Genomic DNA, 54,111 nt, shown 5'->3' with positions numbered 1-54,111 from the left:
CCAGAAGGTGAAACAGAAGCGTTACTGAGTCAGTTATGGAAAACCTTGTTAGGTGTTGAATTAGTCGGGCGTGAGAGTAACTTCTTTGCATTAGGTGGCGATTCAATTTTAGCATTGCAGCTGGTCAGTCATGTACGTCAAGCCGGGTTATTATTAACGCCAAAAGACATTTTTGATAAACCAATACTTACTGATATGGCTTGCTGCATTTTAGTGTCAAATGACATACCCGCAGACCAATCAGAATTACAAGGTAGTGCTAAAGTTAATGCGGTTCAGCAACGTTTTCTGACTCACTATGGTTCAGTCAATTGTAATCAATATTTACATTTTGAATTGAACGAACAGTTAGTCCCGTCATTGTTAAAGAAAGCCATTTACGCTTTAATTCAACATCATGATTCTTTACGTTTATGCTTTAAACAGACTGAAGATGGTTGGGATTGCGATCACCTGAGTATTGACCAAGCTTCATTCGTGTTTCAAGAACGTCAATTAGATAATCATATTGGGGAATATGTTAATGATTTACAGCAGGCTTTAAATATTGAAAAAGGCTGCTTATTAGGCGCGCTCTATTTAGCTGATGATGTTAACCCTCAATTTATACTCACAATCCACCATTTAGCTGTCGATGCTTATTCTTGGCGGGTGCTATTAGAAGATCTAATGCACGCTTATCAGCAGTTAGCCCTTAAAGAGAATATTCAATTAGCGAACAAAACACACAGTTTAAATGATTGGGCTTCTGCGCTTTCAAATCGCTCTGTTTCCGCTAAAGCACTTAACTATTGGCAAGCTCAAGATAACATTGAATCGTTATTTGAGTTAGGTGATGATTCGGGCATTTCGACATCGCAATGGACAGTTGAAAATACAACCTTAGCGGATTGGACTCTACAGGCGAAAACGTATGCAAGGCTCAACCTAGAAGAATTACTCTTGTTGATTATGGTTGAAAGTTTATTCGCCTTTACCGAGCGTGACCTGGTGCGATTACATCGTGAAAGTCATGGTCGGTTTGGGGACGAATATGGTTTAGATTTAAGTCGCAGTGTTGGTTGGTTTACGTCTCTCTATCCACAAGTGTTTAAGGGGCATATCGATTTCGAAACTCGCTTAAAACAAACGAAAGAACAATTACGAAAAGTTGAACTCGGCGGATTAGATTATAGCGCGTCAATACAGCAAGGTTTAATGACGAGTAGTGATTCGATTGATGTGTTGTTTAACTTTTTAGGTAAGGTAAGTAGTCATGAACATGATGCGCTGAAACTTAAAGAATCAGGGTTGTGGCGAGCTATAGACTGCCAAGCCGACGCTGCAATCGTATTGAATGCCCAACTCACTCATCACGGTTTAGCGTTGAATTTTGAGTTTGACAATGCTGCCTTTACTGCTGAGCAGCGTAATGACTTTATCGCGTTATTCCAGCAACAATGCGCCATTGTGGTCTCTCATTTTGATGCTAATACACCGTTACTGACACCATCAGATGTTGCATTAAGTGGGTTGGACCAAGCTAGCCTTGATTTGATTACCGACATACCTGAGGATATTTGGCCTCTTTCGAGCTTACAGCAAGGACTATTATTTCATGGCGAATTAGCGACAGGAAATAGTTCATATATAAACCAACTTGCTTTGCCAATGCATGCACTCGATCCGAGTAAGCTAATGAATGCTTGGGCATCGTTAATGCAGCGTCATCCAATTCTAAGGGCCAGTGTTTTAAATAATCAAGGCACAGATTTTCTGGCTATTTGGCCTTTATGTGAGCTGCCATTTGTGGAAGTTGACCTGCGTTTTGACGTGGATATTGCAACGAGTATTAAACAGCTTCGCGAGCGTCGAATTACGCAAGGTTTTGAATTAAATAAAGGGCCACTGTGGCGGATTGATTTATTACGAATTGCTGAACACGATTATATTTGCATCCTGACTTTACATCACGTGCTGATGGATGGTTGGAGTACGGGCATATTATTCAGCGAATTATTAGGCCTATATGCAGGTGATCACTTCTCTCGATCTGCTGACTCTTTTGACCAATATCTAATGTGGTTAAATCAGAGTGATGCTGATGCTGCTAGTACCTTTTGGCAGCAGTATTTATCTGATATTGAATCGCCAACTCAATTGGCGGTTAGTTATGGTGGCTCTGATTATTCTAAAGAGACAGAGGAGGATGGGTTCCAGCGTTATAATTTAGATTTTACAGCATTACAAACGTCAGCGTTTGAATCACAATTAAAGCCACAAGGATTGACTCTGAATACCTTGATGCAAGGTGCTTGGACGTTGACACTTGGAACCTTAAGCCGTCAAACAAATCCTGTATTTGGTAATACGGTATCAGGTAGACCGACCGAGTTGCTGGGTAGCGATGCTATGGTTGGTTTGTTCATCAATACGTTACCGATGACTGTCGCTATTGAGCCAAATGCTCTGGTGCTAGATTGGTTACATACATTACAACGTGAAGGTGTAGCACAACGAGAATTTAGCTATTCATCACTGGCGCAGATCCAGCAGGATAGTGGTTGGGCTGGAGAATCCTTATTTGATACATTAGTGGTATTTGAAAATTACCCACTGGATGAAGCATTATTTAAACAAAATAAATCAGGCTTACAATTAGGTGAGCCTGACAGTTATGAATTTACACATTATCCGCTCACGTTAGCTATTTTACCTGGAGAATGTTTACGGATCGTATTTGCTTATGATCAAACTAAATTCAGTGCCAGTCAGATTGAGAATATTGCTGAGTTAATGGCGTTAAATCTAAATAACTTAGTGAGCAATCCGCAACAAACACTCGCATCACTCACTTCTGTTCCAGAGTCGACGTTAGTGCAACTAAACAGATTTGTAACTCAGTCGCATAGTTGGAATTATGAAGCGTTGCCTTTATTGATTCAGAAACAAGCACAATTGAGACCTGATGCGATAGCGTTAGTTCATGGTAATGAGCGGTTAAGTTATCGTATGCTTGAAGTGCAAGCTAACCAACTTAGCCATTACTTAATTGCGCAAGGTGTTGGTACCGATGTACCTGTCGGTGTTGCTTTTGAACGCGGCAATTGCATGTTAGTGGCGATGCTTGCCGTGCTTAAATCTGGCGGGGCATTTTTACCATTAGATCCATCTTATCCTAGCGAACGATTAAATTACATGCTGGCAGATAGCGGCGTTAAGTTATTACTTACCCATTCGTTATTAGCTGAGACAATCGTTAGTCCTAAAGGGATCAAACACGTTTATCTTGATCAGCAGTTAATGACGGACTATCCGACTGATGCGCCGAGTGTGGATTATCACCCTCAACAATTAGCTTACCTTATTTATACTTCGGGCTCTACAGGCCGGCCCAAAGGTGTTGCCTTAACGCAAGCTGGTTTAAGTATGCACGTGCAAACTATCGGTGAGCGTTATGGCATGACACCAGATGATGTTGAACTTCATTTTGCATCGATTAGTTTTGATGGCGCGGTCGAGCGTTGGGCTGTGCCGCTGGCATTTGGTTCTCGTCTTGTTATCCGAGACCAAGCATTATGGAGTGCGGAGAAAACGTGTCAGGTGCTCGAGCAAGAAGGCGTGACAATCGCTTGTTTCCCCCCGAGTTATGTCGGACCACTACTTGATTGGATTGCTTATAATAAACCTGAGTTAACGGTTCGTTCATGGACTCTCGGAGGCGAAGCATTTACCCGTGAAACTTATGAACGTTTACAACAGGTATTACATCCTCAACGTGTTATTAATGGCTATGGCCCAACCGAAACCGTTGTGACCCCAATGATATGGGAAGCTTATGCGGAAACCGAATTAAAGAGTGCCTATGCACCAATTGGTACCGCTGTTGGTGAACGTAGACTCTATATCTTAGATAACGAGCTTAATCGCTTGCCTGTAGGTGTCTCTGGTGAGTTATATATCGGCGCTGAAGTTGGCTTAGCCCGTGGTTATCATGGCCGTGCAGATTTAACTGCTGAACGATTTTTACCTGATCCTTACGGTATCGCTGGTGAGCGTATGTACCGGACGGGTGACTTAGTGCGTTGGCGTCGTGATGGCGTCATGGAATATTTAGGGCGTGTTGATCAGCAGATTAAGATCCGTGGATTCAGAATTGAATTGGGTGAAATAGAATCCAAATTACAGCAGCTTAGTCGTGTTGAGCATTGTGCTGTCGTTGCGCATGATGCGCCAGGTGGAAAACGTTTGGTGGCTTATTTACAACAGTCAGAGGGAGCATTAGGAAGCCTTGATGAAGCTATGTTATTACGTAGTCTCGTTGAAGTGCTTCCTGATTACATGGTTCCAGCCAAGATTGTTGTATTGAATAAGCTGCCGTTGACACCGGCTGGAAAGATCGACCGACAAAATTTATTCGCGCCGAATTGGACGCAACTTAATGATACAGAATTCAAAGCGCCTGAAGGGGACGTTGAAGAATTATTGAGTCAAGTATGGCAGCGCTTATTAGGTGTTGAACGTGTTGGGCGTGACAGCAATTTCTTTGCATTGGGCGGACATTCATTATTGGCTATGCGTTTGGTTGGTGAATTAGATCAGAAATATCAGTTAGCGTTGCCATTACAAGCCATTTTTGATTCGCCAGTGCTGGCTGATATGGCGTTTAAGTGTGTAGTTAAAAATTCAAGTAAAGAGGTGATTGTTGCGGTGGACAGAGATCAATCTATTCTCGCCAGTGCAGCACAACGAAGACTTTGGTTTATGCATCAGCTTGAACCGACTAGTGCTGCTTTCCATATGCCACTAGCACTTGAATTCAAAGGTGAGCTGAATATTCCGTTGTTGCAACAAGCACTAAATCGTTTGTTGATGCGCCATGAAGTTTTACGCACTAACTTTATTCACGAACAAGGTGAGGTATTACAAAGCATAAACCCTCATGCTGAACTTGTCCTGACATTAGGGTATATGGATAGGGCACAAGCAACTGTTAATTTTGCTGAATTGTTAGTGCTACCGTTTGATCTTGAAAATGATTTATTAGTAAGGGCTAAACTGGTGTGCTTAGCTGAAAATCACTATCAATTTTTATTAGTGCAGCATCATATAATCTCTGATGGTATCAGCACCCAGTTATTATTGAATGAACTGAGTGACGATTATGCGTTAATGCTTGATTCAGAAAAACCTGTACTGGAAGTCTCAGCTTTACAATATGCTGATTTCTCACATTGGCAAAAGGATTGGCTGTTAAGCGAGAAAGTGGAGTCACAGTTAACTTGGTGGAAAGAGGCGCTTGTTGCTGATATTGAGCCTCTCAATTTATATCCAGAATCACATTCAAGCGAACTATATTCTCAAGGTGAACGCTATCATTTTGAATTAAGTAGTAACCAGGTGAATGCAATACAGTCATTAGCGTCTGAACAGAATACGACAACGTTTAATGTGTTACTAACTCTCTGGCAACTGTTATTACATAAATATACCCAGCAAGATGAAATTCGCATTGGTGTGCCTGTCTCTGGGCGTTCTCAGAATCAAACTCAGGCCATGCAAGGTTGTTTCATTAATAGCATTGTTATTCCAGCGCGTTTTTCTGATGAACTATCGTTTTCGACTTTGCTTGAACAGGTGAGTGCGTTTTCATCTGGAGCATTACAAAATCAGGACTTACCGTTCGAAATGCTTGTTGCTGAGATAGGACCGAAAGGTAATTTACAGCAGCATCCTTTGTATCAGAGTTCATTTAATTTACAGCGTATTGATAAATCATTTTTACAAAATTGGACTGGGTTAGACGTGACCACATTTGATCCTGGTGCGGGTGGCGCACAATTGGATTTAAGCATGGATATGCAACAATTCGATGACGGCTCATGGGCTGGATTTTTCAATTACGCCGTTGATCTGTTTAGTGCTAATTATATAGCGCGTTTACATGGACACTGGCAGCATTTGCTCGTTCAAGTAACAGCAACGCCAAGTATTGCGGTTTCACAATTAACGCTGATAACAAAGAGTGAGCAAGTCGCTATATCTCAAATGAATGCGACGCAATATGATTGGGGCGGTTTTAAACCTTTAGCCGTCACCATTCATGAACAAGCGCTGCTCACGCCTGATGCGATTGCTGTCTCTATGGGAGAACAGCAAATTAGTTATGCACAATTCGAACAACGGGTTAATCAATTAGCGCATTACCTACAGGCTAAGGGGGTAGGGCCTGAAGTTCGTGTCGCTATCGGTTTACCTCGTTCTGTTAATTTAGTGATAGGTATTCATGCTATTACACGTGCTGGTGGCGCTTATGTACCGTTAGACCCGAGTTATCCAAGTGAACGATTAAGTTATATTTTACAGTCTGCGGATGTAGGTCTATTGCTTACTGATGTTGAGACGCAGGGGCTTTGGTCAGAGCAAGAGACGTTAGAGGTGATCACCCTCGATAATCTGAATTTGGCTGCATACGCTAAGCAACCGCCTTCTGTTGCATGGCATCCTGACCAAGCTTTGTATGTGATTTATACCTCGGGATCCACTGGATTACCGAAAGGGGTGGTGAATACTCAGGGGGCATTGCAGAACCGATTAAACTGGAAGCAGCAACATTACGCTTTGCAGGCTAGTGACTGTGTATTACAGAAAACCCCATTTAGTTTTGATGTTTCTGTATGGGAGTTTTTCTGGCCATTAATGTTCGGAGCTCGTTTAGCTATTGCACCACCTGATGCACATCGAACACCTTGGCAGTTACAAGAAACGATGGCGAACGAAGGTGTGACAACCGTTCACTTTGTACCGTCGATGTTACAGGCGTTTATCCATGATGCCGCGCTCTCTCAATGTCGTCAATTACGTCAAATTATTTGCAGTGGTGAGGCATTACCAGCGGGTTTATCTAATACCGTTTTAACCCAAGCTCCGCACATAGCATTGCATAATTTATATGGCCCAACAGAAGCGGCGATAGATGTGAGTTATTGGCAATGTCAGCTTGATTCGGAACAACGAGTACCGATTGGTTTCGCTATTGCCAATACCGAATTACATGTTCTCGATGACAGGCTTTACCCTGTACCTATCGGCGTGCCCGGAGAGCTTTATCTCGCGGGTTATGGATTGGCGCGTGAATACATGAATCGTGCAGATTTGACCGCTGATCGCTTCATTCCTAATCCCTTTGGCCAGGCTGGTTCTCGTATGTATCGTACTGGTGATCAGGTCGTAAGACGTGTTGACGGCGCTTTAGAGTATCTCGGCCGTTTAGATCATCAGGTTAAAATTCGAGGGTTACGCATTGAGTTGGAAGAAATTGAAAGCCTGTTAGTCAAAAATTCAATTATTTCAGATGCTGCTGTGGTGGTGCATAACGCGCCAGCAGGTGATCAATTAATTGCTTATTTGGTTTGTGCACAACTGGATAATTCAGTTGAGCTGTCAGTTAAAAAGTATCTTGCAGAACATCTGCCTGATTATATGGTACCAAGCTTATTTATTGGTATTGAGCACATGCCTCTGTCCCCTAATGGTAAGAGAGACCGTAAAGCACTACCTACGCCTGTATTACAAAATAAAGGTTATCAAGCGCCTGAAACAGAACTGGAAATATGGCTAGCAGCGAGCTGGTCTCGCTTACTTGAATTAGAAACCGTCAGTCTAGATGATAATTTCTTTGCGCTTGGTGGACATTCTTTGTTAGCAACCCGTGTGATTGCGACAGCAAGAGAAGAACTTAGCATAGAAATTAATTTACGTGATTTTTTCAACGCATCTGATCTACGCACACTGGCCGATTTACTAGAGCCTGAATTTATTCGAAATCACCAACAAGAGCATTTGGAACTTGATGAAATGGCGATGTTATTAGATGAGTTGGAGGCTCTATGAGTATGAATAAGATTGATAAACACGCACTGGCTCGACGTTTTATCGAATTAGGTGTACCGGAACAAGAGAAATTTTTATCTTTGTTGCAGGCAAAAGGGTTTAGTTTTGAACGTCTACCTATCGTGCCAGCGAAAGAGTGTGAGTTATCTCCTTTAGCCCCTGCACAATTACGATTATGGCATATTTATCAGATTGACCCAGATAATAGCGCTTACCATATGGTTGGTGATTTTGACATTAATGGCGCGTTAGATCATGAATTATTTGAATCGGCATTACAGCAAGTGCTGGTGCAACATCAGATATTACGCAGCTATTTTGTCAGTAAAGATGACGTAACATGGTTAAAGTTAGACCCTGCTCCAATCGTGCCTTTAGAAGTACAAGATTGGCGACTTAAATCTGAGAGTGAGCTTTATTCTTTCTGTGGTAAACATGCCCAGAAACGCTTTAACTTGAGTTATGAACTACCGTTGAGAGTCGCTTTAATACAAGTTGAACAGCAGAAGTGGCATTTACAATTAGTTATGCATCATATTGTTTCTGACGGTTGGTCGATTGATATTTTTGTTCGAGACCTTGTGCAAGCATATCGGGGCGTCCCGTTAACTGCGCTAAATATTCAATATACTGATTTTTCGGTTTGGCAGACGGCAATGCTACGCGCCGGCAAGGCACAGCAACAGTTGCACTATTGGAAAAAAAAGTTAGGTGCAATGCAACCTGAATTACTGATTGCGCATGATACATCAGCCAAGATCCATCAGTTGCGACTTGCTGGTCATTGCCAATATTCATTATCGACGAATCGAACGGCTAAAATCTCAGCGTTAGCGCTAAAACAGAGGATCACACCATCGAGCTTGTTACTTGCTGTTTGGCAGTTAACACTTGCGGCCTATAGTGGTCGTAATGATATTTCGGTCGGTATTCCAATGGCGAACCGGGATCGAGCTGAAGTTGCGGAAGTTATTGGTTTTTTTGTTAATACCATGGTTATTCATAATCAAATTTCGCCATCGAACCAAGCTATCGATTGTTTGAAACTAACCCATGAGGCTGTATTAGAAGCACAAGAACATCAGCTTTTACCTTTTGATCAATTAGTGGATGGTCTTGGTGTATCCCGTAATGCAGGTGAAACACCGCTATTTCAGGTGCTGTTTAATCATCAACAGACGTCAGATGCATCGATTGAATTGGTCTCTGGGGTTAATATTAAAAGCTGTGATCAGAAAGGCCGCCATGCCTTGTTTGATTTGGCCTTAGATATCAGAGAATCAGCCCAAACGCCTTGGGAACTCATTTTAACGTATGCTAAAGATCGATTTAAGGTAAGCACTGCGGAACAATTACTGAGTGGTTTTATTAAGTTTTTGGATGAAATCCTTGCTCAGCCTAACATTCTTGTCGGGCAGCTGAATTTAGTCAATCAGCAAGCTATCGAGCAACTAAATGTTTTTTCGACCCAGGAGCACACTTGGGTGTATCAACCATTACCTTTGCTCATTCAGCAGCAAGCTGAATTACGACCGGATGCAATCGCACTCGTGCATGGCGATGAACGTTTAAGTTATCAAGCATTGGATCATCAAGCGAACCAACTTAGCCATTATTTGATTGAGCAAGGTGTTAGCGCTGACATGCCTGTCGGTGTTGCGTTTGAGCGTGGCAATACGATGTTAGTTGCCATGCTTGCTGTCCTTAAGGCCGGTGGCGCATTTTTACCTTTGGATCCTGCTTATCCGAATGAACGTTTAAGTTTTATGCTTGAAGATAGTGGTGTTGATTTGTTGCTTACTGATTCAACATTAACAGCGCAAGTCCCTTGTCCTCATGGCATTAAATCTGTTTATCTCGATCAACAAATGATGGGCAGTTATTCGACTGATACCCCCGATGTCGAATTCCATCAGCAGCAATTAGCCTATCTTATTTACACTTCAGGCTCGACGGGAAAGCCTAAGGGTGTTGCGTTAACACATGCAGGATTAAGCATGCATGTGCAAACCATTGGTGAACGTTATGGCATGACACCAGATGATGTTGAACTACACTTTGCATCAATAAGTTTTGATGGTGCGGTAGAGCGTTGGGCTGTGCCATTGGCATTTGGCTCTCGTTTAGTGATTCGTGATCAGGCGTTATGGAGTGCAGAGAAAACCTGCGACGTACTTGTAGAAGAAGGGGTAACCATTGCGTGTTTCCCTCCAAGTTATGTGGGGCCGTTATTAGATTGGATCAACTACAGTAAGCCGAATTTAATAGTACGCTCTTGGACATTAGGTGGTGAAGCGTTTACGCGTGAAACTTATGACCGGTTACAGCAGGTATTGAAACCACAACGCATTATTAATGGTTATGGCCCAACGGAGACCGTGGTTACTCCAATGATATGGGAGGCATATGCAGAGACTGAATTAAGTAGTGCGTATGCGCCGATTGGTACCGCAGTGGGTGAACGACGCTTATACATTTTAGATCCTCAACTCAATCGAGTCCCGCTTGGGATGTCGGGCGAACTGTATATTGGTGCCGAAGTGGGGTTAGCACGTGGTTATCATGGTCGTGCTGATCTGACTGCGGAGCGATTTTTACCTGATCCTTATGGTGCTGCGGGAGAGCGTATGTACCGCACCGGTGATTTAGTGCGTTGGCGTGACGACGGCGTGACGACGGCGTGACGGAATATTTAGGCCGCATAGACCAGCAGATCAAAATACGTGGTTTCAGGGTTGAATTGGGTGAAATAGAATCGAAATTGCAGTTACTGAGTGGCGCAGAACATTGCGCGGTTGTCGCTCATGAAGCACCAGGCGGTAAGCGTTTGGTTGGTTATTTACAGCAAACAGACAAAGCGCAAATAACCGAATTTAATGAGAATGTATTATTACAACGCCTTGCCGTTGAACTGCCTGATTATATGGTACCAGCCACATTGGTGGTGTTAGCTAAATTACCCTTAACACCCGCGGGTAAAATCGACAGACAGAATTTATTAGCACCCAATTGGCATGAATTAGACGATGCTTCATACATAGCGCCAGAAGGTGAAACAGAAGCGTTACTGAGTCAGTTATGGAAAACCTTGTTAGGTGTTGAATTAGTCGGGCGTGAGAGCAACTTCTTTGCATTAGGTGGTGATTCAATTTTAGCATTGCAGCTGGTCAGTCATGTACGTCAAGCCGGGTTATTATTAACGCCAAAAGATATTTTCGAACAGCCAGTACTTAAACAGCTTGCTGCTTTGTTGCAAAAAATAACCGAGCAGAAAGTACAACTATTACCGACGTCTGAATTTTCATTAATGCCAATTCAACAACATTTTTTCTCACAGCAACCTGCAGAACCGTCTCATTGGAACCAGCATGTTTGTGTTGAGTTAAAGCAAGGTATGAATGTTGATGCGTTAGCTAAATCATTACATTCTATTGTTGCCCATCATCCCGCACTTCGTCTTAAATTCAGTCATGGAAATAAAGGGTGGGTACAGCAATATACTGATGTTATTTCATCCGACTTATTATGGAACTGTAAGATCGATGATGATGCTGAATTTTCTGCATTAGCATTAGAATTACAGCAAAGTTTGAACATTTATAGAGGTGATTTGCTACGTGCTGCGCTAATAAAACAGCCACAAAAAGCGGACAGACTATTACTGGTTATTCATCACCTTGCTATAGATGGTTTTTCATGGCGAATACTGTTTGATGATTTATGGTCGGCTTATCAACAGCTCAGTACGACGCAAGAAATACAATTGCCAGCTGTGTCAGCAAATTATAATCAAGTCATTGAGCAACTGAATATTTGGACTCGAACCTTAGATATGCAACAGCAGCGCGAATATTGGTTTGCACAAGGGTCATCTTCATCTTCACCTTCATCTTTACCTCTTCCGATTTATAAGAATAGACGAACGGTAAGTGTCAAATTAGGTATTGAAGATACACAAATATTATTGCGTAAAACCGTCGGTCAATTAAATGTGCCAACGCCAAACCTATTAATTACCAGCTTAGTGCAAACGTTAGCATCGGTAGATAAACCAGACCTACATTTGTATTTGGAAGGGCATGGGCGAGAAGAAAGCGTATTTGGTGCGCTTGATTTAAGCCGAACAATGGGCTGGATGACAAGTCTTTACCCAGTTAAATTAAGTTGGTCTGCATATGCTGAAACTTGTCTAGAGTCGGTAGCTCAGTGCTTGAATGAGGCGCAACAACATGGCGGTATTGGCTACGGTGCCGTGATGTCTTATGAATCTTCAAAGCGCTCGGTTAATGCAGATATCACATTTAATTATTTAGGTCAGTATGTCGATAATGGTTTTTCACATTGGTGTAAACCGATTGTTGCTGGTGGCCCTGCACAATCTGATTTAAACCCAATGCTTACCCCATTAGTTATTAATGCACAAATTACGGAAGGACAATTAAGCTTAGATTGGGAATATGCACATACACACCATACTGAAAATGAAGTGTCGCAGTGGGCGAATGATTTTGTCGTTAATTTGCAACAATGGTTAGGTCGTATCGGCAGCAAAACAGAGGTCAAAGCTGATCTACGCCTATTAGAACCACTCAATCAACCTTGTGGTACTGAACCTGCTATTTTTTGTATTCATCCCGTTACGGGACGAACGACAGGGTATCAATTGTTAGCTGAAAGATTAGCGGGTAAGCGCCATTTAATCGGGATCCAGTCTCGGAGTTTTATTGACGATGGTTGGTTTGATGCATCGTTATCATTGATGGCCGAGAGCTATTATCAAACGATTAAGTCGGTACAAAAGCAAGGACCATATTACCTACTTGGTTGGTCTCTAGGCGGCGCGCTGTGTTTGGAAGTTGCCGCTAAGTTAGAAGCGGATCAACAGGAGGTGGCGTTTATTGGATTACTTGATTGTTACGTGCCTGGCTTTGAAGTTGCTGAAGATCAATGGCACTCACCTAAAGCGCAGCAGAAACTGATGGAGCACTTAAGTTTATTACTTTCTCCATTAAGTCAGTATCAGTCTCAGCAATGCCTTAAATTATTAAATGAAAGTAGCCCTGAACTCTGGCCTTCTCAGTTTGACATGTGGTTATCGACAATGCCTGTTTCTCGTCATATGGCAGAAAATGCTCGGCAAGTTTTGTTTAGCTGGGCTATTGAGCAGCACATGAGAGCAATTTGTGCCAATTATCAACTTGCTCGCGTGGAGACCAACGTTGAAAGCTGGTGGGCAGCTAATCCTGAGGGAAGAGCTAAGCAGTTAAGCTCGGGACTAAAAAGTATTAACTCGCTTGTCTCTAACAAAATTGTAAATAGCGATCATTTAGGGATTGTTCGAGATGAAGACGTTATATCAGATTTAATCGCTCGTTTATTGAATGAGTAAACGGCGGTAATTTTAAAAGGTTAAATTTAACCTTTAAGTGGATTGATAATCATTATCAATATTATAATCATGTGTATTGGAGTATTTATGTTGTTGAAAAACCAGCGAATGGACGCATTTGTTAGCCATGGGTGTATTAAGAAATCTTTGGCAACAGCGGTAATTATGGGATTAATGGTCAATTCTGTATCAGCAAATACGAATGAAAATTCGGAACAAGAAGTTGTTGTTACTGCAGAATTTAGTAATCCAATTGGCCCCGATTTTGGTTATGTTGGTGAAAATAGCATGACAGCAACCAAAACGGATATGCCGATAAGTAAAACGCCAAGAGCTGTATCGGTCGTGACAAGGGAGCAGATGGATGATAGGGCTTCAGTCAGTGTGGCTGATGCGTTGCAATATACCCCAAGTATTCAGGCTAATTTTTATGGTGAAGATAACAAGCAAGATTGGTTTGTTATTCGCGGTTTCAATCAGGCCAACAATGGTTTGTATCAAGATGGTACGAGACTCGACTCGGCTGGTTTTTACACTTATCAGGCTGACACATTCGGCTTAGAGCGTGTCGAAATATTACGTGGGCCGGCATCGGTACTATACGGACAAAACCCTCCTGGTGGCGTGATTAATCTGATCAGTAAACGGCCTCAACACAGTGAAAGTTTTGGTTTCGTATCGGTGGAATATGGTAGCAATGATCGTAAGCAACTCAGCCTTGATCTTGGCGGTGAGATTACTGACGATGTCGCTTGGCGTTTAGTGGCTTTAGGGCGTCAAAATGGTACAGATGTTGATAATATTGAAGCCGAGCGTATCTATCTTGCCCCATCAGTGAGTGTTAACTTTAGTGACAATACGAACCTAACGGTACTTGCGAGTTATCAGAAAGACGACTCAGACCCTTACTTACAGTTTTTACCGATGGAAGGGTCATTAACTGAACATGAGAATGGCTTCATTAGTGATGATGTTGCTATTGGTAACCCGGATTATGAAAAATTTGAGCGTACTCAAGCTGCATTGGGTTATGAATTTAGTCATAAGTTTAATGAATCGGTTCAGTTTGCTCAGTCTGTGCGTTATAGCCAATTAGATATTGATTTAAAACAGATGTATGCAATTGGTTATGCACATGATTTAGGTCAAACTGACCCAACCGAAGCTAATATATTACGTGGTTTAACAAGTGAAAAGGGTAAATCAAAAAGTTTTTCAGCGGATAATCGCTTGATTTATAATTTTAATACGGGTGAATTAGAACACACTTTATTATCTGGTATTGATTATCGCTGGCTTGATATAAAAGGGCAAAGTTTTGGTGATAGAGTTCTAATCGCTGACGGGAATACCGGGTCTATATTCTTTAACCCGTACGATCCGAGTTATACAGACAATGTTGTTTTATTAAATCCGACCACTGGTCTACTTGTAACAGATGCAGACCGTGAAACGACAACAAGTGAAAGACATCAACTGGGTGGCTATTTACAAGATCAAATGATTTTTAATGACGCCTTAGCGGTCACGTTGGGAGTTCGCTTTGATGATACTAAATCAACCTATGAAAATAAATCGACAAACAAAAAACAGGTTGTTAGCAACCAAGAGTGGACAAAAAGTGCAGGGGTCGCTTATATCTTTGAGAATGGATTAACGCCATATATCAATTATGCTGAACATTTTCAACCTGTTCTTAAGTTGGATAAAAACGATAATTCAGCAAAGCCTGAACGTGGTAATCAATTTGAAGTCGGCCTGAAATATCTACCAGCATCTTTCGATGGTTCATTTAATGCGGCGCTGTTCCAAATCAATAAAAAGAATATGGCGACCACGGATGCAGCTGGTGATCTACTTCAAATTGGTGAAGTCGAAAATACAGGTATTGAGTTAGAAGCGGTTGCGAATATAACTTCAGGACTAAGTTTAGTTGCTAATGCCACCTTCATGGACACTGAAATAATAAAAGATATCAATTCTGCTAACGTCGGCAATCGACCTGCTCAAGTTGCAAATACACTCGGTTCAGTCTGGGCTAATTATCGTTTCTTTGGTAGCAGTCTAGAAGGTTTAGCTATTGGTGTTGGTGGTCGTTATGTTGGCGAGACTTATGCCGGTAATATTGAAACGACAAAAGTACCTGATTTTGCATTAATGGATGCAACGGTGAGTTACACCATTAATAATATGAAAATCCAAGTTGCAGCTAAAAACCTCATGGATAAAGAGTATGTGTCAACTTGTGCTTCTGCTAATTGTTACTATGGTAATCGCCGAAATGTGATTGCGAGCCTTAGCTATGCTTGGTAATTCTACCATTGAGTATCCGCAGCCTTCTGGGCTGCGGGTGACGCTTGCTACACATAATCACTGGCAAGTTTATCTACAAGACCAGGTTATATTTAGCGGTATTCTTATATCGCCGACTAAGTTTCAACTCAATAGAGAGCATTTACAGGGGGCGTTATTGCTGCCTGTGTGTCATGCGATATTCAGTAGTATCCCGACGCTTGAATGTATCAGTTTAGAAGCCGCGAGTCCTTTGGTTAATACTGATTTCATGCAAAGAACGTCGGATGGGGAATATTTGTTATTTAAGTCGATGTTATGGCAGCTAGGTGAGTTGTGGTTAGCACAACCTGAATCTAAGCCATTTCCACATATGCAAGTGCTCGATAGTGCTGGTTATCACCCATTACGAGCACAGCCACTGACTGGCGACCTATATCACCGCTATATTCCAGAGTTAAAGTCGTGGATAAAGCTGCGAACACTTGATATTGACAGAGATCTAGAGCTTTTTAACCGTTGGCAAAATGATGAGCGTGTGGCGGCTTTCTGGGAACAAAAAGGAACGTTAGACGAACACCGGGATTATTTGCAAGCACAGTTAAACGATCCTAAAAATCAAATAATCATCGCGTCTTTTGACGATCAACCATTTGCTTATTTTGAAGTGTATTGGACCAAAGAAGATCGCATCGCGCCTTATTATACCGCCGGTGATTATGATCGTGGTATTCACATGTTGGTCGGCGAGGATAAACATCGCGGTCCGCATAAAGTATCAGCGTGGTTAAGCGCGTTGTGTCATTACATTTATTTATCCGATCCTCGCACATTGAAAATTGTCAGTGAGCCGAGAGCAGATAATGAAAAAATGATTAATTATTTACAACAGCAGCATTTCTCTAAGCAAAAAGAATTTTCATTTCCGCATAAACGAGCTGCATTGATGCTGCAGCTGAGGGACAGTTTTTTTACTCAGTTTAAATAAACATAAAAGTATATAAATTAAATGGCAATTGATAGTGCTGCATAAAAGGAGTTAGGTAAGGTATGTTAGATAAAGCAAAACTATACGATGTAATTGGCATAGGTTTTGGCCCCGCTAATTTAGCTGTGGCAATCGCAATGCAAGAGTCATCGGTAAATGAACAAAGCATGAGCTACTGTTTTCTAGAAAAGAAACCAGCGTTTGAATGGCATGGCGGCATGCTGTTAGATGGCACCAGAATGCAAATATCTTTTTTGAAAGATTTAGTGACACAGCGTAATCCGTTAAGCCATTATACTTTTGTGAATTATTTACATCAGCATAATCGATTAAATTCATTTATTAATCTCAGTTCGTTTTCACCTAGCCGAATCGAATTTAATGACTATTTGTCTTGGGCGGCGAGTCATTTTTCAGAGCATGTCGATTACGGTGCGAATGTGGTTTCAGTTGAGCCCGTTGAAGTTGAAGGTGAAGTTGATATTGTGAAAGTCGTCTCGTTAAATGCACAGGGAGCTGAAGATATTCGTTATACCCGAAATCTAATTATAGGGGTTGGAGGCACACCTAAATTACCGGATCAATTTTTAGATCACCGTAGTGATAAAGTCATCCATTCTTCAGGGTACAAAACTTGGCGGAAGACGTTTAAAACCGAAAGTAATAAACCTAAAGTAGCGATTGTTGGAGCTGGACAAAGTGCTGCTGAAATTTTTGTTGAATTATGTAATGACTATCCTGAAGGTGAAATTAATCTCGTCAATCGAGGCCGAGCGATTTATCCCGCAGATGATAGTCCATTTGTAAACGAAATATTTAATCCTGAATTTACGGATGAAATATATTCGTATACACCTGAAAAACGTAATTCAATGATCCAACGATTCAGTGGTACTAATTATTCGGTGGTAGATAAACCAGAAATTGAAGCGATTTATGAGCGATTATATTTACAAGAAGTCACAGGTAAAGGTGCACATAAATATTTACCGTTGCATGAAATATCTGAAGTGGCAATTGGTAAAAATAATATCGCCATGAGGCTTCGTAATACTTCAACACAAACTAAAGTTTGGCATGAATATGATGCTATTGTTCTCGCTACGGGTTACCACTATAACAGTTTTAATACATTACTTGATGGGTTAAAGCCGTGGGTGCATATGGAAAGTGTTGAACGTTGCTACCGTCTGCCTCTAAAAGACGGTTGTAAAGTAAATATATTTTTACAAGGTTGCTGTGAATCGACGCATGGTTTAAGTGATACTTTATTATCGATATTATCGATATTAGCGGTCCGGTCCCAAGAAATTGTCAATTGTTTAGTAGAGCGGATCGCAGAATCTAAACCCAATGTTTGTGTTTAGATTAGGGTGATATTTTGAGTCTTCCTATTTTAGCTCCCCTTTTTCAGGGGGAGTTTAAGCAATACGCGAATATATTTCGTTTTCCGGCAGGTAATAATACATCATTGCCTGCTTCGGTTTTATTAGATCCTCGTTTTGTTAAGGAGCAATTGGCGCTATTCAGACCTGATTGTGATGAGCGTTTGTTTACTGAGGTGTTATCTGAATGGAGTAAATATTATTTCATCCGTATTTTAGCGCCAGTCATCGCCGCAAGTGTGCTTCTGGGACATGCACTACCGGTGCGTTTATCTGAGCTGGAATTGATTTTTGGAAAAGATGGAACTGTCCATGGTTTTGTAGTTAAAGAACAAGGTACACCTATAACGACTACAGGTGTGGCTCGTTATGAAAGCTTAATCGAGGATAACTTAAAACCACTGATCGAGTCATGGTCATTACATTTTTCAGTACCAATTAAGATCCTATGGGTCAATGCTGCCAGGTATATCAATTGGATTAATGTCCAACTCGAGCAGGCTGGGATGGATGTTGAAATATGTAACACTGTAAAGCTATTATTAGATCATCGATATATTAACGATAATGTGAACCCGCTGTTTGGATGTTATAGATCAAAGAGAATCGCGAATAAGCTTGTACAAGTAAGGCGTAATTGTTGTTTGCGTTATCGATTACCGGCGACAGAGCTTTGTGATGACTGCCCAAGATTACTTGAACCTAAATAATGTATTCAAGTAATCGAGAGCCATCCTTGGCTACCAATCATGATTAGATCTTAGCGAGTGCAGTCGGGTAGTTCCTATCATGAGCAATCTCACAAGCAAGTTTGTTGATATCACTTTCAGATAATGCGGTAAAGCTGGCGTTGACATTACAGCACTCAGTGAGTTGTTCATGTGAGTAATTAAATAATTTATGGATGATTTGATCGGCGACAGTGAGTGCTGACGATGCTTTAACGATTTCTGCTCGTGCATATTGTTGTCCCTCAAATGAGACGTCATAAGCGCGCAGAGATACATCATTACCTGGAATTTGCTGCGCACCAAATAATGGTCTTCCTGCAATAGTTGCGTTGTTAAAGCTCGGAATAAAGTGGCTTATATGCTGAATCGCTTTTTGTGTTCGACTATTAGATTCTTCTGTATCCCAACCTTGCACAAGTTTGTTGATAAAACTGTTATCTAATTTAGGTTGCGCGCTGTCATCTGTACTCTTAGCTAGCCCATTTTTAAATAACGTGATCTCTTCTGTCATGCCGTGTAATTGGAAATATCCATCAGGGTAAGGTGTTAATTGCGCCATACCTTCAGGTGTCCCGCGCTCGCCATGAAAGACCACTTCTGGCCAACGTTCACTTTGTTGCCAATGGGTAATATAAGCAGCCTTAAACTCAACCATACGTTCTTTTGGTGTATCAGCCATATCATCAATAATGCCTGTTCTATAACCACAGGCATTAATTAAATAATCAACTTCGGTTGTTGTTTGGTTCCCGTTTTCTGTATGCGTGATTAACCAAGTCTTATCCGTGGTGTAAGCGACATTAGTTACTTTATTGTTAACCAGCAAGTTGCAAGATGTTGAGGCACTCAGGCTAAGCTCTGTGCTTGCGGCGATACGGAATAAACTTAAGCCATATTCTTGAACCATCAATAATGGGAATTTAACAGTGTCGAAATCAAGTGTCTTAGCAAGCGGGATCATCCAATCAGAGAATTGCGTTATCTCAGACGGCTGTGAAGTATTTTTTAATCGCTCGAGCTCATTGCGGGTAAACATCTGGTAATAATCATTAGACTCACCGAGTACTTTATTACTTGCATCAGCTTGAATTAACGCTTCGTAACGTTGAGTGAGTAATTTAAGTCGGGGTAATAATTTTTCTATGTTACTCGCATCTCGTTCAGGGATCGCTATCACGGTCGGACGCTTATTAATGCAATGCGGGTAGACCCTCATTGTCGCGATGGACTGTTCTAATAATGTCAGACATTGTTCATCAGAAATGTCTGGGTAAAGATTACCGCCAGCATGTAAATGACAAACCGGCGGTCCATTAACTAAGCTTACACCTTCTTCAAATAAGGTGACATTAATGTCTAACCCAGCTAAACGCAGCGCGATCGTGCTACCTGCAATACCACCACCGATAATTGCAATGCGTTTTGATTGTAGAGTGGAAGGTACGTTCTTGATCATTCTCTTCGCAACGTATAAATAATGAGATAATTGATTATGCCAATTATTCATACCTGAATGAAACTTATTTTTAGTTAAAGTGTATTTATATTGGTAAATGGTACTAAGTTTACGTATTAGCACGGACTTTATCCCGTTGCTAACCAGATCCCGACAAAGATCATCAGTGAGCCAGCAATTTTATTCAGCAATCGCACATTATTACTTTTTTGTAAAAATAAACGTAATGTTTGTCCACCACTGGCATACATTAATAAACAGCTGAATTCGGTAATAAGAATAATTGCCACAAGCACTGATAACTGAGGTGTTAATGCTTGTGTGGGATTAATAAAAGGCGGTAATAGCGAGATCATAAATACCCAACCTTTTGGATTCGCAATAGCGGTCACAAAACCTTGGCTAGCTAATTGAATTGGCTTCATCGTACTTTCTGAACTTGGGCGATCAGAAATGGCTAGTTTACCTTTTGAGCGCCACATCTGGATACCAAGATATATAAGATAACTGCCACCGAGGTATTTAAGGGCTGAAAAGGCACTTGGATATTTCAACATGATTGTTGCCACGCCAATGACGGCAGAAATTGCAACCAAGCCCACACCTAATAATTCACCCCACATCATGTGAAGACTGCGCTTTACGCCAATTGTCATGCCTAATGTCATCGACAATGTCATACACATGCCTGGTGTAATCGAAACGAAGAAAAAGGTTGGGATAAAAAGCGCTAAAAGTTGTAAATCAATGGCTGACATTAGGTAAATTTAGTTATTGGGATAGCGCTGGATAATACCATCATCCAATCAGTTTTCTGTATTGTAATGTGGAATGAATATAAATTAGCCATTTTAAACTTTGTGAACTTAATCAAACTATTCATTTTTAAATTTAACCAAGTATAGGTTTAAAAATTTATCCTTAAGCCTATACTTATGAGTTCTGCAATTGTATTTAGTATTTAGACTGGAATGACGCTTTAATGATAAAATTTATTACTTCTCCGCAAGACATGCGACTCTCTGATGTTGAAACTGCACAGTATGATCAAATCGTAGATTATGTTACTGAAATTAGCTTGAATTTAATGGCGGTTAAAGTGACAAACCGACCAGCAGATTTTCTTGGCTGGTGTAATGAGTTATACAATTATGTGCGTTACGGTATAAATATGGATTTGCTTGATGAAAAGCATGAAAAACCGTTACAAAAATTATTGCTGTTATTAGAGACGTCGATCACTTGTCGCCAAGTTAAAACGTCTCGCATTACACCGTGGCCATTTCTGAAGAACTTTTTACTTGATCAAGCTGATCGCCAAGCATTAGCTGAGCGTCTTCGGCTGCTAAATTACATCAGTTCACTACGAATCAGCACATTCGCTGATATGTCTGATCTTGAACGTCTTGCATTTGCAGGTAAACATTTATCAGCACATGAACCAGCAAAGTTTGATTTTGATGTCGAACTATTCGGTAGTACCCGTGGTGCTAAAGGGTTGCATGAGTTATTACAGCATACCCCGTCTTTACTTGATGACGCGTTATCTGCGATCCCTCTTGAGGGTGAAGTAAGTGAAGCTGACTATAAAGAGTTTGTAAAACGTTATACTGCCGCTTTCGCGACATTAGATAAAGCGAAGGCCGGCTTGTTTGCTGCAACACGATTATTAGCAATGCGTCGACCGGATGTATTCATGGTACTGACTGCATCTAAAGTGGACGCGCTGTGCCAAGGCTTAGGTTTAGTGAAATTAAAGCCGACTGACTTTTCTCGTTACTGGGTCGATATTATTGAAGCGCTGCATCGTCAGCCTTGGTTTAAATCAGCACAACCGGAAGATGCCACTGAACTTGAGCTATGGAATAACCGCGTGGTGTTATTCGATTTGTTCTTTTTTGTGGATAAAGACTTCGCTGATAAATCAAATTATTTAAAATTGAAGAATAAACCTGTGGTTGTCCGTACTGCAACGGGCGGGCGTGCTCGTGCAACAGGTGTAGTACGTAAAAAGCGGACTAAAGAAAGTGCAACTGAAGTGGTAGACCGTTTATTGGCTGAACCTGACTTACCTGCTTATTTACAAAGTAAACGTGCTTCAATGATTGCTGAAGTTGAAAAAGGCAAAAGTGCAACAGAAGTGGTGCAGTTACTGAGAGCTATCTTTGGTTAGCGCTTTGAATCATTAACGATTAAATCACAAAAATAAAAAAGGCTTCAATATTTGAAGCCTTTTTAGTATTTATTGTTTATTAAAGGCTAATTAGACCAACGGCTTGCAAGAATACGATTGCAATTGCGACTGGTGATAAGTAGCGTAGGCAGAACATAACCGCTTTATAAGCCACTTCTGATAAACCAAACTCTTCACGAGTGATTTTATCATTAACAACCCAACCTACTAGTAGCGCAGTAAATAGACCGGCAAGTGGTAGCATGATGTTTGCTGTTAGCTTATCTAACGCATCAAAGAAACTCAGACCCATAACAACATCTTGAGCCCAAGGTGCACCACTGAGTGAGAATACTGTTAGCAGTGATAGAGCCCAAATAGTACAGCCCGCTGCGACTGTTGCTTTAGTACGGCTTAAGCCAAGACGTTCGTTCAAGTAGGCTACTGGTGATTCAAGAAGTGCGATCACTGATGTGAATGCAGCAAATGTCACCATAATGAAGAATAGCGTACCAAACAAACTACCTAATGGCATTTGACCAAACGCGATAGGTAATGAGACGAATAGTAGACCTGGGCCGGCAGATGGCTCCATACCGTTAGCAAACACGATCGGGAAGATAGCCATACCTGCGATAAGTGCTACTGCTGTATCCATTACTGCGATCCAGATAGACGTTCTCGCGATTGACGTACCTTCAGGCATATATGCACCGTAAACCATCATGATGCCTGATGATAAACTTAACGTGAAGAATGCATGACCTAGCGCAGTTAATACACCATCAATAGATAGTTTTGAGAAATCAGGTGAGAACATGAATTGTGCGGCTTCACCAAAGTTACCTGTGGCAGCGGCGTAAACCATGATAATCAGCAGTAAGACAAGCAATGATGGCATTAGGTAAGTAACGGCTTTCTCGAGACCGGCATTAACACCACGAATTAATACTAACATGGCGGCAACGATAGTAATTGAAGACCATAGAATCAACTGTGTAGTGTCTGTGATTAAACCAGTGAATAGTGCACCAATTTCATCTTTATGCGATATTTCAGAACCTGCTGTTGCTAAGAAATCGCCACTGATACCAAAGAAGATATAAGCGGCTGCCCAACCTGCAATCACAATATAAAAACTGAGGATTAATGAACCTGCGATAACACCAGATGCACCAAGTAGAGACCAAATTCTTGAACCGCCCGATTCCTTGGCGATGGTTGCTGACGCATTTGCTGGTGACGTACGAGCTCGTTTACCAATCATTACCTCTGCCATCATCACAGGGATACCAATTAATAGAATACAAAATAGGTAGACAAGTACGAATGCACCACCACCATTTTCGCCCATAATATAAGGGAACTTCCAAAGATTACCTAAACCTACAGCTGCGCCAGCTGCTGCAAGTACATACTTAAATTCGCTAGACCAGCGATTGTCAATTGTTGTGCTTGTTGTCATTTGCTCACCCTGGGTTTTGTACATATAGTTATATACATACTAATAACATACTAATAACACCGATATAAGGACTTTAATTAGATGATAACTCTAAATCAGTCGTTATTTATTTAGTTAACGCTTCTATTTTTATAATTAACAGTTAAAAATGTTATTTATTTGTTTATGTTTGGTATTAAATGCTTATATTTTTAGCTTGTGCTGTATATTGCAGTTTTATGCTGTATTTGCTTGGATGGGCAGTTATTTGTTGGTTTTTCATTCTATAGCGAGGAATAATTTGAAAAGAAGTGTAACTCTGATTGAACTCAATAATAATTTTATTTCCCGACGGCAAAATCGATAATAACAGGACATTAATTACGGTAAAATAATGAACCTGAGTTAGTGTCTCTATTCAGGTTCATTGTTATTGTGTTGTCATATCGTCGATCGACTTAAGCTGTCGCTGCTACTTTCGATAATGTCTTAGCAAGGTTTTTGATATAAGTATTTGTTAACGTTTCAAATTCAACTTTAACAACAGGTTTTAAACCGATACCAGCCAGACTTGGTAGTGGAATTGTAATCACAGCATCGGTTAATAAATTAATATCACAACCAGTACTGGTTTCAGTTATGATCCATTTCCCTGATACTTTAGCACTATGATCTGCCGTGTCACGAGGTTCCCAAGCAATCGATTTACGTTCGGCATCACAGATATATTCGCACGCATAAATAGTTTGAAGTTGAATAGGACCTAGGCCAATTTTTTTCATTTCCCAGCGGTAAGTATTCGCTGCTTCTTCGACCAAGTTTGTTAGATCTGGAAAATGACTCGCAGAAGCTGGAACATCAGCTAAAAGGTTATAAACTGTGTTGATATCTGCTGGTACAGTAAATTTTTTATTTAATTGTATTTTTACGTCGAAAGCCATTTCAAATTTCCCTTGTGTTCATAATAGTGTTTACTTCTAGGCTATCTATCCTCGAAGTAGTATATTCATGTCGCTACATTGCCCCAGATGATGGTTGTTGTCAAGAATGAGAGGTTGAAAATGAGGCGCGAATATTACACTTTATTCTTATAATACAATAAGCTGAAAACTTACATGGGGCGGTGCCGATCATTATACTATTATTATAGATGATCATTGTATGCCATGTAATTAGGCTTGTTGCATATAGTATAATGATTCAAATTCACGCTGTTCATCAAGCAAATCAGCAAGACTGTATTGGTCGAGTGTTTTAAGAAAAGCTTCGATGCCAGTCTGTAACAGATTTTTTAACTGGTAAGTCGGTACTAATTCGCTGTCTTGGGTATTATTATCAACGCCTTTTAAATTGTTCTCTAAGGCTCGTACGAGTTGCCCAATGTTAATTTCGGACGCTGATTTTGCTAACCAGATACCACCATTTTTTCCTCGAGATGATTCGATATAATTTAGTGAGGAAAGGTGAGCTATTACTTTTGCAATATGGTTACGTGATGCTTGGTACACCTCTGCAACTTCAGCTGAGCTTGAGCGTTGTCCTTTTGGAAGGGTGGATAAATACATTAATGTGCGTATGCCAAAATCAGTATAAGTTGTTATCTTCACTTTTATCACCATTACTAGCGTTGTTGTAAATTAATTATGCGCAGATTGATCTAGATATTACGTTTATTACTCGAGTTCAGGATATCAACTCTTTTTCAATATGATTATGTAGCACTTCTTTACCGTATTTTTGTAAAAACCCCTTAAAGCCTTCGAGTAGTTCTCTAGGATGACTGAATTGACAATAGGTAACAGGGTAGTCTTGATCGAGTTCTTTTAGCAGTGGACTTTTGATTGGGGCGCCACGCCATACGGCAAAAAATACCGGTTTAGGGTGTATTGAACTTAAATTGTAAGAAAGTTCATAAGCATCGCTATCATTGGATGATGTATGAATATAAAGCAGTGCATCAACAACCGATAATAAGCGTAAGCGATAATGGCGGTAATTAGTCGGGGTAAAAATAATCCCCGTTTGTCGCTGAAAAGCGTGCTGGTAATCATCTTGTTCTTCATTGAGATTAAAAGGAAGGAATTCGAGGCCATCGATATTGTATTGTAAGAAGGTGATTACATTATCTAAAATCTTCAAGTGGTCTTTATGAATATCCCCCACATTTTGTTTGACTAATAGCTTCATCTTGATTCCCTTTCCTGACGATCGTTAAAATCGGTTGCTAGGGTTACAGTTATACGCGGAACTATTAGAAATATTAACCAAGAGGTCGAGTTATTTTCGCTTAGATTTTAGATTGATAAAAAAGTATTAAAAACAAAAATATAAACTCAGCCAGATGGTTTGTTTATTCTATCAAATAAAGCTTATCAAGTGCGATAGAAAGGCCATTTTCAGTGACAACACGCACATGGTCACGACGTAATTGTCTGGGTTCATTGACGCCGCAAGAATGTGCAATTAAGCCCACGCCATAATGGATGGGGTGATTAATTTACCTGATGCAATGACTTTAATCTGTTTGCGTAAGTTGTATTTTTCCAGAATATTTGTTAATAAGGGCAAACTTTCTTTCAACGTTAAACCGACGTAATCCATTAGCGGTTGTGGTGCTGCGCCGGTGCCACCATCTGCACTATCTAAGGTCATAAAATCAGGTGCAGAACGGACTCCGCGTTTATTAATTTCGGTGAGTAAATCATCCAGCCATTGGCTGTGACCAAGCACAAACTTAAAGCCGACTGGCTGCCTGTTACTTGGCGTATATGCTCGACCATATCAAGAATATCCCCGACATTTTTTGCTGCGCGGTAAACCCAAGATCGTTCAGCTCGGTTGAAAGGCATTTCTTCGCGATCTTGAGCAAAAAAGTATTGGCGAAAGAACTCACCTTGTTTTTCAAATAAATATCGAAAGCGGCCAATAACTGGGTAGTTATGTCGGATCGCTTGTTTGGTCTGTCTTTTATCTACAATGTACATATAGATAACACTGATGATCCCACCAAAGAGTATTAAGATGAAAAGGCCAGTCATGATATCTAGACCATACAATAGCATATCAATCTGAGAACTAAATTGTGATTATTTTTTAACGATACCTTTGGCAATTTTTTGTAATAGATAAGTTTCTCTCTCAATTGACAGGCCTGCTCTTGGATGGCTAGCGATGACTTCGAGGTTATGGGCAATTGCTTTGTGGATATTGATCCATAGCGCGCTAACGCCATTTTTGATTTCATTTTCTTCTAATCTTGGTGTACCTAATTGCTTGTTAGCATCGCAAGTAAAGCAGTAAGAAACCATCTTGATACTATCAAAGCCACCTTTATACCAAGGACGAAGTTCTTCGTAACACCCGTAAGGTACAATGTTATTAATATTTTCAGCGCCAGTCTCTTCTTCCACTTCACGAATTAAACCAGTGATGATGTCTTCATTTTCATGTAAGCCGCCACCGGGTAAGCTGTAATCATGATAGCGCGCAGTAAAGATCAATAAGATCTCTTCGCCTTGCGTGATAATGCCGCGTGTTGAGATCCGCTGGTCAGTATTTTGAGGTGCTGTTACATCTGGGTGGATAGTAGAACGCAGGATGGGCATTTGGTTGATCATTGTAAAGTAGCTCTTGTCTTAATAGTCGAATGAGATTTCAAACAGAGCGTATAGTAACACATTCATACTTGGTCACTAAAATAGGTTAACGCAGCCAAAAATACCCACTTTATGAATAAATATGTCGTTTAGGAAAAGTTTTATCTAAACGATATATTACACCCTGTCACAATATATTAACATCGCCGTCATACCCAATAATAACAACAGGATTTTTGTAATGACATGCAATTTGAAAGTGACTTCATACCTTGGTTCCGCAATCGCGCTGGCATTAGCAACCGCTTCTACATTAGTACTTGCAGCTGGTTTCCAGATTGGTGAACATTCAGCAACCGGTTTAGGCCGTGCAAATGCAGGTGAAGGCGCAATCGCTGACACTGCTTTGGTACTAACTAAAAACCCTGCAGCGATGACGATGTTTGATAAAACCACGGTATCAAGCCAACTTGCATGGAAAAATCATTTAATACTGGTTTTGACAATAGCTTTGATATGTCTGGTAATGCAGTAGGGCATGGTTGGAATGTCGGTACATTATTTACTATTAATGATAATAACCGTTTAGCTTTAACTTATCGTTCTGCTGTAGATATGAGCTTCGAAGGTGATTTTGAAGCTGAAGGTGTATTTAACCCAGGAGAAGGCCTTGGCCAAGGCAGTGTTACAGGTGTTGTTGATATCACATTGCCTGCAATTGCTGAGCTATCTGGTTATCATAAACTGAATGATACTTTCGCTATACACTATAGTGCAATGTGGACCCAATGGAGTTCGCTAGAAAAATTAACAGCAACAAGTACAGATTGTGTAAGTGGTGACGTTGGCTTAGTTGACCCATTTGAAAATGGTGTTTGTTTCCAAAAGGATCTGCATTATTCAGATAGCATGCGCTATGCAGTCGGTGCAACTGCATACGTTTCTGAGTCTGTGACATTACGAATGGGTTATGCGTATGATGAACAGGCTGGTGAAGCCGTTGTGGTAATGCCTGATAGTATTCGCCATCAAATATCTGCAGGCATGAGTTATGCTGTGAGTAACACTACGAGCTTCGATCTTGGTGCTGCTTATATCTTTGGTGATGAAATCTCATTTACTGAGTATAGTGAACTTGGCGGTGAACAAGAGTTCACCTCAACAGGTACTGCTATTATCGTATCTGCACAAATGAACATGGTATTCTAATCTGAGTTAATATTCAGATTGATAAAAGACCCTGCTAATGAATTAACAAGGCCTTTTTCGTTGTAGCATACTTTTATAAACTGGGGTTTTACCAGAACAGTTATCAGCGCTAAGCTGCCGTTCACTTTAACTTCTTGGATTAACCCTTCAGCGCTTTGCTAAAACGTACTAAATCCGCATTGTTGTTCAGCAGGTCTTTAAAGAAAGGATTGTTGTAAAGGTCTTTTAAGCTGCCTTTATAAAACTTAACCCGTGATGCGGTTGGGTAAGGTTCAAAATGTAAGTCTTGAAAAAACGAAGCGATGGCGGGCGTGCGCGTTGGCAGTATAACTGACGTAAACTTGCCATCCAAATCTAACACCATTTTAATCGCCACGCTATTATCAATGAAACAAAACGAAACGATGACCCCAGCATTACTAGCAATGTAATGACCGACAATCGCATTCTCATTCATCAGTAAACTGACCGAATAATACGACTCTGGAAACGCGCTCATTGTTTCTGCTAGGGGTTCATTATAAAAGTGCTCGTGGCCCTTACTTACAACATCTGTTTGCTTTTCGGATAGACGAGTATAATCAATAATAACAATATCCGTAATACTCACAGGATATAAAGACGGTCTGGCGCCAACTTCAGTGGCTTTGCTTTTACTGACGAACTTTTTCTCTTGCTCGCTTATCTCATAGCCTTCAGCAAAAAAGCGAGCGATAGCGATACGGCGTAAAAAAGACGGTTCACGTTTACCATTTTCCCAGAGAGATAGAGTGGTCTGTGACAGACCGGTAAACTCTTTATGTGCATTGGCCAACTGTGATACGAAGTCAAACTGAGATAGTTTATTATCTTTACGTACCTGACGTAACTTAGAGCCAAAACCTTCTTTTTTAAACATTTATTGTCCTTGGTACTAAAGCGTTAGTTGTTATATTGTTGCTCAATTTTATGTTTAGCTAAAAGAGTTAAAGCAATCAGAATTTTAATTGCTTGTATTGATAACCAAATCATTCATGCACCTAGAATAATTAATCTATTTATATAAGAATTAAATATTATTTAACATTGTATCTCTGGGGGTAAATTTGTGCAATTTATTTAATATATTGTTGAATATATAATGCGCCGCTAATTACCGACGATAACAAAATAAACTTGATGGATTAAGGTGTAATGCTGTACTGTTACGTCATTACAGTTTAAGTGCAAGGTAAGTTGGTTATGTTTAATGAATTACTGCTAAATATATCGGGTGAGGAAGACGTTTCTCTAATGCTTCCTTTGTTGCTGTCACCAGAAGAATTAAATGCAATTAATGCGCGTACTTTGGTTTATAAAGAACTATTGCTTGCAGAGCGATCTCAGCGTGAAATAGCAAGAATACATAATATCAGTATTGCCACGATCACTCGCGGTTCCAATAATTTGAAAGCCATGAGTGATAAAGAAAAACAATTATTACAAACATTATTAATTAGGAAGTAGGTATATGTCTGAAGTCATGACTGCCAATCAAGAAGTTCAACCATCCTCTCTCGGCGGCGTATTCATCATTACGGGGACTAGTATTGGTGCCGGTATGTTTTCTTTACCGGTATTAACATCAAATATGTGGTTTGGTTGGGCGGTATTGTTTTTGTGTGTGTCTTGGTATTGCATGTACAGTTCGGCACTTTACTTACTTGAAGCGAATCAAAAATTTAAACGTGGGGTTAATTTTGATTCGATGACGAAAGCTTTATTACCCACATCATTACGTATACTTAACGGCTTATCGGTGCTGTTCGTCAGTTACATCTTAGTTTATGCCTACATTTCGGGCGGCGGCTCAATGCTGGGGCACAGTTTACAGTCAGGTCTGGGGATTGATATTGACCAGTCCGTTGCCAGTTTTGTGTTTGCGGTATTACTGGGTTTGATCGTGAGCTTTAGTACTAAAGCCGTGGATCGTTTTACCTCGGCGATGTTGGGTGGCATGGTCATTACCTTTAGTATTGCTATTTATAGCTTATTGAGTGGCGCAAACCTTTCGTTATTACAGCCGTTTGCTGAAATGACGGAAAGATTACCGTATAGCTGGGCAGCAATTCCTTCGTTAATGGTGTGTTTTGGCTTTCATTCTAATATCCCCAGTTTGGTTAAATATTATAATAAAGACAGTTCGAAAGTCGTTAATTCAATTCGTTACGGTAGTTTGTTAGCACTTGCTATCTACTTAATTTGGTTGTTAGCGAGCTTTACTGTTATTGGCCGTGATGGGTTTGCCAGTGTTATTGCAGAAGGCGGTAACATGGGCGCATTAGTTGCAGCATTAGAGTCTACAGGCTCAGGTGCGATACTTGCGGTGACCTTACAATTATTTGCTAACTTTGCTGTTGCGACATCATTTTTGGGTGTGGCACTCGGTTTGTTTGATTTCTTAACGGATCTACTGAAACTGGATGACACCTTATCGGGGCGGAGTAAAACCGCGTTAGTGACGTTTGTACCGCCAATGATTGGTGGGATATTATTGCCAAATGGTTTTATCTACGCGATTGGTTACGCTGGATTTGCGGCCGCGGTATTTGCCTTGTTTACCCCGGTAGCGCTAGCCTTTCAGGCGCGTAAACATTTACCAACGACTGATTTCCTGGTTTCGGGTGGTCATGCTCGTATGGCTGCAGTATTAGTGTTTGCGGTTTGCGTTGTTAGTTTCCAAGTATTATCTATGCTGGGGTTGCTAGCATAACTTGAGCCTAGTCATCAGTGTATTGCCGTTAGTGAATGTTAATTAACGGCGAACTCGCTAATTAATATGCCTTAATTTAGATAATAATGTTTATTTGATCGATTAGTTTTGAGTTAATCATATTTTATTAAGTATAATAAGGCATATTTTGATTACGTGACTTTAATATGAATTATTCCTTTTCTCGCATTGCTATTATTAGTACGTTTATTTTCTCCTTGTCGGGCTGTTTTGATATTGCCGACATCCCCAAATTAAATTCTTCATGGGAAGTCGCAGGCGCGACATCCGTAAATAGCGAACAAGGTGGTTTTGTCACGGATACTATCGCGACATGTCCGGTATTTGTAAAAAATATAGCCGTCACAAGTAATGAACTGCCTATAGAGTTTAGTATTGCAGATTGGAATATTTATAAGCAAGAAGACGATAACTGGCGTCGTGAGCTAACGACGATAATTGAACAGAATGATTTGATTGTATTACAAGAAGCGAAATTAAGCTTTTTACTACATCAACTGATGCAGCAACATGAATTAAGCTGGACACAAGTCGAGGCTTTTAGTGTTTACAATCAATCAATGGGTGTATTAACGGCAAGCCGCGTTGCGCCGATATCTGTTTGTAAGCAAGCGATAGTCGAACCTTGGTTACGTTTTCCTAAATCGTCACTGGTGAGTTATTACCCGTGGGCAGGCAGTGATGAACCTTTGCTTGTCGCAAACATGCACATGATTAATTTTACCTTGGGTGTCGATGAGTTTAATCAACAGCTAGAAGGTGTTATTGCTGTGATCCGTCAACATGATGGTCCTGTTATCATGGCGGGTGATTTTAATACCTGGACCAATAAGCGTTTGCACCAATTACAGAAGATGACGGCGAGTGTTGAATTGCAACAATTGGTTTATAAAAACGATGTGCGTAAAACGGCATTTGGTCATCCTCTTGATGATCTTTATTTTAGAGGCATGCAACAACTCAGTGCATCTTCTTATGAAACGGATGCATCTGACCATAACCCAATCGTTGCGCGATTTGGTCCGCTGTTTTAATGGTTATTAAGAAAAAATAGATGGAAAAAGCGATGGAAAAATTTAAACAGCAGTACCCAGTTATTGTCGATGACATTGTGCGCTGGGGTGACATGGATGCGTTTGGTCACGTCAATAATACCGTGTATTTTCGCTACTTCGAACAAGCTAGGATTGGCTATTTTGAACAAGTACAAGCAATGGAATACATGCAAGCACACGGTATCGGCCCTATTTTAGCGGCGACGAGTTGTCGTTTTAAAGCGCCATTAAAGTCACCAGATACGATCAAAATTGGGGCTACAATATCTGAATTTGCCGAGCACAAACTGATTATGAAATATGCGGTTTGGAGCAATACCTTACAACGTGTGGTTGCAGAAGGTGAAGGGGTGATTGTATTCGTCGATTACCATAAACATAAGAAAATGTCGGTACCAGCGGATATAGTCGAGAAAATTAAACAGTTACAACCGGGGTTATTCACTGCCTAGCTATATTTTAAAATAAAAAAAAGCAGACTAATATAAGTTAGTCTGCTCATTACACTACAACATGTCTTTATAATTCAATCGTGTTTTTTGCTGCTTTTTCATTTAAGAATAGGCAACCAAGTGTGAATGCATTTTGTTGGAATTTTTTCAGACCGGTTTCTGCAAACTCAACAAAGATCGGGTGATCTAGTAGTAGTTGTTTGTAGTACGTTTGTGAAACCATGCTCACTTCAACGCTATCTACCAGTTGGATCGCCGCTTCTGCTTTGAAACTGGTTGAACTACCACTAAATTTACCTTTAGTTAGACGTTCTTTGATCACTACGTGTTCAATTTTATAATCTTGCATTAGTTGGGCAAATTCTTTATGAAACTGACGCATTTGATACGCTTCAGTTGAACTTGCTAAGGTAATTTTTCTTTTACGGCATTCAATAAGTTCAAAAATCCCGTCTTTTAAAGATAGGAAACATAGATTTACTTCATTGCCTGCTAGTTCAACACTACAAATTTTCATTAAATAACTCACCATAAATAAAGATAACTTCGCTATTATAACCACTTTATTGTCAGTTAACATGGTTATCGTTGTTTCGTTGTGAATTTATACGATGGTATCCTTATACCTAAGCTACTTCAAAATGGTGTATTTCGAAGTAGCTGGGTATATAAACAACTTAATTGTAAGGAAACAGAATGACATATTTACCTTGTATTGAAATTGAACCTAAGCAAGCTGCAAACGCCAGTGTTATCTGGTTACATGGACTGGGTGCTAACGGCCATGACTTTGCCCCTGTCGTCCCGATGATCTCGCTTCCTGTTGAGCATCAAGTTCGCTATGTCTTTCCGCATGCTCCAGAAATCAAGGTCACCATTAATAATGGCTATAAAATGCCGGCTTGGTATGACATTTTAGAGATGACGTTAGATCGAAAAATTGATATGTCTGGTTTGATGACCAGTGTTGAGCAAGTACAACAATTGATCCAACGCGAGATCGACCGAGGCATTGAGAGTGAGCGGATCATTGTTGCTGGTTTTTCTCAAGGTGGTGCGGTTGCGTATCAAAGTGCATTAACCTTTGCTAAGCCATTAGCTGGATTGATGGTTATGTCGAGCTATTTTGCGACAGCTAAAACCATTGAGCCGCATCAAAATAATCTCGCGTTACCGGTGCATATTTATCACGGCAGTGCTGATCCGGTTGTCGCAGAGTCCCTTGGACTCGATGCGGTAAAATATTTAGAAGCTCTGGGTTATGAACCCAATTATAGTCGTTATCCGGCAGAGCATACGGTTACACCACAACAATTAAATGACATATCTCAACATATAAAGCAGTTTTTAACGATTAACATGGATGGTTAACTTGAAGTTTACGCGATTTAAGATGCGGTCATGTTATCGATATCGGTATTTTATTTCGTGATGATTTTGTTATGTTAATCACAGTGATACAAGTTATGCTCTCATTTATGGCTATTACATCTATGCTTAATAGTTCCTAGTATCGTTGATAAGATTTAACAATGCGCCAGAATGAAAACTGCAATTCAAATAATGATGTTGTTAATAATAATGTGATAATAGATAATTTCATTGCCATTAATGATATTAACAATCCAGCTATTGAATCACTCGACGGCATTGAATCGCCAGACGGTATTGAGAGTGCTGCTGTTGAGGTGACGTTAGCGGCCAAAATGAACTTTGTACGCCAGGTTTGGTTAGCTGGACTCGGTGCATATAGTAATAGTATTGAGGGACTCAATATTGCGGGTGAAAAATCGTCAATGTTTTTTGAAGAGCTGTTACGTCAAGGCGAAAAGGTGGATAACGCGTTTAAGTTGCATACGACGGCTGAACATATATCTTTGCAAGGATTGGAAAAGTTGATCCAACGGACTTGTGCTAAATTCACCGGCATTGAAAGTGATAAAATAAATCAATTAAATGATAAGCTTGATGTGTTACTTGCGGAGTTAGCCGACATAAAATAAACCACTTAGATGTTGTTAAAAGTGGTTTATTGATGTTGTTATGATGACACTGTCATCAGATTAATCTTCGGCGAGTAATTTACTTAGGTATTCACTGGCGTTGGCTCTGATTGGCATGAAGTAGACATTATCATCTTTGGCTTGCACCTTTTTGATCATGGCCCGGCCAAACTTAATATTCCATTCTTTTGTCGGTTCGAAATCACTTGGAAAAACCACATCGTTTTTATTTTCCCAGTACGATTTACTGGTTTCGCTGTGGATCGGACTCAGGCCCCAAAATACTTCCGTACCTTGCAGCATATCCATGTATACATCGAGAAATTTTAAATCAAAAAATGGTTGCGTGAAAAAGCCATCAACACCCGCATCAAGTTTATCGTGAATATAATCGAGCTCTTTACGCATGCTGGTTCGATATTGATCGATCGCGGCGTATACTTTCATATAAGGCAGTTCTTTTTTGATAATACGGATCAGTTCACATGAGGTATTGCGATAGGTTCGGTGTGAAATATCTTGCGGCGGATCGCCTTCGACGACAAGTACTGAATTGATCTTACTATGACGGAAAAAATCGGTTAATGGAAAGCCGTTTTTCAGGTCAAAATCGATAGCGCGAAGATGAGGGATCACTTCATCGAATTTATCTTGTAGGCGATCGCAAGCATCCCAGCTACGAACATCAAAGCGCAGTAAGTCGGGAATATTTAGCGTATTAATTTGGCTAAATTGGCTAACTTCTTCGGCTTCAGTATTTAAGGTTTCCCATGAACGGGGTACAAGCTCTATCGAGTATTTCAAATTACATCCCTTTTTATTATCAACAATCCTCGTTGATGATCCTTTTAATACCCAAACTCGACTCTGCGTGTTTGGGCTTTTTCAATTATTGATATAGCTTACTTATTTAACGGCTAACTGCTGTAACCAAGCAATTTCATCAGCCCAAATAGTATCGTCTATTGTTTCCAATACCATAGGTATACCATTAAAGCGTTCATCCTGCATGATAAATTTAAAGGCATCTTCGCCAATAAAACCTTGCCCTAAGCTGTGATGGCGATCAACTTTTGTACCGAGGTCGACTTTACTGTCATTAATATGCATACCTGCGAGGTACTCAAAGCCGACAATGCTGGCAAAATTATGAAAGGTTTGTTCACAGGCTGCGAAAGTACGTAAATCATATCCTGCCACAAAGGTGTGGCAGGTATCGATACATACACCAACACGGCTCTTATCTTCTACTTGTTCAATGATCTCGGCAAGATGCTCAAAACGGTAACCTAAGTTAGTACCTTGACCTGCGGTGTTTTCAATGACGGCTTTGACTGACGTTGATTTTTCCAACGCCAGGTTAATTGATTCGGCTACCAGCTTTAGACTTTCTGATTCTGATATCTTTTTTAGGTGACTGCCCGGGTGGAAATTAAGTAGAGTTAAACCTAATTGTTCACAACGGTGCATTTCATCAAAAAAGGCATTACGTGATTTGTCTAATGCTGCCGCTTCTGGATGGCCAAGGTTAATCAAGTAAGAATCATGGGGCAAAATTTGTGCTGAGGTAAAATTGTAGCGTTTACAATTGGCTTTAAACTTACGAATATCATCTGGGCTTAGTGCTTTTGCATCCCAACGGCGTTGGTTCTTGGTAAATAGCGCAAATGCGGTTGCGCCTAAATCGTGGGCGTTTTTAGGGGCATTCCACACACCGCCTGCTGCCGATACGTGCGCACCAATAAACTTAGTCATTTTTTGCTCCCTTACGTTGAGTATTCATCATTTTTAGTCAATTTAACGACAAAACAGTTTTAAAGGGAACTTTTTACGATAAAATTAGGTTTTTGGCAATGCTAATCTTGAGGGTTTATAAATGAAAACTTGGTCAGAATTTTTGTTGCACGAGCAGCAACAACCGTATTATTTAGAATTACAAAACTTTATCACTGCTGAAAGAGCTGCAGGAAAAGTCATTTTTCCTAAAGAGGCTGATGTATTTCAAGCGTTTTCATTAACGCCGTTAAAAGATGTCAAAGTGGTGATCTTAGGGCAAGACCCGTACCACGGACCAGAGCAAGCGCATGGTTTATGTTTCTCAGTATTGCCGGGTATTAAGATCCCACCTTCATTACGTAATATATATAAAGAACTGAGTACCGATATTGATGGCTTTGCAGCGCCTGATCACGGTTATTTAATCGAGTGGGCACAACAGGGTATTTTAATGTTAAATACAGTGCTAACGGTAGAAAAAGCAAAAGCCCATTCCCATGCCAAATCGGGTTGGGAGACATTCACTGATCATGTCGTTGAACAGTTAAACCAGCAGGAAGAAGAGATTATTTTTGTGTTATGGGGAAATCACGCCAAGAAAAAAGGCCGCCATATTGATCGCAGCCGGCATCACGTTTTAGAGGGAGTGCATCCATCCCCTTTGTCTGCAAGTCGTGGTTTCTTTGGTTGCCAACATTTTTCTGCTATTAATAGCCGTTTACAAATACGCCAACAAACACCCATCAATTGGCAAGTGAGTATTGTTGAGCGGCTAATATAATATCGGCCGAACTGAAGATAATGACACCTTTTGTAATTATACCTTTATAAGTGTAAATTGAACTCGATCAAAGTAACTAACACTATATGGGTATATTGTGTTGGGAGATAATTTTAAATTGGAGTTTATATGTTATCTCTCATAACAAAAGATCATGCACAAGTAGAGTTACTATTAAATGTATTAACTGAGCAGTTAGCTGAACTCGAATCTGAACAGCAGGGTGTTAATTTTAAATTAATGGATGATATTGTAAATTATTTACGTAACTACATTGACCGTTACCATCATCCGAAAGAAGATTTGATCTATTCGTATTATCTTGAGCATTATGTTGAAGATGATGATATGCCGAACCGTCTCGCCAGTGAACACCAAAGCTTAAACTTCCTTAGCCGTGAACTTTCACATTCATTACATATGATCCAACTGGATTCTGTTATGCCATTTGATGCACTTGCAGTACAGTTGCGCGGGTTTGTAGACAAACAACGTGCCCATATTCAATATGAAACCAATGTGGTCATGCCACTAATGGTTGAGAAATTCACCCCAGATGATTGGTGTCATATTGAGCATTTGTGGAAAAATGGCGATTTGCAAGATATACAACCCATTGTTGTGTTTAATGATGCCTATGAGCAATTAATACAGCGAATCGTTACCGCTGGATTTATTGGTGAGGCAAAAGAGGATCTCTGCTTAGTATAAAGGGTAAAACCTTGCTGTTGTATAGGTATCACTCGTATTAAAAAAGCCGCATTCAATGCGGCTTTTTATTAAGCAATAAGATCAGAGTAATAACTTAAAGGATCATTATAACCGTCCATTTCTTTTTCTAAAATGAGCTTATCCTTAATCGCTTCAATTTCACGCCACTTTCGTTTTGACATTGATTTTGCTTCTTTTTTTGTATTTTCTATCGACACTTGATTTATTCCTTCCATGGGATCACCTTTGTAATGATAGTTACCCTTTCTCTATAGCATTTTTTTCATGCCCTTGGTCATATTTAGTCATATATTTGAGTGATAGATCACGTAAAAAGACCGAAAACAGAAATGGTATAAAATATTTTATGCAAAATGCAGTGATTATTTTTCAAATATGTATCTAATTAGGGTCATAATTGTTAGTTCGATAATTTTAACGCCTGTTGATTAGTAATTTATTGGTTTTATATGTTATATTTCGCGCCTTGTTCAGATTGTGGTGTTATTTTTGCTGCTATCTGTGGACTTTAATAAGAGTATGGAAAGACAATATGACGGAAGTTATCGACTTTATAAACGGGCTGCTGTGGGGCTCTGTACTGATTTATTTACTTATCGGTACAGGTCTGTATTTTACCTTTAAATTAGGTTTTATTCAGTTCCGCCATTTTACTCACATGTTCTCTGTTCTTGCTGGTAGCCGTAAAAGCAGCTCTGAAGGTGTATCATCATTTCAAGCGCTATGTACAAGTCTAGCTGCGCGTGTTGGTACTGGTAACCTTGCTGGTGTTGCTGTGGCAATTACTGCGGGTGGCCCTGGTGCTGTATTCTGGATGTGGTTAATTGCTGTTATTGGTATGGCGACTAGTTTTGCAGAAAGTTTATTAGCGCAATTATTTAAAACCAAAGATGCTGATGGCAACTTCCGTGGTGGTCCCGCTTACTACATGGAAAAAGGTTTAGGTCGTCGCTGGATGGGCGTTGTATTCTCTATCTGCCTAATCGTTGCATTTGGCTTGGTATTTAACGCTGTTCAATCTGATGCGATTGCCAACTCAATGCACAATGCGTTTGGTTTTGATAAAACTCTCGTTGGTATCGTATTAGTTGTATTTACAAGCTTCATCATTTTTGGTGGTCTGCGTGTGATCGGCGCATTTGCTGAAATTGTGGTGCCATTCATGGCGCTGGCTTATATCCTGATTGCATTTGTTGTTGTGGCAATGAACATTTCAGAATTGCCTGCCGTTTTCGAACTTATCATAAAATCTGCATTCGGCTTAGAAGAAGCTGCTGGTGGCGCATTAGGTGTTGCTATGATGCAAGGTATCAAACGTGGTTTATTCTCGAATGAAGCGGGTATGGGTAGTGCGCCGAATGCTGCGGCGAGTGCTGCACCATTCCCGAATCACCCTGCGTCACAAGGTTATGTACAGATGTTAGGTGTATTCATCGATACTATCGTTATCTGTACTGCAACTGCGTCTATTATTCTACTTTCTGATCTTGGTGATACATCGGGTATTGGCGGTATCGAATTAACGCAGCATGCATTGTCATCGCATGTTGGTGATTGGGGTAGTACCTTTGTTGCTATTGCGATCTTATTCTTCGCATTTACGTCAATTGTGGCGAACTATTCTTACGCTGAAACAAGTATTTTATTTTTGAACCGTGATTCGAAAGTAATGATCTGGATCTTCCGTGCTGCTGTTTTAGGTATGGTTATGTTTGGTGCTGTGGCGAAATCAGATCTGATTTGGAACATGGCAGATGCGTCAATGGGCTTAATGGCACTGGTCAATATCATTGCTATCTTGATGTTATCTAAGTATGTCATCACCGTCGCGAAAGATTACAACAAGCAACTTGCTGAAGGTAAAACGCCTACATTTGATAGTGCTGAATATCCTGAAATCGATAAAAAGATCAACAGTGAAATTTGGAATTCTAAATTTAAAAAGTAGCATTTTAGTTACGTTAGCATTGTAAAATTAGAAAAAGCCACCCATTATAACAATGGGTGGCTTTTTATTAGGTATTAATTGAGTTGTAAGAAAATGGTATTAAATTTACTTAATCCAAAGGGTTAGAGTTTTAGCTCTAGTTGCTTTATGGTTAAATTGACGTTTAATACCGACTCACATAGGATCAAATCATGAATAAATTAGCAACTCTAGCGTCTGCAATGCTATTAAGTTTCTCTGTTAATGCTGCACAGGAAGTGTCTGGCGTTTCAGTGCCGGATAGTGTATCTGTTGAAGGTACATCACTTAATTATCAAGGGGCAGGTGTTCGTAGTAAATTCTTTATTGATCTGTATGTTGGTTCGCTATTTACACAAACAGCGAGTAAAGATGTAATAAAAAGCCAAGATGTAAGCGCTATTCGTCTTAATATCATTTCAGGTCTGATTACCTCTGAGAAGATGGTTTCGGCGATCAACGACGGCTTTGACAGCGCGACTGCGGGTAATATGGCCCCTATCTCTGCTGAAATAGCCGAATTTATTGGTGTGTTTAGTACCGAGATCGCGAAAGGCGATCAATTTACTTTAGTGAGTACACCAGGTAAAGGTTTGGCAACGTATAAAAATAATGAAAAATTATCGACTATTAATAACGACGTTTTCCGCCAAGCGGTATTGTCTATTTGGTTAGGTGATGAGCCTGCTGATGATGACCTGAAAGAAGATATGCTGGGTTTATAATTCGCACTGTAATTGAACATTGCAAGGCAATAAAAATGGCTTACGGTTAAGAATGAAATCTTAGCGTAAGCCATTTTTTATGTGTGTATTATGTTTAAGTTCTAAATAGCGTGATGAGTTGTTATTAATGAGTTAACTAGGTACTCACCTTTGTCACGTCAATATAAAGTCGTAGTGCTTGTCCTGGTTGGATATATTTCTGCTTAGCTAGGCCATTCCATCTCACCAAGTCTTTAATTCTTACATTAAACTTATTGGCAATACGTGCAAGTGAATCACCTTGACGGACCTTGTAGGTAATATTACGCATAATGCCTTTACCATTCGCACTGCCTTGTTTCTTTCCTTGCCATACTACCAGTTTTTGATTGACCTTTAATGTGTCTTTAGGCGCGATGTTGTTCCATTTCGCTAGGCTCTTGTAGTTAACTTTGTAGGCACGTGAAATATCCCACAAGTTATCACCTGACTGTACTTTATGTACTATTTTAAAGCGCCCTGCGGGTTTTTGTTGGCGGCGAGTGAGTCGTGATGATTTGCTAAATTTATAATAATCGAGATCCTTCGCGGCCATTGGAATTAACAAGGCTTGACCGATCTTGATCATGCTGCTGTCTAGACTGTTAACCGAGGCGATGATCTTGCTGGACGTATTATAGTTCTGGGCTATTTCACTTAGGCTATCGCCTGATTTAACTTTATAGCGTACCCAATTTAAACGGCCTTTAGCATCCGTTTTTGCTAATGCAGTTTCAAACTGTGCTACATTTTCATTTGGAATTAATAATGTATGTGGACCATCTGGCGCTGTAGCCCATTGGTTAAACCCTGGATTAAGACGCTGTAATTGTGCGACATCCATCCCAGCTAAGTCGGCGGCAAGTGCTAAATCGATTTGGCTGTTGATATCAACTTGTTGAATAGCTGGCTCGTTATCAATCACAGGTAGCGTCAGGTTATATTTTTCAGCGTTTTGTAAGATATCAGCAAGCGCTAATAATTTAGGGACGTATGCTTCGGTTTCTTTTGGTAGCGACAAGGACCAGAAGTCCGTTGCTAAGCCGGCTTTTTGGTTACGCTTAATAGAACGACCGACGCGACCTTGACCTGAATTATACGAAGCCAGGGCATGTAACCAGTCACCGTCGAAGCGACGACTTAAGTATTCCATATAGGTCAGTGCCGCACTTGTCGATGCCAGTACGTCACGGCGGCCATCGTACCACCAGTTTTGCTCTAGACCGTATTGCGTTGCTGTGCCTGGTACAAATTGCCACATACCCGATGCGCTACCATGTGAGTAGGCAAATGGGTCAAAGGCACTTTCTACCACAGGAAGCAGCGCCAGTTCTAAGGGTAAGCCACGACGCTCGAGCTCTTCAACAATGAGATATAAAAATGGTTCTGCACGTTGTGATACCGTTTTTAAATGTTGAGGGTGGTCTAAAAACCATTTACGGTGTTTGGCAATACGGGCATTATCGGGAATAGGAATAGTCATTTGCTCAGCGATGCGAACCCAAACATTATCAATTTGCTCGACGGTAACGTCTTCGGTGACAATGAGTCTAGCAATATTTTCTTCAGTTGCACTATCTAAACCATGGTCTTCATTACTGGCTTTTACAGATGGGGCAACGACAGGCGTTAGAGTAGTTTGCACATCGTTACTACGATCTTCAGATGTCATTTGACACCCGGTCAGTAATATCAATACCAGAATAGATAATTTAAATTTCATATACGTCTTATATAAGTGAACAACGGAGACATGCTAATAGCCAACGGAAAACAAAGCAAGTGTACCATTTAGGGTATTTATGCTTAACATTGGGTTAAAAATGGTCTTTCCATACTCTTAATGCAGTGAATACAGCTTGCTCGCTGGTGAGGATATCAAGCAGTTTATGTTCCATCGCCATACTGACCGTTACTTCGTTGGTGCGTAAGAAAACATTGATTTCCTTTTCGTTTTTCAGGCTGTTTGGTACGGTAGGTAGCCCTTGTTGACGTAGCTTTGCGGTGTGCTCAATATGTTTTTTTAGCGCACTATTTTGTGGTTCTACGGCATAGCAAAACATTAAATTAGCTTGGGTATATTCGTGAGCCGGATACACCAATATATTTTCATCTAAGGCTTTAATGCGTTGTAGTGATGAAAATAATTCTGCCGCGCTACCATCAAGAAGCCTACCGCACCCACCAGAGAATAGGGTATCACCAGAGAACAGCATCGTCTGGTTATAGTAAACCACATGTTCACGTTTATGCCCCGGTGTCGCCATTACGGTCAATGCTAAGCTATTATTAAGGAGATTTAACTGGCTATTTTCAGTGACTAAGGTGACTGGAGCATCAACCTCTATCGCAATCGACGAATAGACCTGCACAGGATTGGCCGATGCGTTAAGAATGTCACTAATACCATCGATATGATCATAGTGGTGATGGGTAATTAAAATCGCCTCGAGAATTAAATTTTGCTGATTAATGACTTGTAACACCACGTCTGCTTGACCGGGATCAACGATACAACAGTGATTATTTTCAGTATTTTTGATTAACCAAACATAATTGTCGTTAAATGTTGGTATAGAAATGACTTCAAGCATTGCATCGCTCTCTTTATGGGATTATCTTTAATTACATATAAAACAAAATTTTAGCGGATATTGTCGTGTTAATAAAACCTGCACATCATAAACATAAGATAACAATTCCTCATTCTTGGAATGAGCTTCCTATGGGCGAATGGCTTGCTAGCCAAATTCAGGCGCGCCTTGATGCTTGGTGTCCGACAATATTTGGCTATCATCTACTAAAATTGGGCTCGTTAAGTGGTGAGCTTAATTGTTTTGGCAGCAGTATACAACATCAAGTCACCGCGACGTCAGAGTTAGGTATGGGGGGGATATTTATTGATCCTGCTCATCTACCTTTTCAGGAAAATTGTATTGATGCGTGTATCTTGACGCAATCATTGGATTTTTCGGCGGATCCTCATCAGCTATTGCGTGAGGTTGAACGGGTATTAACGGGTGACGGTTATCTTATCTTAAGTGGTTATAATCCGTTGTCACTGTGTGGTTTAGTTAAACTATGTGGGATTAAACGTAATCATCCGCCCTGGTCGGGAAGAATGTTTACCCCTGCGCGTATTAAAGATTGGCTAGAGTTACTTGGTTTTGAAATCATTCAAGATGACCGTTTTGGCTTTACCTCTTTTTTAGGTAAAAAACCATTAACGTGGTGGTCTGAGAGTATCGGTCAAATGCATTTCCCTTCTTTTTCATCGGTCTATTTTATTGTTGCGCGTAAACGCCGAACGCCAATATCACCGATCAAAAATTGGTGGCAAGTCAGCCATGCTAAACGTCGTTTTATCCCTACTGGCGCCACGCAAAAGTTACCGCATAAGCTGTCTTAGACTGCATTATTCTTTTTTTATTTGCCAAGTTTACTTCTTCATTTTATTTAGGCGTGTTATCAGGTGAATTGAAGGCTAATTCATATTAGAATAGCGACAGTTTAATTTAGGTGGTGAGATTTATGTCGTTGGACAATGCAGAGTTAATACAGGGCGCTGGTCGTGTGATCGTTTTTGATACCGAAACAACCGGTATGAATACAGGCGCAGGTGGTGTACATATTGGTCACCGTGTAATTGAAATCGGTTGTATTGAGTTGATCAATCGTCGTCCGACGGGACGTACATATCATGTTTATATCAAACCTGACCGTTTGGTTGATCCAGAGGCGCTCGCCGTACACGGTATTACAGATGAATTTTTGCAAGATAAACCCAGTTTCGCAACGATCGCAGATGAATTTATCGCCTTTATTGATGGTGCTGAGTTAGTTGCACACAACGCTTCGTTTGATATTAACTTCCTAGACCATGAATTTAGGTTACTGAATAAAGGTCTGCCTGAAACTAAAGAAATTTGTAAGATTACCGATACATTAGCTATTGCTAAGAAACTTTTCCCAGGTAAACGAAATAACTTAGACGTGCTATGTACTCGTTATGGTATTGATAATTCACACCGTACCCTGCATGGCGCATTACTGGATGCGGAGATCTTAGCTGATATTTATCTGTTTATGACGGGTGGCCAGACTAAGTTGAATTTATCGCAAGATAGCGCTAATTCGCAAGGTGGTGGTATTCGTCGTGTTGCAGCAAGCCGAGCGCCATTGAAAGTGGTGCAAGCAACAGATGATGAACTGAAAGCGCATGATGAACGACTCGGTATCGTTGGTGATGCGCTGTGGCAAATACACTAACATAAAGGATAAACATGCGTAAGATTTGGTTGTTATTGGCATTGATTGGTGCAGTTGGTATCAGTACCTTTACATCGGCTAAAAGTGTTTATCAGACAAGTGATATCAAGTTGTTAGATAATCGTTTTCGGGTTGATTATGGCATTGAGCAAATCACCTTTATTATTGCGCGTGAGCGTTTTTCTAAAGCGGTTATCTTAGTGCGTCCTGACGGCAGCAAAGTTTATATTTGGGATAAGTCTGATCGCGTTCATTGGATTGAAGGCGAAGAGCATGACATTATCACGATTGAGAATCCGATGCCTGGACCTTGGCAAGCATTAGGTAAGATCCAAGGTGATAACCGTATTCAATTATTGTCAGACGTGCAACTGCAAATCAATCGTCTGCCTATTCAGCTATATAGTGGCGAACGCTTAAAAATAACGGGTGAATTATTGCATTTGCAAAAGCGCCTTAACGCCACGTATTTACGCGATACCGAATTGATTGTTACTGCTTATGGTTATAATCGCACAGAAGACGAAAATTTTAGCTTTAGCTCTCAAGAGTTGGCGAAGTTTAATGATAAAGGTGTTTTTTTTGATGAAGTACCTGAAAATGGGCTTTTTACGGCCTATTTGCAACTTGATTTAGCGACGGGTAAGTATAAATTTGAGGTGGCAGTAACAAACAATGCCTTTAGTCGGAATTTTAATCAAGACATTGTCCTGTTCCCAAAACCAATAAAAACGCAGATGTTACCCTTACGGATGGATGCAGACCCGCAGTTAAAACTGACTTATGATATTGATGAATTAAAGCCTGAGAGTATTGTTATTAAAGGCCGTCTCGAATCCGCTAACCGTGGTAAAAGTAATGACTTTATCATTTATGGTGAAGCTGGGATGACAGAACAAATTCATTCTTTTGAACGACCCGCAGAGTTTGGTAGTTATAGCATTGAATTAGTGTTGTTTGCGACCACAACCGCAGGACGTGAGATTACCATTAACATGCCTTCAGAAGCATTTGTGATACCAAGACCGATTGTTATTGATAGTACTCTGATTCCTGCTGCCACAGCCTCTCAGGCAGATACGACAGAGACCGCAATGGATATGCTTGAGGATTCAGAGAGTGACTGGAATTTATTATTGTGGGTCATTGGCGGTTTGATCTTGTTAGTCCTTTTTGCGGTGGCAGTATTATTTAGTATTAAGTTTTGGCAAAAACGCAAATTTGAAAAAGTGATATCGAGCCAAATAGACGGTGATAAGACATCTCAAGAACCTACAAAGCCCACTGATGAGCCGAGCACGATGACAGACCTGGATCTTAATTCACTGGATAAATAGTCTGATATTTAAACAATTAGGCAATGTAACTGATTTGTGCAGGATAAGACTCGCATTACTCGTTATTAAAGTGTCGTTTCACGATTAACACTTGTTTAAAAATTGTAATGCAATTAAAGTTGATGTTATACCCAAGTTACTTAAAAATGCTGATTATGCATCTTGAAGTCGCTCGGGTATAAATAGTCAACTTCTCAAATTAAGGTTAAAAATTATGGCAATTCAACGCACTTTTTCTATTGTTAAGCCTGATGCAGTAAGAAAAAATTTAATTGGTGCTATTTACTCTCGTATTGAAGCTTGTGGCTTAAGCGTTGTTGCAGCAAAAATGCTTCACCTTACCCGTGAGCAAGCGGAAGGTTTTTATGCAGAACACAAAGGTAAAGTATTTTTCGAACCTTTAATGGACTTTATGACTTCTGGTCCTATCATGGTACAGGTATTAGAAGGTGAAAATTCGATCACTTTTTACCGTGAGTTAATGGGTACTACGAACCCAGAAAATGCAGCTGCGGGCACGTTACGTTGTGACTATGCTGAGAGCATGCGTTTTAATGCGGTACATGGTTCTGATAGTGAAGAATCAGCAGCCCGTGAAATTGCTTATTTCTTTACTGAAAATGAAGTATGCCCACGCTAATGAGTTAGTGTAACGGGCTGTAAAGTCGTTGCGTAGTGATGCGTGATTAATTTGCTGCCCGGTTTTATGATTCGATTTCCCATCTCCACATTCTATTGATTTCTTATTTATACCTCATATTCCGCCTTAATTATTTGTTATCTCACTCGATTCTTTGTTAAACAAAATAACGGTTAATAAATTATTTCGTTTAATTCGGTTAATGCGCTAGCGTCTAGGCGTTAAACTTTGTACAATCCCGCGCCCTGAAACCTCAATTTTAGCATTGTCTTTTTTATCCAATTATTCTTAAATATTGTTTAAAATTGAGTCTTAAATTGTTTCAAACCGAATAAAATACATTACAGAGGCTCACTTCATGAGTAATAAAAAAATAAACCTATTAGACTTAGATCGCAACGCTATGCGCCAATATTTTTCTGACATTGGTGAAAAACCATTCCGTGCTGATCAAGTAATGAAATGGATTTATCATGAAGGTTGTGATGACATTAATGAAATGACTAACTTGAATAAGAAGTTACGTGAAAAATTATTACGTGAAACTATTATTTCAGCGCCTGAAATCAGTAAAGAACAGCGCAGTGAAGATGGTACAATTAAATGGGCATTAAAAGTCGATGGTCAAGAATATGAAACGGTTTATATTCCTGATGGTGATCGTGCAACACTTTGTGTTTCGTCACAAGTTGGTTGTGCTCTAGAATGTACATTCTGCTCGACGGCCCAACAAGGCTTTAACCGTAACCTGCGTGTATCAGAAATCATTGGTCAAGTATGGCGTGCGACACAAGTGATTGGTTTTAACAATAAGAAACGTGCAATCACCAATGTCGTGATGATGGGGATGGGTGAACCATTGCTTAATCTGACAAACTTGGTCCCGGCATTGAACATAATGTTAGATGATTATGGTTTTGGGTTATCAAAACGTCGTGTCACTGTATCTACTTCTGGTGTGGTACCAGCATTAGATAAATTAGCGGATTCAATTGATGTAGCATTGGCTATTTCATTGCATGCATCGAATGATACATTACGTGACGAGCTTGTCCCTATCAATAAAAAGTATAATATTGAAATGTTACTAGCATCCGTTAAAAACTATATTGGTAAATCAAATGCCAATCGTAAAAAAGTAACGATTGAGTATGTATTACTTGATCACGTTAATGATTCAACCGATCAAGCACATGAATTAGCGCATTTATTAAAAGATACGCCGTGTAAAATTAACTTGATCCCATTTAATCCGTTCCCGGGCAGTGACTATGGTAAACCCAGCAATAGTCGTATCGATCGCTTTAATAAAGTGCTGATGGAATACGAAAATACGGTGACAATTCGTAAAACCCGCGGTGATGATATTGATGCTGCTTGTGGTCAATTAGCGGGAGATGTAATCGACAGAACGAAAAGAACATTAAAAAAACGGATGCAAGGTGAAGCGATTTCAGTCAAGATGGCTGATTAATACTTTTGACTAGATGGATTTAGGCATGAAACGTTTCGCTGTAATAGGATTAATAATAACAGCACTGGCTGGATGTAGCACACAAAGTTACATTGAAACCAGTGCTGGCTTGACTGATAACTCTGTTGATAAAACTGCTGCGTCTAGAAGTCGACTCACCTTAGCGCTTAAGTATATTGAAATTGAAAACTATCAAAATGCGAAAATAAATCTTGATAAAGCCAATCGTTATACACCTGACGATGCGAATATTTATTTAGCTTATGCATATTACTATCAGAAAGTAAAAGAGCATCAACAAGCTGAGACAGCCTATTTATATGCGCTCGACCTGGCACCAGAAAATGGTAATATTCATAATAACTTTGGTGTATTTCTATGTGGACTTGCGCGATTTGATGAAGCTGAAACTGAATTTTTAACCGCAATCGCGTCGCCGGGTTATAACCAAATTGCGAATAGTTATGACAATGCGGGGCGCTGTGCGCATGAGCAAGGCAATAATACCCTTGCATTAAAGTATTTACAGTCATCTCTCGCATATGAACCGCAAAATTTAAATGTACGGTTCTCTATTGCTGAATTACACTATAAACTGGCCGATTATACGGTGGCAAAACAGCAATTAACTAAATATGAGTCAATCAGTAAAGCAACCGCACGTAGTCTTTGGTTGGGTTTTAATATTGCAGAAAAACTGAATAATTCGGCCGTCGCTGAAGTATATAGTCGGCAATTATTAGCTCAATTTCCATTAGCGTTCCAAACACAAAAATATATTACAAATGACTATTGATTTAGAAACTTTAAAAGATCCGGATAAAACTGCTGAATCGCAGGACAATATCGACGTGGTGACTGCAGGCCAAATGTTGCAAGATGCCAGAATGGCATCCGGTATCAGTGTGCAAGAGGTCAGTAATCATATTCACCTTAAGCTATCCGTGATCAACAATATTGAACAAAGTGTTGGTGATAAGCGTATCTCATCTACATTCATGCGTGGCTACATTCGTTGCTATGCCCGCTATCTTAAAATATCTGAAAATGAAGTCATTGCTGCTTATGATTGTCAAAATGTAGCATGTGAACAACAAGCTGAATTGCAGAGCTTTTCCTGTCGAACTAAATTGGAAGCTCACGATAACCGGTTAATGCTGGTGAGTTACGGTATTATTGGCTTTATGCTAGCGGTATTTTTAATTTGGGGATTACGTGGTGATGATGTTGACGTTGTTGTGCCAGAGCCTACCATCACACAAACGATAGAGTCAGTTGGTGCTGTGACGGTTATTGAAGAGCAAGCCCCTTTGGTTGTTGCTGAACGTGTTGAGTTTGATCGTACCGCAGCGCAGACTGCTGCATTGGATGTTATCGTACCGCCGTCATCAGAGGTCGTTCCAGCAGAAGTATTGGTACAACCTGTCGTCTCCGCGCTACCGACGATCACTTCACCTGTGGTTACAAATACTCCGGATAATAAATCTGCTGCTGTTGCTCAGTCATTGGTACTGACCTTCGCGGGTGATTGTTGGATACAAATTAAAGATAAAAACGGCAAAACACTGTCGACGGGTGTGATAAAAGCCGGTCAATCAATTTTATTACAAGGTTTAGCACCATTATCAATTAAACTTGGCGCACCAGAGTATGTAACAATGAGTTATGCCGGTGAGCCAATCGATTTATCAACCTTTAAACAAGGTAGACTTGCTAAATTTAAAGTACCTTTTGAAGCTTAATTAACGAGTTATAAATATGCATCAGGAAAGTCCTATTATTCGCCGCCACTCAAAACAGATTATGGTTGGTAAGGTCCCCGTTGGTGGCAATGCTCCGATTGCAGTACAGTCAATGACAAATACATTGACGACGGATGTGGCAGCAACGGTTGCTCAGATTAAAGCATTAGAAGCCGTTGGTGCTGATATTGTGCGTGTTTCCGTACCGACCATGGATGCCGCAGAAGCATTCAAACTAATTAAACAACAAGTTGATGTGCCACTGGTTGCTGATATTCACTTTGACTACCGTATTGCACTTAAAGTCGCTGAATACGGCGTTGATTGCTTGCGTATCAACCCTGGTAATATCGGTAATGAAAGTCGTATCCGCTCTGTGGTTGATTGTGCCAAAGATATGAATATTCCAATTCGTATTGGTGTTAACGGTGGTTCATTAGAGCGTGAGATCCAAGAGAAATATGGTGAGCCTACAGCTGCTGCGTTGGTTGAATCAGCAATGCGTCACGTTGATATTCTTGAGCGCCTGAACTTTGATCAATTTAAAGTCAGTGTAAAAGCATCGGACGTGTTCCTTGCGGTGGCATCTTACCGCCAATTAGCAAAATTGATCGAGCAACCATTGCATTTAGGTATAACTGAAGCGGGTGGTTTCAGAAGTGGTGCGGTTAAGTCAGCCGTTGGCCTTGGCATGTTATTAGCCGAAGGCATCGGTGATACAATACGTATTTCATTGGCTGCTGATCCTGTTGAAGAAGTTCGTGTTGGTTTTGATATTTTAAAATCACTGCGTATCCGTAGCCGCGGCATTAACTTTATTGCGTGTCCGACCTGTTCTCGTCAAGAGTTTGATGTGATCAGCACCGTAAACGCATTAGAAGAGCGTTTAGAGGATATTATTATCCCAATGGACGTTTCTATTATCGGTTGCGTGGTCAACGGTCCTGGTGAAGCTGAAGCTGTACACATCGGTGTCACCGGTGGCAGTAATAAGAGCGGTTATTACCTTGATGGCAAACGTCAGAAAGAACGTTTTGATAATAATGATATAATCGATCAGCTTGAGGCTAAAATTCGAGCGAAAGCAGCGAGGTTGGCACCTGAAAATATCATTATAACAAGCGCTGAATCGTAATTTTCCAGTAAAGGTATTGGAATTAGGATAAATATCCTACTAATACCTTTGAATATTTTACCTCGACGTAGAAACTCCTTATAATCTGGGGTCATATGTCTTTTTTAATTTTCGAGAGTGACCGTGGCTAAACCAATTCAAGCAATTCGTGGCATGAATGATTGCTTACCAGAACAAACGCCGGTATGGCAAAAAGTAGAATCAATATTACGTGATACTGTTGCAGCCTATGGCTACTCTGAAATCCGTATGCCAATCGTTGAATCTACGAATTTATTCAAGCGCGCGATCGGCGAAGTAACAGACGTTGTCGAAAAAGAAATGTACACGTTTGATGATCGTAACGGTGACAGCCTAACATTACGCCCAGAAGGCACAGCTTCAACAGTGCGTGCTGGTATTCAAAATGGTTTGTTATATAACCAAGAACGTCGTATGTGGTACATAGGTCCTATGTTCCGTCACGAACGGCCACAAAAAGGGCGCTATCGTCAATTCCACCAATTTGGTGTGGAAATTTTTGGTCTTAAAGGCGCGGATACCGACGCGGAAGTTATTTTATTAACCGCGCGCCTGTGGAAACTTTTGGGTATTGAGCAACATGTGACATTACAGCTGAACTCTCTGGGTTCTTCTGCAGAGCGTAGTGCGCATAAAGAAGCACTAATTAGCTTCTTAGAAGGGTTTAAAGACCAACTTGATGAAGAAAGCCAACGTCGCATGTACACCAACCCATTACGCGTACTCGATAGTAAGAATCCAAATGTTCAAGCATTGCTTAACGATGCACCCAGCTTAGCGGATTACTACGGCGAAGAAACTAAAGCGCATTTCGATGGTCTATGTAAGATGCTAGATAGCGCAGGCGTTAACTATCAAATCAATCATCGTTTAGTGCGCGGCCTTGATTATTATAACTACACTGTATTTGAGTGGGTGACAGAAAGCCTAGGTGCGCAAGGTACTGTGTGTGGCGGCGGTCGTTATGATGGCTTAGTGGAACAACTCGGTGGTAAAGCAACCCCTGCAGTTGGTTTTGCTCTGGGTATTGAACGTTTAGTATTATTATTAGAAGCCTTAGAATTAACCGCTGATATTGCTGGCGCTGTTGATGTTTATATCGCAGCATTAGGCGAAGGCGCTGATATGCACGGTATGTTATTAGCAGAACGGTTACGCGATCAAATGCCGAATGTGAAATTTATGATGCATAACGGCGGCGGTAACTTTAAGAAACAACTTAAACGAGCTGATCAAAATGGCGCTAAAGTAGCACTTATTCTGGGCAGCGACGAAATCGAAAACCAACAAGTGACGGTGAAAGATCTGACTGGTAATACACAGCAGCAAACTATCGCAGTCACTGAGTTAGTAAATAAATTAACAACGCTATTAAGCAAGTAAAGCAACAAGTAAGCAATACTGATTAATTGTGTTTAAAAATTAAGGGTGATACGTGGAAGGTTACGCTACTGAAGAACAACAAGTTGAAGCGCTGAAATCATGGTGGAAGTCCCATGGTAATGCAGTTATTTTTGGTACTGTACTAGGCCTTGCTGGTTTAGTGGGTTTTCGTTATTACAACGATAGCCAGTTAACAGCACAAGAAGAACTATCAGCAGCTTACGATACGGTTGTGACTGAATTATCTGAAAATGGACTTGCAGCAAAGGCGACCACTCAGACGTTTATTGATGCCAACAGTGGTAATGCTTACGCAACACTAACAGCATTACAACTTGCCGCTGAAGCGGTGAAACAACAGGATTTCACTGAAGCTGAAACGCAACTTAGCTGGGTAGCGACAAACAGTAATCAAGCAAGTATCTTGCCGATTGCTAAGATTCGTCTAGCACGAGTTCAAGCGCAGCTACAAAACTTTGATGCTGCACTGGCGACATTGGATAAAGTGACACTTGATACCTTTGCCAGTAAAAAAGCAGAAGTCCAAGGTGATATCTATGTACAGCAAGGCGATTTAAATGCAGCGCGTAGTGCTTATAAAACTGCATTAGCGGGTGTTGGTGCAAATACACAGCTGCTACAATTAAAACTTGATGACCTTGCTATAGCCTACGTGGCAGACGATCTTGATGCTGCAATCGCGGGAGAGTTGAATGACCAATAAGCTGAGAATGTTAACAACAGCTGCGGTTCTTTCAGTTTTTTTACAAGGGTGCTCTTTATTCAGCGATGATGAGGACGTATATTCACCACTGCCTGTGATCCAAGCTGAATTTACGCCAGAAATTGAATGGCGTAAGACTATCGGCTCGGGTGTGGGTGAGTATTACTCACAGACACGAACCTTACTTGTAAATGATCGGCTTTTTGCCGCAAGTCGTTCTGGTTTAGTAAAAGCGCTAGATCCTATTTCAGGTAATGAAATTTGGGCGCAAGATTTGTCTGAGCAAGACGTTTTTAACCGTTTTGATGACAGTGATAATGCACTGCTTTCTGGTGGCATTGCCGCTGGTTATGGCATGGTCTTTGTCGGCAGTGAAAATGCGGTATTGTTTGCATTAAACGAGGACACGGGTGAAGTACTCTGGCAAGTTGAAACTGACGGTGAAGTGATCGCAAGTCCTGTGGTTGATGAAGGTCTGGTTATCATCCAGACTGGCAGTGGTAGCTTGATTGGCTTTGACGTTCAGACGGGTGAGCAGCGCTGGATCCAAAGTTCAGAATTACCTGCTTTGACTTTACGTGGTAATAATTC

The 54,111-nt window shown here is 40.4% G+C and carries 45 protein-coding genes and 1 pseudogene (1 of these 46 only partly in view); 31 read left to right on the top strand and 15 right to left on the bottom strand.

Features of this window, described 5'->3' with window-relative positions; genetic code table 11:
• Positions 1 to 24: 24 nt before the first annotated feature.
• The 7 genes from HRT96_RS04560 to fhuF all read left to right on the top strand — a co-directional run bounded on the left by HRT96_RS04560 (position 25) and on the right by fhuF (position 18,636).
• The gene (locus tag HRT96_RS04560; RefSeq protein ID WP_293152858.1) at positions 25 to 7,872 is read left to right on the top strand and encodes a non-ribosomal peptide synthetase; all 7,848 of its coding nucleotides are present in this window, start codon (positions 25 to 27) and stop codon (positions 7,870 to 7,872) included.
• Positions 7,869 to 10,556 (top strand): amino acid adenylation domain-containing protein, encoded by a 2,688-nt coding sequence (locus HRT96_RS04555; RefSeq protein WP_293152843.1) that lies wholly within the window; start codon positions 7,869 to 7,871, stop codon positions 10,554 to 10,556. The genes HRT96_RS04560 and HRT96_RS04555 overlap by 4 nt, the downstream gene beginning before the upstream one ends.
• On the top strand, positions 10,553 to 13,261 hold the full coding sequence (locus tag HRT96_RS04550; protein ID WP_293152840.1) for a condensation domain-containing protein: 2,709 nt from the start codon (positions 10,553 to 10,555) through the stop codon (positions 13,259 to 13,261). The genes HRT96_RS04555 and HRT96_RS04550 overlap by 4 nt, the downstream gene beginning before the upstream one ends.
• 87 nt (positions 13,262 to 13,348) lie before the next feature.
• Positions 13,349 to 15,574 (top strand): TonB-dependent siderophore receptor, encoded by a 2,226-nt coding sequence (locus HRT96_RS04545; RefSeq protein ID WP_293152837.1) that lies wholly within the window; start codon positions 13,349 to 13,351, stop codon positions 15,572 to 15,574.
• The gene (locus HRT96_RS04540) at positions 15,564 to 16,541 is read left to right on the top strand and encodes a GNAT family N-acetyltransferase (protein ID WP_293152834.1); all 978 of its coding nucleotides are present in this window, start codon (positions 15,564 to 15,566) and stop codon (positions 16,539 to 16,541) included. The genes HRT96_RS04545 and HRT96_RS04540 overlap by 11 nt, the downstream gene beginning before the upstream one ends.
• A 62-nt stretch (positions 16,542 to 16,603) precedes the next feature.
• On the top strand, positions 16,604 to 17,908 hold the full coding sequence (locus tag HRT96_RS04535) for a lysine N(6)-hydroxylase/L-ornithine N(5)-oxygenase family protein (protein ID WP_293152831.1): 1,305 nt from the start codon (positions 16,604 to 16,606) through the stop codon (positions 17,906 to 17,908).
• Between the two features lie 14 nt (positions 17,909 to 17,922).
• Positions 17,923 to 18,636: a siderophore-iron reductase FhuF gene (gene fhuF, locus HRT96_RS04530; RefSeq protein ID WP_293152829.1), complete on the top strand. Its 714-nt coding sequence runs from the start codon at positions 17,923 to 17,925 to the stop codon at positions 18,634 to 18,636.
• Positions 18,637 to 18,679: 43 nt separating this feature from the next.
• Here the strand turns inward: fhuF and HRT96_RS04525 are convergent, their stop codons facing one another.
• Both HRT96_RS04525 and HRT96_RS04520 read right to left on the bottom strand, forming a co-directional pair.
• The gene (locus HRT96_RS04525; RefSeq protein ID WP_293152826.1) at positions 18,680 to 20,113 is read right to left on the bottom strand and encodes an FAD-dependent oxidoreductase; all 1,434 of its coding nucleotides are present in this window, start codon (positions 20,111 to 20,113) and stop codon (positions 18,680 to 18,682) included.
• A gap of 128 nt (positions 20,114 to 20,241) precedes the next feature.
• Positions 20,242 to 20,871 (bottom strand): LysE family translocator, encoded by a 630-nt coding sequence (locus HRT96_RS04520; RefSeq protein ID WP_293136788.1) that lies wholly within the window; start codon positions 20,869 to 20,871, stop codon positions 20,242 to 20,244.
• A 224-nt stretch (positions 20,872 to 21,095) separates the two neighbouring features.
• On the opposite strand from HRT96_RS04520, the gene HRT96_RS04515 reads away from it, so the two are divergent.
• Positions 21,096 to 22,286, top strand: coding sequence for a hypothetical protein (locus tag HRT96_RS04515; protein WP_293152823.1), 1,191 nt, complete (start codon positions 21,096 to 21,098; stop codon positions 22,284 to 22,286).
• 79 nt (positions 22,287 to 22,365) lie between these two features.
• On the opposite strand, the gene HRT96_RS04510 is transcribed toward HRT96_RS04515, so the two are convergent.
• The 6 genes and pseudogenes from HRT96_RS04510 to HRT96_RS04485 form a co-directional block, all read right to left on the bottom strand.
• Positions 22,366 to 23,751, bottom strand: coding sequence for a sodium-dependent transporter (locus HRT96_RS04510; protein ID WP_293152820.1), 1,386 nt, complete (start codon positions 23,749 to 23,751; stop codon positions 22,366 to 22,368).
• A gap of 437 nt (positions 23,752 to 24,188) precedes the next feature.
• Positions 24,189 to 24,671, bottom strand: a complete 483-nt coding sequence (locus HRT96_RS04505) for an SRPBCC family protein (protein ID WP_293152817.1) — start codon at positions 24,669 to 24,671, stop codon at positions 24,189 to 24,191.
• Positions 24,672 to 24,902: 231 nt separating this feature from the next.
• On the bottom strand, positions 24,903 to 25,337 hold the full coding sequence (locus HRT96_RS04500; RefSeq protein ID WP_293152814.1) for an Rrf2 family transcriptional regulator: 435 nt from the start codon (positions 25,335 to 25,337) through the stop codon (positions 24,903 to 24,905).
• Between the two features lie 76 nt (positions 25,338 to 25,413).
• Positions 25,414 to 25,917 carry a hypothetical protein gene (locus HRT96_RS04495; RefSeq protein WP_293152811.1) on the bottom strand — a complete coding sequence of 168 codons (504 nt, stop codon included), beginning with the start codon at positions 25,915 to 25,917 and terminating at the stop codon, positions 25,414 to 25,416.
• Between the two features lie 163 nt (positions 25,918 to 26,080).
• A pseudogene (locus tag HRT96_RS04490) lies at positions 26,081 to 26,792 on the bottom strand (glutamate synthase-related protein).
• Between the two features lie 24 nt (positions 26,793 to 26,816).
• The gene (locus HRT96_RS04485; RefSeq protein WP_293152808.1) at positions 26,817 to 27,347 is read right to left on the bottom strand and encodes an NUDIX domain-containing protein; all 531 of its coding nucleotides are present in this window, start codon (positions 27,345 to 27,347) and stop codon (positions 26,817 to 26,819) included.
• 220 nt (positions 27,348 to 27,567) lie between these two features.
• Between HRT96_RS04485 and HRT96_RS04480 the strand changes: the two genes are divergently transcribed.
• On the top strand, positions 27,568 to 27,861 hold the full coding sequence (locus HRT96_RS04480) for an outer membrane protein transport protein (RefSeq protein ID WP_293152805.1): 294 nt from the start codon (positions 27,568 to 27,570) through the stop codon (positions 27,859 to 27,861).
• Complete coding sequence (locus HRT96_RS04475; protein ID WP_293152802.1) at positions 27,801 to 28,535, top strand: outer membrane protein transport protein; 735 nt, start codon at positions 27,801 to 27,803, stop codon at positions 28,533 to 28,535. The genes HRT96_RS04480 and HRT96_RS04475 overlap by 61 nt, the downstream gene beginning before the upstream one ends.
• A 139-nt stretch (positions 28,536 to 28,674) precedes the next feature.
• Here HRT96_RS04475 and HRT96_RS04470 read toward each other — a convergent pair whose 3' ends face one another.
• On the bottom strand, positions 28,675 to 29,433 hold the full coding sequence (locus HRT96_RS04470; protein WP_293152799.1) for a helix-turn-helix transcriptional regulator: 759 nt from the start codon (positions 29,431 to 29,433) through the stop codon (positions 28,675 to 28,677).
• A gap of 323 nt (positions 29,434 to 29,756) precedes the next feature.
• Between HRT96_RS04470 and trpR the strand changes: the two genes are divergently transcribed.
• From trpR to HRT96_RS04450, 4 genes are all read left to right on the top strand, one after another.
• Positions 29,757 to 30,020 (top strand): trp operon repressor, encoded by a 264-nt coding sequence (gene trpR, locus HRT96_RS04465; protein WP_293128752.1) that lies wholly within the window; start codon positions 29,757 to 29,759, stop codon positions 30,018 to 30,020.
• Positions 30,021 to 30,024: 4 nt separating this feature from the next.
• The gene (locus tag HRT96_RS04460) at positions 30,025 to 31,266 is read left to right on the top strand and encodes an aromatic amino acid transport family protein (RefSeq protein ID WP_293152796.1); all 1,242 of its coding nucleotides are present in this window, start codon (positions 30,025 to 30,027) and stop codon (positions 31,264 to 31,266) included.
• A gap of 167 nt (positions 31,267 to 31,433) precedes the next feature.
• Entirely contained in the window at positions 31,434 to 32,321 is an 888-nt protein-coding gene (locus HRT96_RS04455) for an endonuclease/exonuclease/phosphatase family protein (protein ID WP_293152793.1), read from the top strand.
• Positions 32,322 to 32,353: 32 nt separating this feature from the next.
• A complete protein-coding gene (locus HRT96_RS04450; RefSeq protein WP_293152790.1) occupies positions 32,354 to 32,794 on the top strand; it encodes a thioesterase family protein in 441 nt (146 codons plus the stop codon).
• Between the two features lie 67 nt (positions 32,795 to 32,861).
• On the opposite strand, the gene HRT96_RS04445 is transcribed toward HRT96_RS04450, so the two are convergent.
• Complete coding sequence (locus HRT96_RS04445) at positions 32,862 to 33,311, bottom strand: DUF3010 family protein (protein WP_293152787.1); 450 nt, start codon at positions 33,309 to 33,311, stop codon at positions 32,862 to 32,864.
• A gap of 179 nt (positions 33,312 to 33,490) precedes the next feature.
• Here HRT96_RS04445 and HRT96_RS04440 point away from each other — a divergent pair, with 179 nt between their 5' ends.
• Both HRT96_RS04440 and HRT96_RS04435 read left to right on the top strand, forming a co-directional pair.
• Positions 33,491 to 34,165: a carboxylesterase gene (locus HRT96_RS04440; RefSeq protein WP_293152785.1), complete on the top strand. Its 675-nt coding sequence runs from the start codon at positions 33,491 to 33,493 to the stop codon at positions 34,163 to 34,165.
• 161 nt (positions 34,166 to 34,326) lie between these two features.
• Positions 34,327 to 34,797, top strand: coding sequence for a phasin family protein (locus HRT96_RS04435; RefSeq protein WP_293152782.1), 471 nt, complete (start codon positions 34,327 to 34,329; stop codon positions 34,795 to 34,797).
• 60 nt (positions 34,798 to 34,857) lie between these two features.
• On the opposite strand, the gene HRT96_RS04430 is transcribed toward HRT96_RS04435, so the two are convergent.
• Positions 34,858 to 35,601 carry a methylenetetrahydrofolate reductase gene (locus tag HRT96_RS04430; RefSeq protein ID WP_293152780.1) on the bottom strand — a complete coding sequence of 248 codons (744 nt, stop codon included), beginning with the start codon at positions 35,599 to 35,601 and terminating at the stop codon, positions 34,858 to 34,860.
• A 102-nt stretch (positions 35,602 to 35,703) separates the two neighbouring features.
• The gene (nfo, locus tag HRT96_RS04425) at positions 35,704 to 36,552 is read right to left on the bottom strand and encodes a deoxyribonuclease IV (protein ID WP_293152777.1); all 849 of its coding nucleotides are present in this window, start codon (positions 36,550 to 36,552) and stop codon (positions 35,704 to 35,706) included.
• 121 nt (positions 36,553 to 36,673) lie between these two features.
• On the opposite strand from nfo, the gene ung reads away from it, so the two are divergent.
• Both ung and HRT96_RS04415 read left to right on the top strand, forming a co-directional pair.
• Positions 36,674 to 37,354 (top strand): uracil-DNA glycosylase, encoded by a 681-nt coding sequence (gene ung, locus HRT96_RS04420; protein ID WP_293152774.1) that lies wholly within the window; start codon positions 36,674 to 36,676, stop codon positions 37,352 to 37,354.
• A 129-nt stretch (positions 37,355 to 37,483) separates the two neighbouring features.
• Positions 37,484 to 38,065 carry a hemerythrin domain-containing protein gene (locus HRT96_RS04415; protein ID WP_293152771.1) on the top strand — a complete coding sequence of 194 codons (582 nt, stop codon included), beginning with the start codon at positions 37,484 to 37,486 and terminating at the stop codon, positions 38,063 to 38,065.
• A 68-nt stretch (positions 38,066 to 38,133) separates the two neighbouring features.
• On the opposite strand, the gene HRT96_RS04410 is transcribed toward HRT96_RS04415, so the two are convergent.
• On the bottom strand, positions 38,134 to 38,301 hold the full coding sequence (locus tag HRT96_RS04410) for a DUF3545 family protein (protein ID WP_293128737.1): 168 nt from the start codon (positions 38,299 to 38,301) through the stop codon (positions 38,134 to 38,136).
• Positions 38,302 to 38,618: 317 nt separating this feature from the next.
• Here HRT96_RS04410 and HRT96_RS04405 point away from each other — a divergent pair, with 317 nt between their 5' ends.
• Together HRT96_RS04405 and HRT96_RS04400 are read left to right on the top strand one after the other, a co-directional pair.
• Positions 38,619 to 40,034 carry a sodium:alanine symporter family protein gene (locus HRT96_RS04405; protein ID WP_293152768.1) on the top strand — a complete coding sequence of 472 codons (1,416 nt, stop codon included), beginning with the start codon at positions 38,619 to 38,621 and terminating at the stop codon, positions 40,032 to 40,034.
• Between the two features lie 191 nt (positions 40,035 to 40,225).
• Positions 40,226 to 40,777, top strand: a complete 552-nt coding sequence (locus tag HRT96_RS04400; protein ID WP_293152765.1) for a chalcone isomerase family protein — start codon at positions 40,226 to 40,228, stop codon at positions 40,775 to 40,777.
• A 136-nt stretch (positions 40,778 to 40,913) separates the two neighbouring features.
• Here the strand turns inward: HRT96_RS04400 and HRT96_RS04395 are convergent, their stop codons facing one another.
• Positions 40,914 to 42,518 carry a LysM peptidoglycan-binding domain-containing protein gene (locus HRT96_RS04395; protein WP_293152762.1) on the bottom strand — a complete coding sequence of 535 codons (1,605 nt, stop codon included), beginning with the start codon at positions 42,516 to 42,518 and terminating at the stop codon, positions 40,914 to 40,916.
• 94 nt (positions 42,519 to 42,612) lie between these two features.
• Positions 42,613 to 43,389 (bottom strand): hydroxyacylglutathione hydrolase, encoded by a 777-nt coding sequence (gene gloB / locus HRT96_RS04390; RefSeq protein ID WP_293152759.1) that lies wholly within the window; start codon positions 43,387 to 43,389, stop codon positions 42,613 to 42,615.
• Between the two features lie 65 nt (positions 43,390 to 43,454).
• Between gloB and HRT96_RS04385 the strand changes: the two genes are divergently transcribed.
• The 11 genes from HRT96_RS04385 to bamB form a co-directional block, all read left to right on the top strand.
• Complete coding sequence (locus tag HRT96_RS04385; protein WP_293152757.1) at positions 43,455 to 44,204, top strand: methyltransferase domain-containing protein; 750 nt, start codon at positions 43,455 to 43,457, stop codon at positions 44,202 to 44,204.
• A 122-nt stretch (positions 44,205 to 44,326) separates the two neighbouring features.
• Complete coding sequence (gene dnaQ / locus HRT96_RS04380) at positions 44,327 to 45,064, top strand: DNA polymerase III subunit epsilon (protein ID WP_293152754.1); 738 nt, start codon at positions 44,327 to 44,329, stop codon at positions 45,062 to 45,064.
• A 14-nt stretch (positions 45,065 to 45,078) separates the two neighbouring features.
• Positions 45,079 to 46,401 carry a TIGR03503 family protein gene (locus HRT96_RS04375; RefSeq protein ID WP_293152751.1) on the top strand — a complete coding sequence of 441 codons (1,323 nt, stop codon included), beginning with the start codon at positions 45,079 to 45,081 and terminating at the stop codon, positions 46,399 to 46,401.
• Positions 46,402 to 46,615: 214 nt separating this feature from the next.
• A complete protein-coding gene (gene ndk, locus HRT96_RS04370) occupies positions 46,616 to 47,041 on the top strand; it encodes a nucleoside-diphosphate kinase (RefSeq protein WP_067049820.1) in 426 nt (141 codons plus the stop codon).
• 358 nt (positions 47,042 to 47,399) lie between these two features.
• The gene (locus HRT96_RS04365) at positions 47,400 to 48,515 is read left to right on the top strand and encodes a bifunctional tRNA (adenosine(37)-C2)-methyltransferase TrmG/ribosomal RNA large subunit methyltransferase RlmN (RefSeq protein ID WP_293152744.1); all 1,116 of its coding nucleotides are present in this window, start codon (positions 47,400 to 47,402) and stop codon (positions 48,513 to 48,515) included.
• 25 nt (positions 48,516 to 48,540) lie between these two features.
• Positions 48,541 to 49,311: a type IV pilus biogenesis/stability protein PilW gene (gene pilW / locus HRT96_RS04360; RefSeq protein WP_293152741.1), complete on the top strand. Its 771-nt coding sequence runs from the start codon at positions 48,541 to 48,543 to the stop codon at positions 49,309 to 49,311.
• Positions 49,301 to 50,257 (top strand): RodZ domain-containing protein, encoded by a 957-nt coding sequence (locus tag HRT96_RS04355; protein ID WP_293152738.1) that lies wholly within the window; start codon positions 49,301 to 49,303, stop codon positions 50,255 to 50,257. Before pilW ends, HRT96_RS04355 begins: the two co-directional genes overlap by 11 nt.
• A 16-nt stretch (positions 50,258 to 50,273) precedes the next feature.
• Complete coding sequence (gene ispG / locus HRT96_RS04350) at positions 50,274 to 51,392, top strand: flavodoxin-dependent (E)-4-hydroxy-3-methylbut-2-enyl-diphosphate synthase (protein WP_293152735.1); 1,119 nt, start codon at positions 50,274 to 50,276, stop codon at positions 51,390 to 51,392.
• Between the two features lie 123 nt (positions 51,393 to 51,515).
• Positions 51,516 to 52,796, top strand: coding sequence for a histidine--tRNA ligase (gene hisS / locus HRT96_RS04345; protein WP_293152732.1), 1,281 nt, complete (start codon positions 51,516 to 51,518; stop codon positions 52,794 to 52,796).
• Positions 52,797 to 52,848: 52 nt separating this feature from the next.
• Complete coding sequence (locus HRT96_RS04340) at positions 52,849 to 53,520, top strand: tetratricopeptide repeat protein (RefSeq protein ID WP_293152729.1); 672 nt, start codon at positions 52,849 to 52,851, stop codon at positions 53,518 to 53,520.
• Positions 53,510 to 54,111 carry the 5' portion of an outer membrane protein assembly factor BamB gene (gene bamB / locus HRT96_RS04335; protein ID WP_293152726.1) on the top strand. The gene runs 589 nt beyond the window's last position, so the window shows 602 of its 1,191 coding nt (coding positions 1-602); its start codon is at positions 53,510 to 53,512; the stop codon falls past the right edge of the window. The genes HRT96_RS04340 and bamB overlap by 11 nt, the downstream gene beginning before the upstream one ends.

Source organism: Moritella sp. (assembly GCF_013215705.1).
Lineage (GTDB): Bacteria > Pseudomonadota > Gammaproteobacteria > Enterobacterales > Moritellaceae > Moritella.
Note: the sequence above shows the minus strand (reverse complement) of the source record. Positions and strands in the feature narration are given on the sequence as shown.

Bases quoted from the DNA above. Each gene is read 5' to 3' on its own strand.
- HRT96_RS04365 (WP_293152744.1), top strand. From the start codon at position 47,400: ATGAGTAATAAAAAAATAAACCTATTAGACTTAGATCGCAACGCTATG.
- pilW (WP_293152741.1), top strand. From the start codon at position 48,541: ATGAAACGTTTCGCTGTAATAGGATTAATAATAACAGCACTGGCTGGA.
- HRT96_RS04475 (WP_293152802.1), top strand. From the start codon at position 27,801: ATGGAAAAATCATTTAATACTGGTTTTGACAATAGCTTTGATATGTCT.
- ung (WP_293152774.1), top strand. From the start codon at position 36,674: ATGAAAACTTGGTCAGAATTTTTGTTGCACGAGCAGCAACAACCGTAT.
- HRT96_RS04540 (WP_293152834.1), top strand. From the start codon at position 15,564: ATGCTTGGTAATTCTACCATTGAGTATCCGCAGCCTTCTGGGCTGCGG.
- HRT96_RS04515 (WP_293152823.1), top strand. From the start codon at position 21,096: ATGATAAAATTTATTACTTCTCCGCAAGACATGCGACTCTCTGATGTT.
- HRT96_RS04435 (WP_293152782.1), top strand. From the start codon at position 34,327: ATGCGCCAGAATGAAAACTGCAATTCAAATAATGATGTTGTTAATAAT.
- HRT96_RS04480 (WP_293152805.1), top strand. From the start codon at position 27,568: ATGACATGCAATTTGAAAGTGACTTCATACCTTGGTTCCGCAATCGCG.
- HRT96_RS04415 (WP_293152771.1), top strand. From the start codon at position 37,484: ATGTTATCTCTCATAACAAAAGATCATGCACAAGTAGAGTTACTATTA.
- nfo (WP_293152777.1), bottom strand. From the start codon at position 36,552: ATGACTAAGTTTATTGGTGCGCACGTATCGGCAGCAGGCGGTGTGTGG.
- ndk (WP_067049820.1), top strand. From the start codon at position 46,616: ATGGCAATTCAACGCACTTTTTCTATTGTTAAGCCTGATGCAGTAAGA.
- HRT96_RS04455 (WP_293152793.1), top strand. From the start codon at position 31,434: ATGAATTATTCCTTTTCTCGCATTGCTATTATTAGTACGTTTATTTTC.
- HRT96_RS04525 (WP_293152826.1), bottom strand. From the start codon at position 20,113: ATGATCAAGAACGTACCTTCCACTCTACAATCAAAACGCATTGCAATT.
- HRT96_RS04445 (WP_293152787.1), bottom strand. From the start codon at position 33,311: ATGAAAATTTGTAGTGTTGAACTAGCAGGCAATGAAGTAAATCTATGT.
- ispG (WP_293152735.1), top strand. From the start codon at position 50,274: ATGCATCAGGAAAGTCCTATTATTCGCCGCCACTCAAAACAGATTATG.
- HRT96_RS04470 (WP_293152799.1), bottom strand. From the start codon at position 29,433: ATGTTTAAAAAAGAAGGTTTTGGCTCTAAGTTACGTCAGGTACGTAAA.
- HRT96_RS04395 (WP_293152762.1), bottom strand. From the start codon at position 42,518: ATGAAATTTAAATTATCTATTCTGGTATTGATATTACTGACCGGGTGT.
- HRT96_RS04460 (WP_293152796.1), top strand. From the start codon at position 30,025: ATGTCTGAAGTCATGACTGCCAATCAAGAAGTTCAACCATCCTCTCTC.
- HRT96_RS04355 (WP_293152738.1), top strand. From the start codon at position 49,301: ATGACTATTGATTTAGAAACTTTAAAAGATCCGGATAAAACTGCTGAA.
- HRT96_RS04405 (WP_293152768.1), top strand. From the start codon at position 38,619: ATGACGGAAGTTATCGACTTTATAAACGGGCTGCTGTGGGGCTCTGTA.
- trpR (WP_293128752.1), top strand. From the start codon at position 29,757: ATGTTTAATGAATTACTGCTAAATATATCGGGTGAGGAAGACGTTTCT.
- gloB (WP_293152759.1), bottom strand. From the start codon at position 43,389: ATGCTTGAAGTCATTTCTATACCAACATTTAACGACAATTATGTTTGG.
- HRT96_RS04555 (WP_293152843.1), top strand. From the start codon at position 7,869: ATGAGTATGAATAAGATTGATAAACACGCACTGGCTCGACGTTTTATC.
- HRT96_RS04545 (WP_293152837.1), top strand. From the start codon at position 13,349: ATGTTGTTGAAAAACCAGCGAATGGACGCATTTGTTAGCCATGGGTGT.
- HRT96_RS04510 (WP_293152820.1), bottom strand. From the start codon at position 23,751: ATGACAACAAGCACAACAATTGACAATCGCTGGTCTAGCGAATTTAAG.
- HRT96_RS04410 (WP_293128737.1), bottom strand. From the start codon at position 38,301: ATGGAAGGAATAAATCAAGTGTCGATAGAAAATACAAAAAAAGAAGCA.
- HRT96_RS04535 (WP_293152831.1), top strand. From the start codon at position 16,604: ATGTTAGATAAAGCAAAACTATACGATGTAATTGGCATAGGTTTTGGC.
- HRT96_RS04520 (WP_293136788.1), bottom strand. From the start codon at position 20,871: ATGTCAGCCATTGATTTACAACTTTTAGCGCTTTTTATCCCAACCTTT.
- HRT96_RS04495 (WP_293152811.1), bottom strand. From the start codon at position 25,917: ATGAAGCTATTAGTCAAACAAAATGTGGGGGATATTCATAAAGACCAC.
- HRT96_RS04505 (WP_293152817.1), bottom strand. From the start codon at position 24,671: ATGGCTTTCGACGTAAAAATACAATTAAATAAAAAATTTACTGTACCA.
- HRT96_RS04440 (WP_293152785.1), top strand. From the start codon at position 33,491: ATGACATATTTACCTTGTATTGAAATTGAACCTAAGCAAGCTGCAAAC.
- HRT96_RS04450 (WP_293152790.1), top strand. From the start codon at position 32,354: ATGGAAAAATTTAAACAGCAGTACCCAGTTATTGTCGATGACATTGTG.
- HRT96_RS04375 (WP_293152751.1), top strand. From the start codon at position 45,079: ATGCGTAAGATTTGGTTGTTATTGGCATTGATTGGTGCAGTTGGTATC.
- HRT96_RS04400 (WP_293152765.1), top strand. From the start codon at position 40,226: ATGAATAAATTAGCAACTCTAGCGTCTGCAATGCTATTAAGTTTCTCT.
- dnaQ (WP_293152754.1), top strand. From the start codon at position 44,327: ATGTCGTTGGACAATGCAGAGTTAATACAGGGCGCTGGTCGTGTGATC.
- HRT96_RS04485 (WP_293152808.1), bottom strand. From the start codon at position 27,347: ATGATCAACCAAATGCCCATCCTGCGTTCTACTATCCACCCAGATGTA.